Origin of the sequence: Pseudoxanthomonas sp. YR558 (assembly GCF_900116385.1) — a bacterium.
Taxonomy (GTDB): Bacteria; Pseudomonadota; Gammaproteobacteria; order Xanthomonadales; family Xanthomonadaceae; genus Pseudoxanthomonas_A.
Genome location: NZ_FPCI01000001.1, coordinates 1353270 through 1410178 on the forward strand (window position 1 = coordinate 1353270; position 56909 = coordinate 1410178).

General features: G+C 67.3%; 51 protein-coding genes (1 of these 51 only partly in view). 20 read left to right on the forward strand and 31 right to left on the reverse strand.

Annotated elements, in window-relative coordinates:
* Positions 1-12 precede the first annotated feature (12 nt).
* From ruvB to BM365_RS06570, 7 genes are all read right to left on the reverse strand, one after another.
* Positions 13-1053: a Holliday junction branch migration DNA helicase RuvB gene (gene ruvB, locus BM365_RS06540; protein WP_093487636.1), complete on the reverse strand. Its 1041-nt coding sequence runs from the start codon at positions 1051-1053 to the stop codon at positions 13-15.
* Between the two features lie 38 nt (positions 1054-1091).
* Positions 1092-3008 carry a potassium transporter Kup gene (locus tag BM365_RS06545; protein WP_093487638.1) on the reverse strand — a complete coding sequence of 639 codons (1917 nt, stop codon included), beginning with the start codon at positions 3006-3008 and terminating at the stop codon, positions 1092-1094.
* 52 nt (positions 3009-3060) lie between these two features.
* On the reverse strand, positions 3061-3648 hold the full coding sequence (ruvA, locus tag BM365_RS06550) for a Holliday junction branch migration protein RuvA (protein WP_093487640.1): 588 nt from the start codon (positions 3646-3648) through the stop codon (positions 3061-3063).
* Positions 3645-4166, reverse strand: coding sequence for a crossover junction endodeoxyribonuclease RuvC (gene ruvC, locus BM365_RS06555; protein ID WP_093487642.1), 522 nt, complete (start codon positions 4164-4166; stop codon positions 3645-3647). Before ruvC ends, ruvA begins: the two co-directional genes overlap by 4 nt.
* A 9-nt stretch (positions 4167-4175) precedes the next feature.
* Positions 4176-4907: a YebC/PmpR family DNA-binding transcriptional regulator gene (locus BM365_RS06560; RefSeq protein WP_093487644.1), complete on the reverse strand. Its 732-nt coding sequence runs from the start codon at positions 4905-4907 to the stop codon at positions 4176-4178.
* Positions 4908-4968: 61 nt separating this feature from the next.
* Positions 4969-5604 carry an esterase/lipase family protein gene (locus BM365_RS06565; RefSeq protein ID WP_093487646.1) on the reverse strand — a complete coding sequence of 212 codons (636 nt, stop codon included), beginning with the start codon at positions 5602-5604 and terminating at the stop codon, positions 4969-4971.
* Between the two features lie 43 nt (positions 5605-5647).
* Positions 5648-6475: an AraC family transcriptional regulator gene (locus BM365_RS06570; RefSeq protein ID WP_093487648.1), complete on the reverse strand. Its 828-nt coding sequence runs from the start codon at positions 6473-6475 to the stop codon at positions 5648-5650.
* Positions 6476-6597: 122 nt separating this feature from the next.
* Here BM365_RS06570 and BM365_RS06575 point away from each other — a divergent pair, with 122 nt between their 5' ends.
* The gene (locus BM365_RS06575) at positions 6598-7026 is read left to right on the forward strand and encodes an organic hydroperoxide resistance protein (RefSeq protein WP_056879650.1); all 429 of its coding nucleotides are present in this window, start codon (positions 6598-6600) and stop codon (positions 7024-7026) included.
* A 41-nt stretch (positions 7027-7067) separates the two neighbouring features.
* The gene (locus BM365_RS06580) at positions 7068-8009 is read left to right on the forward strand and encodes an alpha/beta fold hydrolase (protein ID WP_093487650.1); all 942 of its coding nucleotides are present in this window, start codon (positions 7068-7070) and stop codon (positions 8007-8009) included.
* A gap of 275 nt (positions 8010-8284) precedes the next feature.
* On the opposite strand, the gene BM365_RS06585 is transcribed toward BM365_RS06580, so the two are convergent.
* From BM365_RS06585 to aspS, 3 genes are read right to left on the reverse strand one after another with little or no spacing between them, the layout of a single operon-like run.
* Positions 8285-8800 (reverse strand): GNAT family N-acetyltransferase, encoded by a 516-nt coding sequence (locus tag BM365_RS06585; RefSeq protein ID WP_093487652.1) that lies wholly within the window; start codon positions 8798-8800, stop codon positions 8285-8287.
* A 2-nt stretch (positions 8801-8802) separates the two neighbouring features.
* Complete coding sequence (locus BM365_RS17970) at positions 8803-9105, reverse strand: DNA primase (protein ID WP_093487654.1); 303 nt, start codon at positions 9103-9105, stop codon at positions 8803-8805.
* 14 nt (positions 9106-9119) lie between these two features.
* Complete coding sequence (gene aspS / locus BM365_RS06595; protein WP_093487656.1) at positions 9120-10871, reverse strand: aspartate--tRNA ligase; 1752 nt, start codon at positions 10869-10871, stop codon at positions 9120-9122.
* Between the two features lie 158 nt (positions 10872-11029).
* Between aspS and BM365_RS06600 the strand changes: the two genes are divergently transcribed.
* Positions 11030-11929 (forward strand): DUF3011 domain-containing protein, encoded by a 900-nt coding sequence (locus tag BM365_RS06600; protein WP_093487658.1) that lies wholly within the window; start codon positions 11030-11032, stop codon positions 11927-11929.
* 15 nt (positions 11930-11944) lie between these two features.
* On the opposite strand, the gene BM365_RS06605 is transcribed toward BM365_RS06600, so the two are convergent.
* The 3 genes from BM365_RS06605 to BM365_RS06615 are packed head-to-tail and all read right to left on the reverse strand — an operon-like array spanning position 11945 to position 14887.
* Complete coding sequence (locus tag BM365_RS06605; protein WP_175502045.1) at positions 11945-12601, reverse strand: hypothetical protein; 657 nt, start codon at positions 12599-12601, stop codon at positions 11945-11947.
* A gap of 45 nt (positions 12602-12646) precedes the next feature.
* Positions 12647-12982 (reverse strand): FmdB family zinc ribbon protein, encoded by a 336-nt coding sequence (locus tag BM365_RS06610; protein WP_093487660.1) that lies wholly within the window; start codon positions 12980-12982, stop codon positions 12647-12649.
* A gap of 54 nt (positions 12983-13036) precedes the next feature.
* Positions 13037-14887 carry an ABC-F family ATP-binding cassette domain-containing protein gene (locus BM365_RS06615; RefSeq protein WP_093487662.1) on the reverse strand — a complete coding sequence of 617 codons (1851 nt, stop codon included), beginning with the start codon at positions 14885-14887 and terminating at the stop codon, positions 13037-13039.
* A 206-nt stretch (positions 14888-15093) separates the two neighbouring features.
* Between BM365_RS06615 and BM365_RS06620 the strand changes: the two genes are divergently transcribed.
* Positions 15094-17493, forward strand: a complete 2400-nt coding sequence (locus BM365_RS06620) for a TonB-dependent receptor plug domain-containing protein (protein ID WP_093487664.1) — start codon at positions 15094-15096, stop codon at positions 17491-17493.
* A 140-nt stretch (positions 17494-17633) separates the two neighbouring features.
* On the opposite strand, the gene BM365_RS06625 is transcribed toward BM365_RS06620, so the two are convergent.
* Positions 17634-17999, reverse strand: coding sequence for a winged helix-turn-helix transcriptional regulator (locus BM365_RS06625; protein ID WP_093487666.1), 366 nt, complete (start codon positions 17997-17999; stop codon positions 17634-17636).
* 116 nt (positions 18000-18115) lie between these two features.
* On the opposite strand from BM365_RS06625, the gene gstA reads away from it, so the two are divergent.
* From gstA to ybaL, 4 genes are all read left to right on the forward strand, one after another.
* Entirely contained in the window at positions 18116-18745 is a 630-nt protein-coding gene (gstA, locus tag BM365_RS06630) for a glutathione transferase GstA (protein WP_093487668.1), read from the forward strand.
* Positions 18742-19119 carry a nuclear transport factor 2 family protein gene (locus BM365_RS06635; protein ID WP_093487670.1) on the forward strand — a complete coding sequence of 126 codons (378 nt, stop codon included), beginning with the start codon at positions 18742-18744 and terminating at the stop codon, positions 19117-19119. The genes gstA and BM365_RS06635 overlap by 4 nt, the downstream gene beginning before the upstream one ends.
* Positions 19120-19131: 12 nt before the next feature.
* The gene (locus tag BM365_RS06640) at positions 19132-19338 is read left to right on the forward strand and encodes a tautomerase family protein (protein WP_093487672.1); all 207 of its coding nucleotides are present in this window, start codon (positions 19132-19134) and stop codon (positions 19336-19338) included.
* A 388-nt stretch (positions 19339-19726) separates the two neighbouring features.
* Positions 19727-21415, forward strand: coding sequence for a YbaL family putative K(+) efflux transporter (gene ybaL / locus BM365_RS06645; RefSeq protein ID WP_093487674.1), 1689 nt, complete (start codon positions 19727-19729; stop codon positions 21413-21415).
* A gap of 9 nt (positions 21416-21424) precedes the next feature.
* On the opposite strand, the gene BM365_RS06650 is transcribed toward ybaL, so the two are convergent.
* The 4 genes from BM365_RS06650 to BM365_RS06665 all read right to left on the reverse strand — a co-directional run bounded on the left by BM365_RS06650 (position 21425) and on the right by BM365_RS06665 (position 28728).
* Complete coding sequence (locus tag BM365_RS06650; protein WP_158253441.1) at positions 21425-23692, reverse strand: EAL domain-containing protein; 2268 nt, start codon at positions 23690-23692, stop codon at positions 21425-21427.
* A gap of 151 nt (positions 23693-23843) precedes the next feature.
* Positions 23844-26432 carry an ATP-dependent chaperone ClpB gene (gene clpB / locus BM365_RS06655; RefSeq protein WP_093487678.1) on the reverse strand — a complete coding sequence of 863 codons (2589 nt, stop codon included), beginning with the start codon at positions 26430-26432 and terminating at the stop codon, positions 23844-23846.
* 162 nt (positions 26433-26594) lie between these two features.
* Positions 26595-28178: a hypothetical protein gene (locus BM365_RS06660; protein ID WP_093487680.1), complete on the reverse strand. Its 1584-nt coding sequence runs from the start codon at positions 28176-28178 to the stop codon at positions 26595-26597.
* A gap of 73 nt (positions 28179-28251) precedes the next feature.
* Positions 28252-28728: a DUF3574 domain-containing protein gene (locus BM365_RS06665; RefSeq protein WP_093489537.1), complete on the reverse strand. Its 477-nt coding sequence runs from the start codon at positions 28726-28728 to the stop codon at positions 28252-28254.
* A gap of 330 nt (positions 28729-29058) precedes the next feature.
* Between BM365_RS06665 and BM365_RS06670 the strand changes: the two genes are divergently transcribed.
* Entirely contained in the window at positions 29059-31491 is a 2433-nt protein-coding gene (locus BM365_RS06670) for a TonB-dependent receptor plug domain-containing protein (protein ID WP_093487682.1), read from the forward strand.
* 289 nt (positions 31492-31780) lie between these two features.
* Here the strand turns inward: BM365_RS06670 and BM365_RS06675 are convergent, their stop codons facing one another.
* From BM365_RS06675 to rluD, 4 genes are read right to left on the reverse strand one after another with little or no spacing between them, the layout of a single operon-like run.
* Positions 31781-32194 carry a thiol-disulfide oxidoreductase DCC family protein gene (locus BM365_RS06675; RefSeq protein ID WP_093487684.1) on the reverse strand — a complete coding sequence of 138 codons (414 nt, stop codon included), beginning with the start codon at positions 32192-32194 and terminating at the stop codon, positions 31781-31783.
* Complete coding sequence (locus BM365_RS06680; RefSeq protein WP_158253440.1) at positions 32184-32717, reverse strand: DUF4166 domain-containing protein; 534 nt, start codon at positions 32715-32717, stop codon at positions 32184-32186. The genes BM365_RS06675 and BM365_RS06680 overlap by 11 nt, the downstream gene beginning before the upstream one ends.
* Positions 32702-33472 (reverse strand): peptidoglycan editing factor PgeF, encoded by a 771-nt coding sequence (gene pgeF / locus BM365_RS06685; protein ID WP_093487688.1) that lies wholly within the window; start codon positions 33470-33472, stop codon positions 32702-32704. Before pgeF ends, BM365_RS06680 begins: the two co-directional genes overlap by 16 nt.
* Positions 33469-34452: a 23S rRNA pseudouridine(1911/1915/1917) synthase RluD gene (gene rluD, locus BM365_RS06690; protein ID WP_093487690.1), complete on the reverse strand. Its 984-nt coding sequence runs from the start codon at positions 34450-34452 to the stop codon at positions 33469-33471. The genes pgeF and rluD overlap by 4 nt, the downstream gene beginning before the upstream one ends.
* A gap of 118 nt (positions 34453-34570) precedes the next feature.
* Between rluD and BM365_RS06695 the strand changes: the two genes are divergently transcribed.
* A complete protein-coding gene (locus BM365_RS06695; RefSeq protein ID WP_093487692.1) occupies positions 34571-35458 on the forward strand; it encodes an outer membrane protein assembly factor BamD in 888 nt (295 codons plus the stop codon).
* 69 nt (positions 35459-35527) lie between these two features.
* Here the strand turns inward: BM365_RS06695 and BM365_RS06700 are convergent, their stop codons facing one another.
* From BM365_RS06700 to BM365_RS06710, 3 genes are all read right to left on the reverse strand, one after another.
* The gene (locus BM365_RS06700; protein WP_056879630.1) at positions 35528-37165 is read right to left on the reverse strand and encodes an NAD+ synthase; all 1638 of its coding nucleotides are present in this window, start codon (positions 37163-37165) and stop codon (positions 35528-35530) included.
* A gap of 133 nt (positions 37166-37298) precedes the next feature.
* Positions 37299-39089, reverse strand: a complete 1791-nt coding sequence (locus BM365_RS06705; protein ID WP_093487694.1) for a phosphoenolpyruvate carboxykinase (GTP) — start codon at positions 39087-39089, stop codon at positions 37299-37301.
* A 435-nt stretch (positions 39090-39524) separates the two neighbouring features.
* Complete coding sequence (locus tag BM365_RS06710) at positions 39525-40268, reverse strand: helix-turn-helix domain-containing protein (RefSeq protein WP_093487696.1); 744 nt, start codon at positions 40266-40268, stop codon at positions 39525-39527.
* A gap of 107 nt (positions 40269-40375) precedes the next feature.
* On the opposite strand from BM365_RS06710, the gene BM365_RS06715 reads away from it, so the two are divergent.
* The 4 genes from BM365_RS06715 to BM365_RS06730 all read left to right on the forward strand — a co-directional run bounded on the left by BM365_RS06715 (position 40376) and on the right by BM365_RS06730 (position 42600).
* Entirely contained in the window at positions 40376-40822 is a 447-nt protein-coding gene (locus BM365_RS06715; protein WP_093487698.1) for a hypothetical protein, read from the forward strand.
* Between the two features lie 7 nt (positions 40823-40829).
* Positions 40830-41645: a DUF2145 domain-containing protein gene (locus BM365_RS06720; RefSeq protein WP_093487700.1), complete on the forward strand. Its 816-nt coding sequence runs from the start codon at positions 40830-40832 to the stop codon at positions 41643-41645.
* 22 nt (positions 41646-41667) lie between these two features.
* Positions 41668-42081 carry a hypothetical protein gene (locus BM365_RS06725; RefSeq protein WP_093487702.1) on the forward strand — a complete coding sequence of 138 codons (414 nt, stop codon included), beginning with the start codon at positions 41668-41670 and terminating at the stop codon, positions 42079-42081.
* 135 nt (positions 42082-42216) lie between these two features.
* A complete protein-coding gene (locus BM365_RS06730; protein ID WP_093487704.1) occupies positions 42217-42600 on the forward strand; it encodes a hypothetical protein in 384 nt (127 codons plus the stop codon).
* A gap of 69 nt (positions 42601-42669) precedes the next feature.
* On the opposite strand, the gene BM365_RS06735 is transcribed toward BM365_RS06730, so the two are convergent.
* Positions 42670-43278 carry a TetR/AcrR family transcriptional regulator gene (locus BM365_RS06735; protein WP_093487706.1) on the reverse strand — a complete coding sequence of 203 codons (609 nt, stop codon included), beginning with the start codon at positions 43276-43278 and terminating at the stop codon, positions 42670-42672.
* Between the two features lie 137 nt (positions 43279-43415).
* On the opposite strand from BM365_RS06735, the gene BM365_RS06740 reads away from it, so the two are divergent.
* From BM365_RS06740 to BM365_RS06755, 4 genes are all read left to right on the forward strand, one after another.
* Complete coding sequence (locus tag BM365_RS06740) at positions 43416-44375, forward strand: alpha/beta fold hydrolase (protein WP_093487708.1); 960 nt, start codon at positions 43416-43418, stop codon at positions 44373-44375.
* Positions 44372-46849, forward strand: a complete 2478-nt coding sequence (locus BM365_RS06745; RefSeq protein ID WP_093487710.1) for an acyl-CoA dehydrogenase — start codon at positions 44372-44374, stop codon at positions 46847-46849. Before BM365_RS06740 ends, BM365_RS06745 begins: the two co-directional genes overlap by 4 nt.
* A 63-nt stretch (positions 46850-46912) precedes the next feature.
* Complete coding sequence (locus tag BM365_RS06750; RefSeq protein ID WP_093487712.1) at positions 46913-47392, forward strand: hotdog fold domain-containing protein; 480 nt, start codon at positions 46913-46915, stop codon at positions 47390-47392.
* A gap of 1 nt (position 47393) precedes the next feature.
* Positions 47394-47762, forward strand: a complete 369-nt coding sequence (locus tag BM365_RS06755; protein WP_093487714.1) for a hypothetical protein — start codon at positions 47394-47396, stop codon at positions 47760-47762.
* 43 nt (positions 47763-47805) lie between these two features.
* Here BM365_RS06755 and BM365_RS06760 read toward each other — a convergent pair whose 3' ends face one another.
* Positions 47806-48156: a DUF1304 domain-containing protein gene (locus BM365_RS06760; RefSeq protein ID WP_093487716.1), complete on the reverse strand. Its 351-nt coding sequence runs from the start codon at positions 48154-48156 to the stop codon at positions 47806-47808.
* A 50-nt stretch (positions 48157-48206) separates the two neighbouring features.
* A complete protein-coding gene (locus tag BM365_RS06765) occupies positions 48207-49574 on the reverse strand; it encodes an NTP/NDP exchange transporter (RefSeq protein WP_093487718.1) in 1368 nt (455 codons plus the stop codon).
* 212 nt (positions 49575-49786) lie between these two features.
* Between BM365_RS06765 and BM365_RS06770 the strand changes: the two genes are divergently transcribed.
* Positions 49787-51367, forward strand: a complete 1581-nt coding sequence (locus BM365_RS06770; RefSeq protein WP_093487720.1) for a GMC family oxidoreductase — start codon at positions 49787-49789, stop codon at positions 51365-51367.
* A gap of 14 nt (positions 51368-51381) precedes the next feature.
* Here the strand turns inward: BM365_RS06770 and BM365_RS06775 are convergent, their stop codons facing one another.
* The 3 genes from BM365_RS06775 to BM365_RS06785 form a co-directional block, all read right to left on the reverse strand.
* Positions 51382-53448, reverse strand: coding sequence for a tetratricopeptide repeat protein (locus BM365_RS06775; RefSeq protein WP_093487722.1), 2067 nt, complete (start codon positions 53446-53448; stop codon positions 51382-51384).
* Between the two features lie 142 nt (positions 53449-53590).
* Positions 53591-55504: a M48 family metallopeptidase gene (locus BM365_RS06780; protein ID WP_093487724.1), complete on the reverse strand. Its 1914-nt coding sequence runs from the start codon at positions 55502-55504 to the stop codon at positions 53591-53593.
* 89 nt (positions 55505-55593) lie between these two features.
* A complete protein-coding gene (locus BM365_RS06785; protein WP_199186248.1) occupies positions 55594-56193 on the reverse strand; it encodes a LemA family protein in 600 nt (199 codons plus the stop codon).
* A gap of 85 nt (positions 56194-56278) precedes the next feature.
* Here BM365_RS06785 and BM365_RS06790 point away from each other — a divergent pair, with 85 nt between their 5' ends.
* A protein-coding gene (locus BM365_RS06790) for a serine hydrolase domain-containing protein (protein ID WP_093487728.1) crosses the window boundary here: on the forward strand, positions 56279-56909 show its start. 791 nt of this gene lie beyond the right edge of the window; only the first 631 of its 1422 coding nucleotides appear in the window; its start codon is at positions 56279-56281; the stop codon falls past the right edge of the window.

The following is a 56909-nucleotide window of genomic DNA, read 5'->3' on the forward strand; positions in this document are numbered from 1 at the left end:
ACGACCAGTGGATCAGAAGAGTTCGCCGCTGGACTCGCCGGACTCCGGCACTCGGCCCTTCGGCGTCAGCCCCAGGTGCAGGTAGGCCTTGCGCGTGGCCATGCGACCGCGTGCCGTGCGGATCAGGAAGCCCTGCTGGATCAGATAGGGCTCGATGACGTCCTCCAGCGTGCCACGCTCTTCGCTGAGCGCGGCAGCGAGCGATTCCACGCCCACCGGTCCGCCATCGAAACTGTCGATGATGGTGCGGAGCATGCGACGGTCGAGCTCGTCGAAGCCTTCCGGATCGACCTTCAGCATCTGCATCGCGGCACGGGCGACGTCCACGTCGATGTGGCCGTTGGCCTTGACCTGCGCATAGTCGCGCACGCGGCGCAGCAGGCGGTTGGCGATGCGCGGGGTGCCGCGTGCACGGCGTGCGATTTCGGCCGCACCGTCGGGCTCGCAGTCCATGCCGAGGATGCGCGCGGAACGCTGCACGATGCGGGTGAGTTCTTCCGGCGTGTAGAACTCCAGTCGCTGCACGATGCCGAAGCGGTCCCGCAGCGGCGCGGTCAGAAGACCAGCACGGGTGGTGGCGCCGATCAGGGTGAACGGCGGCAGGTCGAGTTTGATCGACCGGGCCGCAGGCCCCTCGCCGATCATGATGTCGATCTGGAAATCCTCCATCGCCGGATACAGCACTTCCTCGACGACGGGCGAGAGGCGATGGATCTCGTCGACGAACAGCACATCGTGCGGCTGCAGGTTGGTCAGCAGCGCCGCCAGGTCGCCGGCCTTCTCGATCACCGGACCCGAGGTCACGCGCAGGTTCACGCCCAGCTCGTTGGCGATCACGTGGCTCAGCGTGGTCTTGCCGAGGCCGGGCGGCCCGAAGATCAGCACGTGGTCCAGCGCCTCGCCGCGTCCTTTCGCCGCCTGGATGTAGATGTCCAGCTGTTCGCGCACCGGCTTCTGGCCGAGGTACTCGTCCAGCCGCTTGGGCCGGATGCTGGCCTCGATGGCGTCGTCTTCGCGAGTGGCGGAGGAATCGATGATGCGGTCGGCGGTCATGACGGGATTATGGACGAAACCGCCGCCCATTCGTCCCGTCAGATTTCGACTTGCGCGCCCAACTCGACCAGGCGGTTGCCCGGGATGCGGAAGAAACCGGTCGCCGGCGCCGCATTGCGGTGCATGGCCGCGAACAGCTTGTCGCGCCAGATCGGCATGCCGCCCTGGCGGCTCGCCACCACGGTTTCGCGGCTAGCGAAGTACGTGGTTTCCATGGGGTCGAAGTAGACGCCGCCCTGGTCGCAGGAACCCATCAGCGCCTGCGGCACGTCCGGCGTCTCGGCGAAGCCATAGCTGATCACCACGCGATAGAAATCGTCCCCGATCGGCTCGATCTTCAGGCGCTTCTTCTTCGGTGCGTACGGCACGGTCAGCGTTTCCACCGTCAGGAACACGTTGCGCTCGTGCAGCACCTTGTTGTGCTTCAGATTGTGCAGCAGCGCGTGCGGCACCACGCCCTTGTCGGCGGTGAGGAAGATCGCCGTGCCCGGCACGCGTACCGGCGGTGCCAGCATCAGGCCCGGCAGGAAGGTGTCGAGGCGAATGCCTTCCTTCTGCACTTCGCCATGCAGCAGCTCGCGGCCGCGGCGCCAGGTGCGCATCATGGTGAAGGCGGTGATGCCGATGAACAGCGGCACCCAGGCACCGATGCCGGTGACCAGCTTGGCGCCGTTGGCGAACAGGAACGCCAGGTCGATCACCAGGAAGACGCCGCACAACGGCAGCACCCAGCGACGCGAATCCGGCCAGCGCGTGTACGCCACGATCGCCAGCAGCAGGGTGTCGATCAGCATGGTGCCGGTGACCGACAGGCCATAGGCCGTCGCCAGCGCGCCCGAGCTCTGGAAGCTCAGCACCAGCACGATCACCGCCAGGTACAGCATCATGTTGATCGAGGGCACGTAGATCTGGCCGATCGTGTCCTTCGAGGTGTACTTGATGGCCAGCCGTGGCAGGTAACCCAACTGGATCGCCTGGCGGGTGACCGAGAACGCACCGGTGATGACGGCCTGCGAGGCGACGGCCGCCGCGGTGGTCGCCAGCACCAGCATCGGGATCTGCGCCCAGTCCGGGATCGACATGTAGAACGGATTCGCCACCGCCTCGGGGTGGCGTAGCAGCACCGCGCCCTGGCCGTAATAGTTCAGCACCAGCGCCGGCAGCACGAAGCCGAACCAGCCCCAGCGGATCGGCTGTTTGCCGAAGTGGCCCATGTCCGCGTACAGCGCTTCGCCACCGGTCACCGTCAGCACCACCGCGCCGAGGATCAGCACGGCATGCCAGTCGTGGGTGACGAAGAAGTTCCAGGCCCAGTACGGATTCAACGCAGCCAGTACCGAGGGATTCTGGGCGATGTTGTAGACGCCGAACGCAGCCAGCACGATGAACCAGGTGATCATCACCGGTCCGAACGCCTTGCCCACCTTCGCCGTGCCGAAGCGTTGCGCGGCGAACAGGCCGGTCAGGATCACAAGGCTGATCGGCACCACCCACTGCTTGAACACGGGCGAGACCACTTCAAGACCTTCGACCGCGCCCAATACGGTGATGGGCGGCGTGATCATGCCGTCGCCGAAGAACAGCGCCGCGCCGAAGATGCCGAGGATGCCCACGGTGTAGCTCAGCCGCGAGCCCTTGGCCAGGCTGCGCTGCGCCAGCGCGGTCAACGCCATGATACCGCCCTCGCCGTCGTTATCGGCGCGCATGATCACGATGACGTACTTCAGCGTGACCACCAGCAGCAGCGACCAGAAACCCAGCGACAGCAGGCCCCGCACCGTGTCCGGATCCGGCGTCAGGCCGAAGTGCGGGTGGAACATCTCCTTGATGGTGTACAGCGGGCTGGTGCCGATGTCGCCGAAGACGACACCGACGGCGCCGGCCACCAGGGCGACCTTGCCGGCCTTCGAATGGCCGTGATGCCCGGCGTCGTGCGGAGATGTGGGGGTGGACATGGCGGCCGGAAGGGTAGCGCTGCGAAAGTGAAGGGGTGCTCTAGAGCCGCGGTCAGCGCAGGGCCGACTGCAACGCCTTGCGGATGATCGTGGCGGCATCGTCGCCGGGCGCGGTCGCATCGCGCGCCATGCGGGTCGCCTCGGCCGGCTTGTAACCCAACTGCTGCAGGGCGATGGTCGCCTCGGACTGCGGATCGGCCGGCAAGGCGCTGATGCCGCCCACGCCGGTGCCCATCAGGTCCGCGGCACGATCACGCAACTCCACCACCATGCGTTCGGCAGTCTTCTTGCCGATGCCCGGGATGCGCGTCAGCGCGGTGATGTCGCCGGCCTGCACCATGCGCGCGAACTCGTCGACGCTGGCACCGGACAACACGGCCAGTGCGATCTTCGCGCCGATGCCACTGACCTTCTGCACGTCGCGGAACAGCCGGCGCTCGCCCTCGCGCAGGAAGCCGTACAGCGACACGCTGTCTTCCTTCTGCGCGTAGTGGGTGAACAACAGCACTTCGCGACCTACATCGGGCAGGTCGTAGTGCGTGCTCATCGGCGCTTCCAGCTCGTAGCCCACGCCGCCCACGTCGATCACCAGCCACGGGGGCGACTTGTACGCCAGGATGCCGCGAAGACGTCCGATCATTTCCTGCTCCAAGCCAGTTTCGAACTCACGCCCAGCCGCTTGGCAGTGGCGCGCACGTGTGCATGGGTAATGGCGACGGCCAGCGCGTCGGCGGCATCGGCCTGCAGCTTGCCGTGTAGGTTGAGCATGATGCCGACCATGTGCTGGATCTGGTCCTTTTCAGCACTGCCGCGGCCGACGACGGCCAGCTTCACTTCCTTGGCCGCGTATTCGTGCACGGGCAGGTCGCGCAGCACCACCGCGCTGATGGCAGCGCCGCGGGCCTGTCCCAGCTTGAGGGCCGAATCGGGATTGCGCGCCATGAACACCTTCTCGATGGCGACTTCGTCCGGCTGCCAGGTGGTGATGATGGCGGTCAGGCCGTCCAGCAGCACGCGCAGGCGCTGCGGGAAATCCTCCGCGCCCAGCAGCACCAGCGGCGCATGGTGGACATGGCTCACCTTGCCCGTCGCATCGACATCGATGATGCCGATGCCGGTGCGCTGGGAACCGGGGTCGATGCCGAGGATGCGGGTCACGGGGTCGGCTTACGCGTACGCGTCTGCGCCCAAGTCGGCGTTGGAATAGACGTCCTGCACGTCGTCCAGGTCTTCCAGCATGTCCAGCAGCTTCTTGACCTGCAGGGCCGTCTCGCCTTCCACGCTGATGTCGTTGTCGGCACGGAAGGTGATCTCGGCGTGGCCGGGCGCCAGGCCGGCGGCCGTCATCGCATCCTTCACTGCCTGGAAGGCTTCCGGCGTGGTGACCACGTCGATCGAACCGTCGTCGGGATAGACCACGATGTCGTCGGCGCCCGCCTCGATGGCCGCCTCGGTGATCTTCTCTTCATCGGCCCCCGGCGCATAGCTCAACACCCCGAGACGCTTGAACATGAAGGCCACCGAGCCTTCGGTGCCCATGTTGCCGCCGTGCTTGCCGAAGGCATGGCGCACTTCGGCCACGGTGCGCACGCGGTTGTCGGTCAGGCAGTCGACGATCACCGCAACGCCGCCGGGGGCGTAGCCTTCGTAGCGGATCTCTTCGTAGACCACGCCTTCGAGTTCGCCGGTCGCCTTCTTGATGGCGCGCTCGATCACGTCCTTGGACATGTTTGCCGCCAACCCCTTGTCCACCGCCACCCGCAGGCGCGGGTTGTTGGCGGGGTCGCCACCGCCGGCACGGGCCGCCACGCCGATCTCGCGGATGATCTTGGTGAAGATCTTGCCGCGCTTGGCGTCGGTGGCGTTCTTGCGGGCTTCGATGGACGGGCCTCTGCCCATGGTGACTTCCGGAGTGCTCAGACAAGGGCGCGGATTATACGCGTCCCCATGCGGGCCCCGGTCATGCGTCCGTGAAGCGCCCTTCGCGCAGGAAATGCGCTGCCTGGCGGGCCGCATCGGCCGAGAACACCAGCCCGGTATGGCTGGCCGGCACCACGCAGTGCGCCGCCAATCCCGGTAGCCGGGTTTCGTCCAGGCCCACGGTGCCATCGGATGCTCCGTCGAAGCGGGTGAGCAGCCGGCCGATGCCACGCGCGATGTCGCCCGCCACCATGCCCACCGGGACCGCGCCCTGCCAGGGCGGGCAGCCGGCCTGCAGCAGGGTGCTGCTGCGACCCAGGATCGGTGCCGTCCACGCGTGGCGGCCGAGGCTGCGCGCGGTGTCGCTGCCAAGCAGGGGCGAGCCGAGGCAGACCATGCGCTGCACCGGCAGGTCGGGCGCGCGTCGCAACGCCTCCAGCCCGATCAATCCGCCGAGGCTGTGGCCGACCAGGTGGGTCGGTGGGCCGCCTTGCAGACGCCGGATCAATGCTGCAATGGCGGGTTCCGGCCCGCCGAGAATGCTCGGGTAACCGAATACCTCCACCTCGAAGCCTTCATGCCGCAAGCGCCGCGCGAGCGGCGTCAGCCAGGACTTCGCATTCCAGATGCCGTGCACCAGCACCACGCGCGGTGCCGAATCTTGTCTGTCCGTCATGCGCAGGAGTGTCGTCGAAGGGATGGCGGCATGCCAGCGCGGCTCAATGCGCGGCGGCCTGTTGCTTCCAGGCGCGCGGCGACAACCCGCTGTGCGCCTTGAAGGCGCGCGACAGCGCCGCTTCGCTGCCATAGCCCACATCGGCGGCCACCACCTTCAACGGCTTGCCGTGGCGCAGCGCCTGCTGCGCCAGGCCCACGCGCCAGCCCTGCAGGTACTGGCCCGGCGTCGTGCCGAGCGCTTCGCGGAACTGGGTGGCGAATACGCTGCGCGACATCCCGGCCACGCGTGCCAGCTCGTCCAGGGTCCACTCCTTCGCCGGCGCCTCGTGCATCGCCACGATCGCGTTGCGCAGGCGTGGGTGCGAAAGACCGGCCAGCATGCCGCCCTTCACTTCGCCGGTCTCCATCAGCTGGCGCAGCACCTGGATCATCACGACTTCGAACAGCCGGTTGACCAGCGCCGTGCGTCCGCAGCGCTGGGTGAAGGCCTCTTCGAACAGCAGCGGCAGCACGTCCTGCGCCCCATGCAGGTTTTCCAGCGGCAGACAGACCACGTCGGGCAGCGCGGCGCTGATCGGATTTTGCGCGCCGCCTTCGAACCGCACGTTGGCGCAGGCCATCTCGGCCCCGCGCGTCGCATCGCTGACGAAGCGGTGCGTCATCGCGCGTGGATAGAGCAGCAGGCTGGGCGCATCGATGCGCAGCGAGGTAGCGCCATGGAACACCTCCAGCGGCCCGCGCTGGATGAGGTGCAGCTGGCCGACGCCGGGCTCCGCCTCCAGCGTGTTGATGCCGCACAGCGCACCGGCGTGGAAGACCTCCGCCGACACCGAGAACCGCTCCAGCAGGACCGCAAGCCGGTCGACCATGGAAGTACTCCCGATCAAGTTTTCAGGATTCTACATCACCATCAGTCCCGGCCGGGGGCGCAAAGTACACCTCACCGGACGGCCACCCGCCCCGGACCACCCACCTTCCCAGGAGTACCGCCATGTCCATCGAAAAGATCCTCTATACCGCCACCGCCACCGCCACCGGCGGCCGCGAAGGCCAGGCCACCTCGTCCGACGGCGTGCTGGCCGTCAAGTTGTCCACCCCGCGCGAGCTGGGCGGCGCCGGCGGCGACGGCACCAACCCGGAGCAGTTGTTCGCGGCGGGCTGGTCGGCCTGCTTCCTGGGCGCGCTGAAGTTCGTCGCCGGCAAGCAGAAGGTCGCTCTGCCCGCCTCCACCACGGTCACCGGCAAGGTCGGCATCGGCCAGATCCCCACCGGTTTCGGCATCCAGGCCGAACTGACCATCGCCGCCCCGGGCATCGAACGCGAACAGCTGCAGGCCCTGGTCGATGCCGCCCACATCGTCTGCCCGTACTCCAACGCCACGCGCGGCAACATCGACGTGACGCTGGTGCTGGCCGACTGATCCTCCTTCCTGACCCACCACCCTTCGCAGGAACCGCACCCATGAACGTCTTCACCCGCACGATCGCCGCCACGCTGCTGGCCGTCGCCACCCAGGCCAGCTTCGCCGCGCAACCCGCGCCCACCACCGCCCCGGTCGCCGTCGAACGCACCGCCAGTACCCTCACCACCGCCGACGGCGTGCAGCTGTACTACAAGGACTGGGGCCCGAAGGACGGCCCGGTCGTCACCTTCAGCCACGGCTGGCCGCTGTCCTCGGACAGCTGGGAATCGCAGATGATCTTCCTGGCGTCGAAGGGCTACCGCGTGGTCGCCCACGACCGCCGCGGCCACGGTCGTTCGAGCCAGCCGTGGGACGGCAACGACATGGACCACTACGCCGACGACCTGGCCACGGTGATCAACACGCTGGACCTGAAGGACGTGACCCTGGTCGGCTTCTCCACCGGCGGCGGCGAAGTGGCGCGCTACATCGGCCGCCACGGCACCAGCCGCGTCAAAAAGGCCGTGCTGATCAGCGCCGTGCCGCCGCTGATGTTGAAGACCGCAGACAACCCGGGGGGCCTGCCGATCGAGGTCTTCGATGGTCTGCGCAAAGGCTCGCTGGACAACCGCGCGCAGCTCTACAAGGACATCGCCTCGGGCCCGTTCTACGGCTTCAACCGCCCCGGCGCGAAACCCTCGCAGGGCCTGATCGACAGCTGGTGGGCGCAGGGCATGCAGGCCGGCCACAAGAACACCTACGACTCGATCGCCGCGTTCTCGGCCACCGACTTCCGCGAAGATCTGAAGAAGTTCGACATCCCCACCCTGGTGATCCACGGCGACGACGACCAGATCGTCCCCCTCGACGCCTCCGGCAAGGCCTCGGCCAAGCTGATCAAGGGCGCCCAACTGATCGTCTACCCCGGCGCACCGCACGGCCTGACGGACACGCACAAGGATCGCGTCAACCAGGACCTGCTGACCTTCCTTCAGAAGTAAGCGAAACACCGAAAACAGCAACGGCCGCTACGCGGCCGTTTGCTTTTCTTGCGCCTCCCTAGCGACGCGCCAGCGAGCCCACCAGACCCGAAGGGCGGCGGACAAGGATGTCCGCCGTTTTCCGCCTCGCCAGGAAGGCGAGTCGGAAAATCCCGATAGCGTCGAAACGATGGGATTGCTTCGTCGGGAAAAGCGCTTTCTTTTGGTGACTTTTCTTTGCGCTTACAAAGAAAAGTTACCCGCTGGCCCGAAGGGCGAGCGGAACACGCATTGAACTAGACGGAAGCAGCCCGCCGCAGGATGAACTCATCATCCAACGTCTTCCCCACCGCGAACTTGTATCCCCCCACCCGCACGAACCCCTGCCGCTCATAGAACCGCTGCGCACCGAAGTTCTCCGACCACACCCCGATCCACAGCGTCCGCGGCCCGTCCTTCAACAACCACCGCTCCACCTCGGCGAACAGCTTCCCGCCCCACCCACCGTTCTGGTGCGACGCCAGCACGTACAACCGCTTCAGCTCGCCATCGCCCTTCATCACGTCCGCATGCGGCAACCCGCATGGCCCGGCGGCTGCATGGCCCACGGCCACGCCATCGGCTTCGAGCAACCACACCGCGTAATCCGGGTGCGACAGGATGATCCGTTGCTTGTCGACGTCGTAGGCGTCGGCGAGGAACGCCGAAAGATCTTCCGCCGGATACAGATGCCCGAAAGTTTCCGTGAACGTACGCGACGCCAGGTCCGAGAGGACCGTGGCGTCATCGACGGTGGCGCGACGGATCTGCACGCTTACGCGTCCTCTTCTTCCTCTTCCTCTTCGTCCGCCTCGTCTTCCTCGTCGGCGTCCTCGTCTTCTTCCTCTTCGTACTCTTCTTCGTCTTCGTCTTCTTCTTCGTAATCGTCTTCGCCGAAGTCCTCGCCGTCCCAGCGGCCTTGGCCGTCCGGCAGGAAGGTCACCGCCATCGCCGCCGGCGACGTGCCGACGCGCACCAGCCAGCCGCCGAACACGCGCGCGCGTTCCGTCACCAGGCCCGCATCGGCGCCTTCATTGCCCAGGCGTTCCCACTCCAGCGAAAAAGCGTATTCCGTCATTGCGTGTTTCTCTCTCAGTCTTTCTTCGGACGAACTTGGATGTGCACTTCGGCCAGCTGCTCGTCCGGGATCGGCGACGGCGCGCCGGTCATCAGGCACTGCGCACTGGTGGTCTTGGGGAACGGGATGACGTCGCGGATCGACTCCGTGCCCGCCATCAGCGCCGCGATACGGTCGATGCCGAACGCGATGCCGCCATGCGGCGGCGCGCCGAAGCGCAACGCGTCCAGCAGGAAGCCGAACTTGGCTTCCGCCTCTTCCGCACCGATGCCGAGCAGCTCGAACACCGCGCTCTGCATGTCGGGGCGGTGGATACGGATCGAACCACCACCGATCTCGTTGCCGTTCAGCACCATGTCGTAACCGCGCGATACCGCCGTCTTCGCGTTCGCACGCAGGTCGTCGATGTCGTCAACCGCGGGCGCGGTGAAGGGATGGTGGAGCGCGACGTAGCGCTGCGCTTCCTCGTCCCATTCGAACATCGGGAAGTCGGTGACCCACAGGGGCTTCCAGCCGTCCTGGATCAGGCCGAAGTCCTTGCCGGCCTTCAGGCGCAGCGCGCCCATGAAGTCGCTGACCTTGTTGTAGCCGCCCGCGCCGAAGAACACGATGTCGCCGTTGCCGGCGCCGACATGCTTCACCAGCGCCGCGAAGGCGTCTTCCGCGAAGAACTTCTGGATCGGCGAGCTGACCGCGCCAGCCTCATCGATCTTGATGTAGGCCAGGCCCTTGGCGCCGTACTTGGCGGCATGCGCGGCGTACTCGTCGATCTGCTTGCGGCTGAGCGACGCGCCGCCCGGGATGCGCAGCGCGGCCACGCGGCCGTCCGGATCGTTGGCGGCGGCGGTGAACACCGCGAACTCGCTGGACTTCACCAGCTCGGCCACGTCGACCAGTTCCAGTGCGATGCGCAGGTCCGGCTTGTCCGAGCCGTAGCGACGCATCGCCTCGGCCCAGGTCATGCGCGGGAACTGGGTGTCCAGCTGCACGTCCATCACCTCGGCGAAGATGTCGCGGATCATGCCTTCCACCGCGTCCTGCACGTCGCGCTCGCGCACGAAGGCGAATTCCATGTCGAGCTGGGTGAACTCCAGCTGGCGGTCGGCGCGCAGCGCTTCATCGCGGAAGCAGCGCGCGATCTGGTAGTAGCGGTCGAAGCCGGCCACCATCAGGATCTGCTTGAACAGCTGCGGCGACTGCGGCAGCGCATAGAACTCGCCCGGGTGCATGCGCGCCGGCACCAGGAAGTCGCGCGCGCCTTCCGGCGTGGCCTTGGTCAGGATGGGCGTTTCGATGTCCTGGAAGCCGCGCGCATCCAGCCAGCGGCGCAACGCCTGCACCAGCCTGATACGGGTGCGCTGCTTGCGCTGCATGTCGGCGCTGCGCAGGTCCAGGTAGCGATACTTCAGGCGCGTCTCCTCGCCCGGGTTCTCGTGGTGGTGGAACGGCAGCGGATCGGCCTTGTTGAGGACGGTGATCCGGGTGGCGATCACTTCCACCTTGCCGGTGCGGATCTTGGTATTGACGGCCTCGCGCGCACGCACGATGCCTTCGACCTGCAGCACGTCCTCGTAGCCCAGCGACGCGGCCACCTTGAACACCTCTGCATTGGAGGGGTCCACCGTCACCTGCACGATGCCTTCGTGGTCGCGCAGGTCGATGAAGCAGACACCGCCGAGATTGCGGGCGACGTCGGTCCAGCCGCACAGGGTCACGGTCTGGCCGATCATGGCCTCGTCGACGAGGCCGCAGAAATGGGTACGCATGGGGGCTCCACTGGGTTCGGACCGGGGCCGGGACATTCCGCGGCCGGGACAGGCCGGTCAAGCCGCGTAGTTTACCCGGTCCCCCGCCCGCCGGCCCCACCCCTGCACGGGCTTAACGACCCCGGCGTATGCTGGCGCCTCCCTAGGAGGGTGCCACCATGAAGAAGCCGTTGTTGCAGTCCGTGCTCGTACTGTTGCTGGCCCTGGTGGCCGGCAGCGCCGTCGCCCAGGTCGGTACGCGGGCCTATGCGCCCGAGAACCTGCGCCAACTGTCCGTTCAGGACCAGACGCGCGTGATCAGCCTGGAGTACTCGGAACAATCCCGCGGTCGCCGCATCCCGGACGACCAGCTCCGCTTCTACCTCGACCAGGTCAACCGATCCAACTGGACCTTCAGCCGGATCAAGCAGGACATCGCGCAGTCGCTCGGCGGCAACAGCGGCGGGTGGAACCCGAATCCGCCTTCCAACGGCAACACCATCCTGTGCGAGAGCAAGAGCGGCGATGCCAAGCGCTGCACGCCGCCGTGGCGTGGACAGTCGCGCCTGGTGCGGCAGCTCTCCAACAGCCGCTGCGAAGAAGGCGCGACCTGGAGCTCCCAGGATGGCCTGATCACCGTGTGGAAGGGCTGCCGCGGCGAGTTCGCCCAAGGCGTGGCCGCGGGTGGAACGATCCGCTGCGAAAGCACCGACGGCCGCGGCCGCACCTGCCGCACGCCGTGGAGCGGCCATTCGCGCCTGACCCGGCAGTTGTCGAGCGCCGCCTGCGTCGAAGGTCGTAGCTGGCAGTCACAGCAGGGCCAGGTGTACGTCGGCAATGGCTGCCGCGCCGAGTTCGCGCCGCGGGTGGGCAGCGGTGGCGGTTCCAGCAACTACTCCGTGACCTGCAGCAGCGAAGACAACCGCCGCAAAACCTGCGCCTACGACCCGCGCCAGGGCCGGCCGATTCTGTTGCAGCAGATCTCGAACACCAGCTGCCGTGAAGGGTACAGCTGGGGTTACACCGGTACGCAGGTGTGGGTGGACCGCGGCTGCCGCGGCCGCTTCGGACCGCGCTGAGCCGCCGTTACCGACTCAACCGCCGGCGCCCCAGGGTGCCGGCGGCAGTTCGACCGGCGTGGTGAGGTCGAATTCCACCCGGAACAACCGGCCGTTCGGCCGACTCAATTCGTAGACGAAGGTCTTGCCGGGCACCAGCTCCATCGCCCAGGTATTCGTCACCGAGGCTGCCAGGCCTTCGCGCTGGAACATCGCGATCGAATCCACGTCCACCGGGAACGCCTGCCGCTGCGTGCTACCCGGCTCGGCCGTGTCGCCGCCATACATCGTCACCGCATCCGGACTGCCGTCTTCGTGGCGGTGATCGTGCTTCAGCCTCACGCCGGTACCGGTGCGCGTCAGCACCCAGGTACGCGAGCGATCGTCGCCGACATGGAAGGGAATGCGGATCTCGCGCGTCGGGTCGTCGCAACCACGCACGTGCATGACCAGCGTCTTGCCCTCGAAAGGATCCGGAGTGGTCGACGCAGGTTGGTTGGCCGTGATGCGGCCGGCGTAGGCCTTGCCGCACAAAGGCCGCAGGTTGGCGAGAAACTGGGCGTGGGGCTCTGCAATGTAGTGGAGCGGTGGTGGCGGCCTGCCGAAGTCCTCCGAGGCGCCGTACTCAGGCGCTTCAGCCTGGCAGCCAGTAGCGCAGAGCGCAGCCAGTACGAGAAACCCGGCGTTCGTCATTGCATCCCCTCATGGCACGAAGGGATGCACCTTACACCGCCGTCGTCAGGACGAGGATGCCGAGGTCGATCCTGCCGGTTTGGATTCGGTCTTCGCAGGTGCACTCTCGGTCTTCGCCGGCGCCGACTCAGCGGGCTTGGACTCGCTGGACGGCTTCGCGCCTTCGCCGCCATCGGCGAGGTTGCGCTTCTTGTCACCGTCCTTCTTGAAGTCGGTCTCGTACCAGCCGCTGCCCGCCAGACGGAACGACGGCGCTGTCAGCTGCCGTTTCACCGACGGTGCGCCGCAGGAAGGACAGGTATCGGGATCGGGATCGGACAGCTTCTGCAGGCGGTCGAAACTATGGCCGCACTCGGTGCATTCGAAGGCGTAGATGGGCATGGCGGTTAAAAGGCGTCGTGACGAGAGGTGGTGTGGGGGTGAGGGCGGACCGGATCAAGCGTCGTCGTACAGCGCGGACCAGGCTTCCTCGGCCTTGGCCAGCTGCTGCTGCAACGCTTCGCGATCACGGCCCAGGCGTGCGGCGAGCTCCGCGTCCGCATAGCTCTTCGGATCCGCGAGTTGGGCGTCCACCTCGGCCAGCTTGGCTTCCAGCTCGGCGACCTTCGCTTCGGCGGCGGCCAGTTTCACCGGATTGACCTTGCGTGCGGGCGCAGGGGCCGGCTTGGGCGCAGGCGCGGGTTCGCTGCGCAGCGGCTTGCTGCCCTGCGCCGAGGCGCGCGTGCGCAACCAGGCGGCGTATTCGTCCAGGTCGCCATCGAAGGGCTCGACCACGCCATCGGCCACACGCCAGAACGTATCGCACACCAGGCCGATCAGATGGCGGTCGTGCGACACCATCACGATGGCACCGTCGAAATCGCTCAGCGCTTCGGCCAGTGCCTCGCGCATTTCCAGGTCGAGGTGGTTGGTGGGTTCGTCGAGCAGCAGCACGTTCGGCTGCTGCCAGGCGATCAGCGCCAACGCCAGGCGCGCGCGCTCGCCGCCCGAGAATCCGTCCACCGGCTCGAACGCGCGATCGCCGGGGAAATTCCACTTACCGAGGAAATCACGGAACGACTGGTTGCTGCCATCGGGCGAGATGTCGCGGAAATGGTCCATCGGTGACTGGCCTTCATGCAGCGACTCCACCGTGTGCTGCGCGAAGTAGCCGATGCGCAGATCCGGGTGCGCCATGCGGTCGCCCGCCATCGTCGGCAGCTCACCGACCAGGGTCTTCACCAGCGTGGTCTTGCCCGCGCCATTGGGACCGAGCAGGCCGATGCGCTGGCCCGCTTCGAGGCCGAAGCCGACATCATGGAGGATGACGGCGTCGCCGCCGTAACCGGCTTCGACATGGTTGAGGCGGATCAGCGAGAACGGCAGCTTGGCCGGTTCGGCGAACTCGATGCGGAACTCGCGCTCCGCGCGCACCGCCTCGGTGCCGGCCAGCTTGGCCAGCCGCTTCATGCGGCTCTGCGCCTGTGCGGCCTTCGAGGCCTTGGCCTTGAAGCGGTCGATGAAGCTCTGCAGGTGCGCGCGCTCGGCCTGTTCCTTCTCGTGCGCGATCTGCTGCTGGCGCAGCTGTTCCGCGCGCTGGCGTTCGAAGTCGGTGTAGCCGCCGGTGTACAGCTTCGCTCCGCCGCCATGCAGGTGGAGCGTGTGGGTCGCGACGTTGTCGAGGAACTCGCGGTCGTGCGAGATCAGCAGCAGCGTGCCGGGATACTTCAGCAGCCACTGCTCCAACCAGAGCACTGCGTCCATGTCGAGGTGGTTGGTGGGTTCGTCGAGCAGCAGCAGGTCGCTGGGCATCATCAGCGCGCGCGCCAGGTTCAGGCGCACGCGCCAGCCGCCGGAGAACGACGACACCGGGCGATGGTGCGTATCGGCCGGGAAGCCCAGGCCATGCAGCAGCTTGCCGGCACGCGCCTCGGCGTCGTACGCGCCGAGTTCGGCCATCTTCTGGTGCGCGTTGGCGACCGCCTCCCAGTCCTCGCGCGCGGTCGCATCGGCCTCGGCCTGCAGCACCGCCGCGACTTCGGTATCGCCGCCCAGCACGAACGACAGCGCAGGGTCGGGCAGCGACGGGGTCTCCTGCGCCACGCTGGCGATGCGTACCTTGCCGGGCAGATCGAGGTCGCCCTTGTCGGCTTCCAGCTCGCCCTGCACGGCGGCGAACAGGCTGGACTTGCCCGCACCATTACGCCCCACCACGCCCACGCGGTAGCCCGCGTGCAGGGTCAGGTCGACGTTGGACAGCAGCAGGCGCTCACCACGGCGGAGCGCGAAATTACGAAGGGCAATCAAGAAACAACCTACGGGGATTTGGGGGAGAGCGGCCGCGTAGTTTATCGATAGCGTCCCGACTCACAGTTGTTAATAAACCATTGACATGCATGTCGGCGGCCTGATAACCAGAGTGTGTTACGCCTAAGTCCATGGTTTCAAAGGAAACTTTGCAAGCCCTGATCCATTTGCAGCCTCACTTCGCAGTCCTTCCCCGGAGCTCCCCCATGACCCGCTCGCTGTCGCCCCTTGCTCTCGCCATCAGCCTGGCCCTGGTGGCCCCCGCCGTCCTGGCGCAGGAATCGGCCCCCACCGACGCCCGCACCCTCGATACCTTGATCGTCACCGGTACTCGCGTGTCCGATCGCACGGTCGCCGAATCGCAGTCGCCCATCGACATCATCACGCCCGAGGCCCTGCAGGCCACCGGCACCACCGAGTTGGCCACCGCGCTCGCACGCGCCCTGCCCTCACTCAACTTCCCTCGGCCCGCCGTCACCGATGGCACCAGCGGCGTGCGCCCGGCGCAGCTGCGCGGCCTGTCGCCGGACCAGGTGCTGATCCTGGTCAATGGCAAGCGCCGCCATATCTCGGCGCTGGTCAACGTCAACGGCACGATCGGGCGCGGCTCCTCGGCCGTGGACCTCAACGCGATCCCGGTCTCGGCGATCGAGCGCGTCGAAGTGCTGCGCGACGGCGCCTCGGCACAGTACGGTTCCGACGCCATCGCCGGCGTGGTCAACGTGGTGCTCAAGGGCGCCGGCAAGGGCGGTTCGCTGGTGGCGGACGTGGGCGGGTATTCCGCGGGCGACGGACGCCAGTATCAGCTCTCCGGCGATACCGGCGTGTCCTTCGGCGAAGGTCGTGGGTTCGTGCATGTGGCCGGCCAGCTGACGACCCAGGACGAAACCAACCGCGCAGGCCCGTACCAGGGCACTGCGCCGAACACCGGCAACAACCCTGACATCGGCGAAGTGGCCTACGTCTACGGCGACCCCAAGGTCGATGCCGGCGCGGTGTCGGCCAATGCCGGCTTCGAATTCAGCGACAACGTGAGCGCCTACGCCACGGCGATTGCCAGCAACCGCGACATCACCTCGTTCGCGTTCTACCGCTCGCCCAATCACAGCAGCCAGGGCGCGCTGCTGGCACAGGTCTACCCCAACGGCTACGTGCCGGAGATCAACCAGCTTTCGCAGGACCGCTCGCTGGTGGCTGGCGTCAAGGGCGACACCGAGAGCGGCTGGAAGTGGGACGTCAGCTACAACTACGGCTACAACCACCTCAAGTTCTACACCCAGAACAGCATCAACTACAGTCTGGGCGCGACCAGTCCGCACCGCTTCTACGATGGCGCGCTGGAGTACACCCAGAACGTGCTCAACGCCGACATCAGCAAGCCGCTTGAGATCGGCCTCGCCTACCCCGCCACGCTGTCCTTCGGTGCGGAATACCGCCGCGAGAAGTGGAACCAGTCCCCGGGTGAAGCGAACTCCTACACCAACGGCGGCGCGCAGGGCTTCGGCGGCTTCACCCCGTCGAACGCGGTGCATTCCGACCGCGACAGCTACGCCGCCTACGTCGGCCTGGAAGCTGATCTGACCGAGAAGTTCTCCGCCGGCATCGCCGGCCGCTACGAGGACTACTCGGACTTCGGCAGCGAAGTGTCGGGCAAGCTGTCGGCGCGCTACGCCTTCAGCGACGCGGTTGCGTTGCGCGCCACCGTGGCCAGCGGCTTCCGCGCACCGGCATTGGCGCAGCAGTACTACCAAGTGGTGACCTCGCAGTACAACGCGAGCCTGGACCGCTTCTTCGAGTCGGGCACCTTCCCCGCCACCAGCGCCGTCGCCCAGGCATTGGGCGCGGACCCGCTGACCGCCGAAACCTCGCTGTCGTACGGCCTGGGCCTGGTGCTGCAGCCGGTGGACCGCCTGTACGTCACCATCGACGCCTACCAGATCGATGTCGACGACCGCATCGTGCTGTCCTCGAACCTGATCCTCGGCAGCAATGCCGCCGCACAGGCGCTGCTCGCGAGCCTGGGCGTCAACGGCGTCACCAGCGCGCGCTACTTCACCAATGCGGCCGACACCCGCACGCGCGGCATCGACGTGATCGCGCAGTACACCATCCCGCTGGCCAACAGCAGCCTGAACCTCACCGCCGGCCACAACTACAACAAGACCGAGATTGAGCGCATCGCGCCGAATCCGCCGGAACTCACCGCCCTCGGCGCGAACCTCTGGCGCATCGGCCGCGACGAACAGGGCCGCATCGAGGAAGGCTATCCGCGCAACAAGACCACGCTGACCGCAGCCTGGAACCTGGCGCGCTGGGACTTCAACGTGGGCGCCACGCGCTATGGCGAGTTCACCAGCCGGATCAGCGAAACCGGCAACTTCGCCAACGACCAGACCTACGGCGCGAAGTGGGTGTTCGATGCCTCGGCGCGCTTCCGCCCGACCGAGAACTGGGCCTTCACGCTGGGCGCGGACAACCTGTTGGACGAGTACCCCGACCGCACGATCTTCCCGAACGCCAACAGCGGCCAGTTCCCGTACAGCAGCCAGTCGCCGTTCGGCTTCAACGGGGCCTACGTGTACGGACGCGTCGCCTACACGTGGTGAATCCCAGCCATCGTTCCGCTGCGCAAGAACCCCGGCATCCGCCGGGGTTTTTCATTTCATCACGACTCCAGCACCGAACCCTCTTTCGCAGCGATCTGCTCCCGCAATTGACTGCGACACTGGCAGTGTCAGATACGTTTTTAGCCGCCGCTCAAACCTTGCGGCGCCATAGCCTTGAGCTTGTGGCCGACCTCGACGATGGCGTCCAAGGCCGGCACTAGTTCTTGGCCGAGCGGCGTAAGGGCATATTCCACCGAAGGCGGATTCGTGGGCTGGATGGTGCGTGTGATGACACGACGGCTTTCAAGTTCACGGAGCCGTTGCGACAACACCTTGGCTGAAATCGGAGGGATATCGACGCGCAATTCGTTGAAGCGCCGTGGACCAGCGCGCAGATGCCAGATCACGTTCGGTGCCCAAGCTCCCGCAATGATCGCCATGCACTCGGTCAGCGCGCAGGTCTGCGGTGGCGGCGCGCTTCGGTTCTTGCGGACTTTAAGGCTCATGAGTGCACTAGGTTACTACGGGGAAACCTAAATATTAAGTAACCTATCGAAATCTGGTTTACATGGGTTACTCCGCTCAATAGAGTCTGGCCACTCTCATCACCAAGGAAGCTGCCATGCGGCTCTATTTCAAACCCGGCGCCTGCTCGCTGTCATCGCGGATAGTACTCACCGAGATCGGGCTGACCTACGACGCCAGCAGGGTTGATACCGAGGCCGGCTTGACCGAGAGCGGCGCCGACTACCGTGCCGTCAATCCCAAGGGTTATGTGCCGGCTCTCGAACTCGACGATGGTGTCGTCCTTTCCGAGAATCCGGCAATCCTTCAATTTCTCGCCGACACCCATCCCGAATCGCGTCTCGCACCTGCCTACGGCACTCTGGAGCGCGCGCGTCTACAGGAATGGCTCAACTTCACCTCATCCGAACTGCACAAGGCGTTCGGACCTTATTTTCGGGGGCGCCCGCGCGAAAGGCCGGAAAGGGAAGAAGCCGAGCTTCGCCTTTCCCGGCGCGTAGGCGATGTGGAGCGCGGCCTTGCTGATGGCAGACAGTTCATCGTGGGCGACAGCTTCACGGTGGCGGACGCTTATTTGTTCGTCGTCCTGAACTGGTCGGGCTTCGTTGGGTTCGATCTAGCTCACTGGCCGCATGTCGCGGCGTATGTGGCTCGCATTGGGATCCGTCCGTCCGTTCGTGATGCCATGCGCCAGGAAGGACTTGTTACGGATGAGGTCGCGGCATGACCCAAGCCTTTAACGACATCTGCGACGTCCTTCAGAACTACTTCGACACACTCTATTTCTGCGATGTCGACAAGCTTAAGAGCGTCTTTCACCCCAAGGCGATCTATGCCACCGCCGACGAGACGCCGCTGCTTTATCGCACCATGGAAGAATATGTGCCGGTCGTCGCGGCCCGCCAGTCGCCGGCTTCGCGCAACGAGGTGCGGGGCGATCATATCGACGCCATTGATCTTGCGGGCGAGAACACCGCTATCGCCCGTGTGCGCTGTTCGATAGGCAACCGCGACTTCGTCGATTTCCTCACCTTGGTACGCACAGAAGGCCAGTGGCGGATTATCGCCAAGGTCTTTCAGATCATCGAACGCCAGCCATAGGGAGCGAAAGACATGCCGTATGTGAGCATCAAGATCACGCGCGAAGGCGTGACGCCAGAACAGAAGGCCGAACTTATTAGGGGAGTGACCGACCTTCTGGTGAGCGTGCTGGACAAAAGCCCGGCGACCACCTTCGTCGTCATCAATGAAGTCGATATGGAGGATTGGGGAGTTGGTGGCCTTCCCGTCGTGGAATATCGGAAAACCCTTGGCAAGTAATCGTGAGGCTTCGATGACTTTGCGACTGCTCTCACACAAACGCTTGGCGCGCCTGTTCCGCTTGTCCTGACACCAATGGCCAGTATCGCGGGCAGCGCTCTGGGTCACCGACGAGTAGCCGGATTCGTTCGCGGCCAGCAAAGCCGCCCATATCTACCTACCCTACCCCACCAGCGCGCCGTTCGGCTTCAACGGGGCCTACGTGTACGGCAGGATCGCGTACACCTGGTAACCGACTGCGCTGTCCGACACGAAACGCCCCGCCACGTGCGGGGCGTTTTCGTTATGGCGGGCCTCCACCGTCGCGACGACGCATCCGCTCCGGTTTGCGGCATGGCCGCCGCATCGGCGACACTCGACGGATCACGCCGAGGAACCGCGCCATTCGATGCACCATGACACCGACCTGATCAACATCATCGCGGTAGGCCTCGCCCTGGCCTTCGTGCTGGGCGCGCTTGCGCACAAACTGCGCTTCTCGCCGCTGGTCGGTTATCTCATCGCAGGCATCTTCGTCGGGCCGTTCACGCCGGGCTTCGTCGCCGACCAGGAATTGGCCAACCAGTTGTCGGAACTGGGCGTGATGCTGCTGATGTTCGGCGTGGGCCTGCACTTCTCGCTGGAGGACCTGCTGGAGGTCAAGGCGATCGCCATTCCCGGCGCCATCGCGCAGATCGTGGTCGCGACCGGGCTGGGCTGGGCACTGGCGTGGGGCATGGGCTGGACACCCCTCAACGGGTTCGTGTTCGGCCTGGCCCTGTCGGTGGCGAGCACCGTGGTGCTGTTGCGCGCGATGGAGGAGCGTCGCTTGCTCGAAACGAAGCGCGGCCGGATCGCGGTGGGCTGGCTGATCGTCGAAGACCTGGTGATGGTGCTGGCGCTGGTCATGCTACCGGTGCTGGCCTCCACGTTCGGCCCGGAGAACGGTGGCGAGAAAGCGACCTTCGGTGGCTTCATCGTCGCGATCGCGTGGACGCTCATCAAGCTCGGCGCGTTCGTCGCCTTCATGCTGCTGGTGGGGCGGCGGGTGATCCCGTGGACGCTGGAGAAGATCGCCGCCACCGGTTCGCGCGAGCTATTCACCCTGTCCGTGCTGGCGATCGCGCTGGGCGTGGCGTTCGGCTCGGCCACGCTGTTCGGCGTGTCGTTCGCGCTGGGTGCCTTCTTCGCCGGCATGCTGCTCAACGAATCGGAGCTCAGCCACAAGGCCGCCAACGACTCGCTGCCGCTGCGCGACGCGTTCGCGGTGCTGTTCTTCGTCTCGGTGGGCATGCTCTTCAACCCCGCGATCCTGCTGGCGCATCCGTGGCAGGTGCTGGCCACGTTCGGGATCATCGTCATCGGCAAGTCGCTGGCGGCGTTCTTCATCGTGCGCGCGTTCAAACATCCGACCGGCACGGCGTTGACGATCTCGGTTAGCCTGGCGCAGATCGGCGAGTTCTCGTTCATTCTCGCCGCATTGGGCGTGTCGCTGAAGATCCTGCCGCCGGATGGCCGTGACCTGATCCTCGCCGGCTCGCTGCTGTCGATCATCGCCAACCCGTTCCTGTTCTCGTGGCTGGACCGCTGGCAGAAGAAACAGGAAGCCCTGGCGCCGCTGCCCGCCGAACCCGAAGCGCCGCCCGGCCCGTCGCTGGACGTCAACGACCACGCCATCATCATCGGCTACGGCCGCGTGGGCAGCGAACTGGCGCGCGTCCTGCGCGACCGTGGCGTGCCGTTGATCGTCATCGACGACAACGGCGACCATGTCGCGCGTGCGCACGATGCCGGCATTCCCGCGATCCGTGGCAGCGCCGCCGCCGACCGCGTGCTGGCCGAAGCGCATCCGGAGCGCGCGAAGATCGCCGTGCTGGCGATCCCGCAGCCGCTGGAAGCCGGCGAAGCACTGGCGAAGCTGCGCGCGATCAATCCCTCACTGACGCTGCTGGCGCGCGCCCACAGCGAGGGCGAAGTGAAGCACTTGCTGGAACACGGTGCCGACGGCGCGGTGCTCGCCGAACGCGAACTGGCGTTCTCGCTGGCGGAAATGGTCATGTCCACCCCGCCTTACCGCCCGCAGCGCCCCGCGGGCTGATCCCGCGGGCTACTCCCCGGACGCGGCCGCCTCGGCCGTGGTTTCGGCGAGCACTTCGGACAACGGTCGCGGCGCGCCGTACAGATAGCCCTGCACGCGCTGCACGCCGATCTTGCGCAGGCAGTATTCGGTGTCTTCGTCTTCGACGAACTCGGCCACGGTCTCCGCACCGAATGCCCTCGCGACGGCCACCGATGCCTGCACCACCGCATAGTCCTTACCCAGCTGCGCCACGTTGCGTACGAACGAGCCGTCGATCTTGATGACGTCCACCGGCAGTTCGCGCAGCCGCGCGAAGCTCTGCATGCCGGTACCGAAGTCGTCGATGGCGATCCGGCAACCCAGCGCACGCAGGTCAGCCAGCAGGTGGCTGGCCGCCGCGGTGTTGGAAATGGCCGCGGTCTCGGTGACCTCGAAGCACAGCGCATTCATCGGCAACGGCGAGCCCGCCAGCAACGTGCGCAGTTCCACCTGGAAGCTCATCGAGGCCAGGCTCTGTCCGGTGAGATTGATCGCGATCTCCCGGCAGTGCGGCAGCGCCGACGGCGACTTGCGCAGCAAGCGGAACAGCGCGCGCACCACCGCCAGGTCGAGCTCGGCGCCACGACCCGCCGCCTCGAGCGGCGCCATGAAGCGGGCCGGCGACATGATCTCGCCGCGTTCGTCCAGCAACCGGCACAGCACCTCGCCGCTCAGCGCGCGCGGATCGGCGTCGCCGCCCGACGCCAGGTCGCGGATCGGCTGGAAGTACAGCACCACGCGTTCGTTGCGCAGGCTGGCTAGCGCTTCGGTGGCATCGTGCAACTGGCGGCGATGCGAACGCCGCATCTGGGTGTCGCCGACATCGCTATAGCGCGGGCGCAGTTCGCCATGGTGGCGCGCCTCGAAGGCGAGGTGCGACGCGGTGACCACGGCATTGTCCACCACGCTCGCCTGGGTGCCGTTGAAGGCGGCCACGCCCAGATACGGCAGCAACCGGATGGGCTGGCCGCCCACATCGATTTCGGCGTGTTCGACGCGCGCCATCACGCGTTCCCACAGATCGGGATCGCCGCCGGGCTTGGGCAGAAGCGCGAACTGGCCGGTGCCCACGTAATAGGTTTCGACCTGGTCCTCCAGCCGGCGAGCCACGGCGTTCATCGCTTGCGCCTGCGTATCCAGGCCGAAGCCCGCCACCAGCGTATCGGTCTGGTCGAGCAGCAGGTAGCCGAGCTCGGTGCGCGACAACGGCTTCGCCACGCGCTCACGCAGCGCCTTGAGGTTGGGCAGGCCGGTGATCTGGTCGCGCAAGGTTTCGGCCGACAGGCGCTCGGCCAACTCGTAGCGGTCGCGATGGGTCAGCCACAGGTACATCATCGCCAGCAGCAGGATGTTCACTTCCAGCGTGATGTGCAGCAGGTTGAAGAAGCCCACCGCGCTGTTGGCGTACTCCGCCGTACCCGCCACCATCCCCACCAACAGCAACAGGGTCAACGACAGCGCTGCCATCGCCCAGCGCGACGACAGCCGCAGCATGCCCCAGCCGAGGACCAGCAACAGGGCGAAGCGGTAGTCCATCAGCACCAGCTCGGGTGCCGCCACGCCGGTGTTGAAGGCGCGGCGCACCAGCACCGCCGCCCACACACTGGCCGCAAGGCCCGCCCCCAATGCGATGGGCCATAACCAGTGCGAGGCCGCATCCATGCGCGGCGCGGGATGCCCGCGTTCACGCCACGCCACCACCAGCGGCAGCGTCACCACGGCCACGCCGAACTGCTTGGCGAAGAACATCTGGAAGACGGTGCTCACCGCCGCAGTGGAGGTGGAGACCGTGGCGATGCTGAAACCCACCAACGCGAGCGCCAGCGGATACAGCAGCAGGCCGATCGCGGCGAAGCGAATCAGGTCGCGCCGTTGCACGCGCTGGCCCGGCTCGCGCGGCCACCCGGTCCAGTGGGCGCAGAGCAGGCTCCAGCCGAATGTGAAGAGGTAGCTGGCGGCACCCCAGGCCAATATCAGACTCGGCTGCCAGGCATCGAAATGGAGCTGGCGCACCGTCCAGCCCGCGAACGTCAGCAGGAAGCATCCGGCGACCACGCGGCGATCGCGCTCGAGCATGGCAATCGCGAGCAGCAGGCCGGCATGAAGGTGGATCAGCGATGCGTCGGACTGCTGTCCGAAAAAGTCGATGCGGTAGCTGACCGGCACCTGCTGCAGCAACAGGCACAGTCCGCCGAGCAACAGCACTCTCGTGCTGACGCCCAGGCCACGCGCCTGGCTGTCGGCGTGGTCACCCATGCATGCGGATCCTGTGTGTTGCCTCCCCCCGGCGCCGTGCATCCTGACACGGAAACGCAAGAGCGGGGAGTGCTGCAGCGCGCCGCAGCCACTTCACGCATTACCCAAGCAGGCCGGCGGACCGTTCGTCGGCCCACCGGTGATCACCGCTTCAGCGTGCTGCGCGATCGAACTGCAGATGTCCGCCCGCGGCATGCACACGCACGCTGTCGCCCGGGCCGAACTCGCCCGACAGGATCTTCTGCGCCAGCGGGTTCTCCAGCTGCGCCTGGATCGCGCGCTTCAACGGGCGCGCGCCATACACCGGGTCGAAGCCCACGTTGCCCAGCAGCATCAGCGCCGAGTCGTCCAGCTCCAGCACGATCTGGCGTTCGGCCAGGCGCTTGGCGAGGTAACGCGTCTGGATACGCGCGATCTCGCGGATCTGCGCCTTGTCGAGCGGATGGAACACGACGATGTCGTCCAGCCGGTTGATGAACTCGGGCCGGAAGTGCGCCTGCACCACGCCCATCACCGCCGCCTTCATCTGCGTGTAGCTCTCGGGCGTGTCGTCCGACAGCTCCTGGATCAGGCTGGAACCCAGGTTGGACGTCATCACGATGACCGTGTTGCGGAAGTCCACCGTGCGCCCCTGCCCGTCGGTCAGGCGACCGTCGTCCAGCACCTGCAGCAGGATGTTGAACACGTCCGGGTGCGCCTTCTCGACCTCATCCAGCAGGATCACGCTGTAGGGACGACGACGCACGGCTTCCGTCAGGTAGCCACCCTCCTCGTAGCCTACGTAGCCCGGGGGTGCACCGACCAGGCGGCTCACCGCATGCTTCTCCATGAACTCGCTCATGTCGATGCGGACCATCGCGTCGCTGCTGTCGAACAGGAACTCGGCCAGCGCTTTGCACAGTTCGGTCTTGCCCACGCCGGTCGGGCCGAGGAACAGGAACGAGCCGCTCGGACGGTCGGGATCGGAAATGCCGGCGCGCGAACGGCGCACCGCGTCGGATACGACCTTGATCGCCTCTTCCTGGCCGATCACGCGGCCGCGCAGCGACTGCTCCATCTGCAGCAGCTTCTCGCGCTCGCCCTCCAGCATCTTGCTGACCGGGATGCCGGTCCAGCGGCTGACGACCTCCGCGATCTCCTCGTCGGTGACCTTGTCCTGCAGCAGGCGGAAGCCCTTCTGCTCGGCCTCCTGCGCGGCCGACAGCTGCTTCTCCAACTCCGGCAGCTGGCCGTACTGCAGCTCGCTCATGCGCGCATAGTCCTGCTTGCGCTGTGCGGCCTCGAGCTCCAGCTTCGCGCGCTCGATCTGCTCCTTGATCTTCGTCGCACCGGTCAGCGTGGCCTTCTCGGCCTTCCAGATTTCCTCGAGATCGTTGAACTCGCGCTGCAGCGATTCGATCTCGGTTTCCAGATCGGCCAGGCGCTGCTTCGACTGCGCGTCCTTCTCCTTCTTCAGCGCCTCGCGCTGGATCTTGAGCTGGATCAGCCGCCGCTCCATCCGGTCCATCTCCTCCGGCTTGGAGTCGATCTCCATGCGGATGCGGCTGGCGGCCTCGTCCATCAGGTCGATGGCCTTGTCCGGCAGCTGGCGGTCGGCGATGTAGCGGTGGCTCAGCTGCGCGGCGGCGACGATGGCCGGGTCGGTGATCTCGACACCGTGGTGCACGGCGTACTTTTCCTTGAGGCCGCGCAGGATGGCGATCGTGTCCTCCACGCTCGGCTCGCCGACGAACACCTTCTGGAAGCGGCGCTCCAGCGCGGCGTCCTTCTCCACGTACTTGCGGTACTCGTCCAGCGTGGTCGCGCCGATGCAGTGCAGTTCGCCGCGCGCCAGCGCGGGCTTCAGCATGTTGCCGGCATCCATCGAGCCCTCGGCCTTGCCCGCGCCGACCATCGTATGCAGCTCGTCGATGAAGAGGATGATCTGGCCTTCGTTCTTGGCCAGGTCGTTCAGCACGCCCTTCAGGCGTTCCTCGAACTCGCCGCGGAACTTGGCACCGGCGATCAGTGCGCCCATGTCGAGCGACAGCACGCGCTTGCCGCGCAGGCCTTCCGGCACCTCGCCGTTGACGATGCGCTGGGCCAGGCCTTCGACGATGGCGGTCTTGCCGACGCCGGGCTCGCCGATCAGCACCGGGTTGTTCTTGGTGCGGCGCTGCAGGACCTGGATGGTGCGGCGGATTTCCTCGTCGCGGCCGATCACCGGGTCCAGCTTGCCGATCTCGGCGCGCTCCGTCAGGTCGATGGTGTACTTCTCCAGCGCCTGACGCTGGTCCTCGGCGTTCTCGGACTGCACCTTCTCGCCGCCCCGCAGGCGCTCGATGGCGGCGCGCAGTTTCTGCTTGTCGGCGCCGCTGGCCTTCAGCTCCTGGCCCGCGGCACCGCTGTCGTCCAGCGCGGCCAGCAGGAACCATTCGCTGGCGATGTAGGTATCGCCGCTGTCCTGCGCCAGCTTGTCGGTCACGTTGAGCAAGCGCGCCAGGTCGTTGCCGATGGACAAGTTGCCGGCCTGGCCGGTCACCTTGGGCAGCTTGTCGAGCGCTTCGCCCAGCCGCTCGCGCAGCACGGGCACGTTGACGCCGGCCTGCGACAGCAGCGGGCGCGTGCTGCCGCCCTGCTGCTCGAGCAGCGCGGTGAGCACGTGCACCGGTTCGATCATGGTGTGGTCGCGGCCCACGGCCAGCGACTGCGCGTCGGCCAGCGCCTGCTGGAAACGCGAGGTAAGTTTGTCCATCCGCATCGGAAGAACCTCAGGGGAAGTGGGGGCCGGCGAACGCCAGCCGATGCTACCCAGATGCGGTTAAGCGCCGGTGTTTCAAGACCTGCTGAGACCCGGATTCACGTAGGGTGGGCCTTGGCCCACCGTCTGCGCGCCTTTCGAACCGGCGGGCCAAGGCCCGCCCTACGGCTTCTTCTGCAGGGACAGCAGACCCAGCAACACCGCCAGCGCGGCATACGCGCCCGCGAACTGCCACAGGATGGTCGCGCGCAGGCCTTCGACGTCCCACGGCAGGTAGATGCCGCCGCGCGGATCGACCGAGTGGATGATGCCGAACAACGTCAGCACCGCGCCGACCAGCAGCGCGACGACCGCACGGCCGTTGCGGCCGTCGATCATCGCCACCAGCGCGGTGGTCCAGATCATCGCGGTGATGATGAAGCCGTTGCCCAGGGTGACGATGGTGGCCAGGTCCGGCAGCCCGTGCCCGTCGACGCCTTCGTACAGGCCGGCGAAGTGGTCGGGCGCGATCCACGCCGGGTTGCCGAACTTGATCGTCAGCAGATACGCCACCGACGGCAGGAAGCCCAGCGCCACGGCGATGGCGTGCTTGCGCGGGGTTTCCGTGAACGCCTGCACGGTGATGTCCAGGCCCACGTAGACGATGATCGGCGCCAGCACCGCCACCGGCAGCCACTGCACTAGGCCCGACACGTAGCCGAGCACACCGCCGAGGCCGATGAAGATTCCCGTCAGCAGCGTGTAGCCCTTGCGCGCGCCCATGTGCTTGTACGCGGGCTGACCGATGTACGGCGTGGTCTGCGCGACGCCGCCGCAGACGCCGGCGACCAGCGTGGAGACCGCTTCGGCCAGCAGCACGTCGCGCGTGCGGTAGTCGTCGCCCGCGGCGCGCGCGCTCTCGCTGACGTTGATGCCGCCGACGACCATTAACAGGCCGAACGGCAATAGCAGCGGGAGATACGGCACGGTGTAGGCCAACCCATCGAGCCAGCCCAGCGTGGGCAGCGGCAGCGTCAGCGCGAGCGGCACCGCATCGGGCACCTTGAAGCCGGGCGCGCCCAGGCCGGCGAGACCCAGGCCGTAGTACAGCGCGGTGCCGACGATGAAGGCCAGCAGCACGCCGGGCAGCTTCACCGGCAGCTTGCCCTTCGCCACCAGCACATACAGCAGCAGCCCGAAGGTGACGAAACCGACGATGGGCTGGCGCAGCGTTTCGATCAGCGGCAGGAAGCCGAGCAGCGTCAGCGCCGCGCCCCCGATCGACCCCAGCAGGCCTGCACGCGGCACCGCGCGCGTGACCGCATCGCCGAAGAACGAGAGCACCAGCTTCAACACGCCCATCACCACCAGCGCGGCCATGCCGAGTTGCCAGGTGGCGGTGGCCGCGGCCTGCTCGTCCATGCCCGCCTGCTTGAAGCCGATGAAGGCCGGGCCCAGCACCAGCAGCGCCATGCCGATGCTGGTCGGCGCATCCAGGCCCAGCGGCATCGCGGTGACGTCGTCGCGGCCGGTCTTCGTCGCCAGGCGATGCGCCATCCACGTGTAGATCAGGTTGCCGACCAGCACGCCCAGCGCGGTGCCCGGGAACATGCGGGTGAACACCACCTCGGCCGGGAACTGGAAGATGCCGATCAGCGCGGCGGCGATGAAACCGAGGATGGACAGGTTGTCCACCACCAGGCCGAAGAAGCCATTGAGGTCGCCGGGTACGAACCAGCGGCGCACGGAAGAAGCCGATGCGGTCATGGAGTCGGGAATCAGTGGGGAGGGCGGGAGACCGCCAGCATAAGCGCCCGCGCGACCGGCGGGCGCACCGGGTTCAGAACGATACGTCCACCGCGTGGCGCGACCACAGCACCGACTGGTGACCGGTCGCTTGCTTCCACGCCAGACGGATCGCCTCGATGTCGGCGCGGCGCTGCGGCGTGTCCTCGTGCAGTATCACCAGCACCTTGGTCTTCAGGCGGTTCGGTTCGCCCGCACCGCGGAACAGCCACTGGCCGTACGCGTCGAAGACGGTCAGGCCATCCGGGAAGCGCGTCGTCACTTCCTTGTCCAGGAAGGCGCGCCAGGTCTCCTCGGTGATCGCCTCCGCCTGCGGGCGATCGGCGGGACCTTCCTCCTTGCCCACGCCGAAGTACAGCTCGCTGCGTACCCAGCCCGCGGCCTGCGCGGGACGCAGGGCATCGCCCTGCAACGACGATGTGGTCGCCGACGGTGCATCGGCACTGCGCACGCTGGCGCAGCCGGACACGGCGAGCAACGCGGTGGCCAGCAAGATACTTCTCAACAGCATGGGGAACTCCTGTGGGGACGCGTACTGTCGGCGGACATCATCGCGCATCGAAATAACCGCTGGGAATGACGACATGGGATCACGCCATGGTCGACGACGGTCATGAACGAGAACCGGCGCGGTATGGTGCGGTCACCCCGGCGCCGTCCACAGACCGGGAACGACGACCCCCACGACACCTCTTGTCCCGATGCCGATCGCACGACCCGCAGCCGCCCGCGTCCCTCCTGGTCTCTCCCCCCGCGGGACCGGCGGCTGCGGCTGTCGTTGCCGCTGACCGCATCCGTCGTCTTCGCCTCTTTTCCGCAAGCCAGCCCCCCAGGAGTTTCCATGCCCCGCCTGACCGTGGCGCCGCTCGGCGCCGCCATCGCGTTCGCGCTCGCCCTTCCCGCCTTTGCCCAACAGGCGCCCGCCGATGGCACCACCGACCTCGATGCGGTGATCGTCACCGGCACTCGCGCCAGCGACCGCACGGCGCTGGAATCCACCTCGCCGATCGACGTGCTCACCGCCGAGGACATCCGCAAGGCCGGCGTGCTCAACGGCGAACTCGGCAGCGCGCTGCAGGCACTGCTGCCTTCGTTCAACTTCCCGCGCCAGTCCAACTCCGGCGGCGCCGACCATGTGCGCGCCGCGCAGCTGCGCGGCCTCGCACCGGACCAGGTGCTGGTGCTGGTCAACGGCAAGCGCCGCCACACCACCGCGCTGGTGACGACAGGCTCGAAGATCGGCCGCGGCACCACGCCGGTCGACTTCAACGCGATCCCGGTGAGCGCGATCAAGCGCATCGAAGTGCTGCGCGACGGCGCGGGTGCGCAATATGGCTCGGACGCGGTGGCCGGCGTGGTCAACATCATCCTCGACGACGCCCCCGAAGGCGGCGCCTGGGAAGCGAGCTTCGGCCTGCACCACACCGACGTGGAGCCGATCGGCCAGACGCTCACCGATGGCCAGACCAGCTTCCTCTCGGGCAAGGTCGGCACCGCCGTCGGCGACGGCGGCTTCTTCCGCGTGGGTTTCGAACTGAAGAACCGCGAGGCCACCAACCGCGCCGGTTTCGACCAGGTGCCGCCGTGGGACCAGACGCCGGCGAACCTCGCCGTGCAGGGCCAGCGCAACTACCACCTGGGCGACGGCGCTTCGAAGGACCTCAACGCCTGGATCAACACCGGCATTCCGCTGGGCGAGGCGGCGGAGTTCTACCTGTTCGGCACCTACAACAAGCGCGACACCGTCGGCGCGAACTACTTCCGCTATCCGGACGGCGTGTCGAACTGGCCGGAGGTCTATCCGAACGGCTACCGCCCCGTGTCGCTGGGCGAGAACCAGGACGTGGCTGCGGTCGGCGGCGTACGCGGGCAATGGGGCGACTGGACTTACGACGCCAGCCTCAACCGTGGCAGCAACAGCTTCACCTACCGCCTGCGCGATTCGCTCAATGCGTCGCTCGGCCCGACCAGCCCCACCCGCTTCAAGACCGGCGACTACGAGTCCACGCAGACGCTGGCGAACCTCGACCTGAGCCGCGGCTTCGATCGCGGCACCGCCAGCCACGACCTCGCGTTCGGTGCGGAATTCCGCCTCGAGGAATACGAAACCGGCGCCGGCGATCCCGCCAGCTATGCGGCCGGCCCGTACACCGACCGGCCGACGGGTTCGCAGGCCGGCGGTGGCCTGACGCCGCAGGACGTGGCCGACCTCGACCGCGATGTCGCCAGCGTCTATGCCGCCCTGTCCAGCCGCTTCGGCGAGAAACTGACCACCGATGTCGCGGTGCGCTACGAGCACTACAGCGATTTCGGCGGCGAACTGACCGGCAAGCTGGCGGCCCGCTACGAATTCGCGCCGGCATTCGCATTGCGCGGCGCGCTGTCGAACAACTTCCGCGCGCCCTCGCTCGCCCAGATCGGCTACGAGTCCACCTCCACCGGCTACAACGCGGCCGGGCAGCTGACCCAGGGCCGCCTGCTGTCGGTCAACAATCCGATCGCGCGCGCCCTCGGCGCGCAGGACCTGGATCCGGAAAAGTCGATCAACGCCAGCCTCGGCTTCACCAGCCGGATCGGCGAGCACTTCGATCTGTCGCTGGACGTGTTCCATATCGAGATCGACGACCGCGTCGCGCTGTCGGAGAGCATCACCGGCGACGCGCTGACCGACTTCATCGATGCGGAATTCGGCGTGCCCGGCGTGCAGAGCGTCAGCTACTTCACCAACGCCGCCGATACCCGCACCCAGGGCGTGGAACTGGTGACGAACTGGCGACAGGCCCTGGCCGGCGGCAACCTGCTGCTGACCGGTACCTACAGCTACGCGAAGACCGAGCTGAAGAACCTCGTCGCCACGCCCGCACAGTTGCTGGCGCTGGACCCGGATTACGTGTTGTTCGGCGTCGAAGAAAGCAACACGCTGACCGATGCCGCCCCGCGCACCCGCGCGCAGTTCACCGCGAACTGGGACAGCGAGCGCTGGAACCTGCTGGGCCGCGTGAGTCGTCACGGCAGCGCCAAGCGCGTGTTCAACTTCGGCGGAGGCTTCGAGCCCGAACAGACCTACGGCGCCGAGTGGCAGCTCGACGCGGAAGTCGAATACAAGGTCTCCTCGAAGTGGAGCGTGGCGCTCGGCGGCCTCAACCTGACCGATGAGTATCCGGACCTGTCGAACGAAGACATCTACTACTTCGGCAACCTGCCCTACGACGTGCTGTCGCCCATCGGCAGCAACGGCGCGTACTACTACACCCGGGTGCGCTACACCTTCTGACATCCACATGCATCGCCGCCTCCGCAGGGGGCGGCCACCTACTGATCGGACGGGCGCCGCGGCACGGGAACGGGCGGGCAACCGTCGCGCGGAGCGGCTGGCTGGCCAGCTGCGCGCCGGCGCCCGGACGGTCAGACCGCGCCTCGCTGTATCACAGCGCCGCCGAACAGGAACGCGTCGCCACGCGCCCGGATGGTGAACTGCGTGGACACCGCTTTGCAGCGAAGCATGAAGACCCTCGCGTGACGCAACGGGCCATCCCATACAACGGTCGCGACTCACGTCGCTCCTACAGGAAGCGTGCACGCTCCTCGTCGGTCGGCACATGGCACGTCGTCCTTCCGAACCAGCCATACCGGTTCCGCGCCACCCAGCGGTACAGCGGATCGCGCACGACGCGCGGCACCACCGCCATCGCGCCCGCCAGCCGCCACGCGCCGCCCAATCCCATCAGCACGCGACGGATCGCGTCGCTGTCGGTCCATGCCTGCGCGCCGTCCACCAGCAGGAACGATGCCGGATCGTCGGGATCGAGACCATGCATCGCCAGCAGCGCGCGACCCGCGTCGGTCTGCATCGCGGCGAACCGGTAACGCCCGACGCGATCGTGCTTCAGCAGGAAGCGCACCCAGCCGTTGCACAGCACGCAGACGCCATCGAAGACGATGACCGGGCCATCATCGGTGCGGCGCTCACCCGACATCGAGCCACCCGCGGTAGTGCACCAGCAAACCGGCAAGCGGCAACGACGCCCAGACGTCGAACCGGTAGCGCGCGTCCTCGGCCGATTCGCGCGCGCCCACACCGTCAAACCAGCGCGCCGGCAACGACACGCCCAACACGCGGACCCGCACGATCCGCCACGCGATGGCACCGTCCACGGCCTCGAGCGCGAAGCCGAACGTCGCCAGGCCCAACCGCTCGCACAGCACGTCACCGTCGCGCCACAGCCGCGACGGCATGGCGCGCCCGCCGATGAAGCGGGTCCAGCGTTCGTGGCCGGGCGACGCGTCGATCTCGACGCACAACGGGCCAGCGCCCGCGGGTGGCAGGTGCGTGGCAGCGGCAATGAGTCGGGACAGCACGCCGGATCCGCGTTCGACCCGCACCTCGCCTGCGAGGCGCTGCAGGCCCTGTGCCGCGTGCAGTGCGCGCACGGACGCCGGCAGCGCAGCGAACGCCGGCCCCAGCAATGCCGCGAACAGCGGGCTTACGGCTGCATCCACGCCAGGGTGGCGATACGGCCACTGCGGCCGTCGCGGCGGTGGGAGAAGAAGCGGTCCGGTTCGCTGATCGTGCAGAGATCACCGCCGTGGATGTCATCGGCCGACAGGCCGCGCGCGACCAGGCGGCGGCGCGCGAGCGCGGGCAGATCGGCCAGCCAGTGACCGGGGCGCGTGGGCGCGAATGCCGCCGCGGCGTCGGCATCCTGGGTGACGAAGGCGTCGAAGACATTCTCGCCGACTTCGTAGCGCTGCGGTCCGGCCGCCGGGCCAATCCATGCGATCACGTCCGCGGGCGGGGTGCGCATCGCGGCGAGCGTCGCTTCGAGCATGCCCTTGGACAGGCCCGGCCAGCCTGCATGCGCGGCGGCGATCTCGCGGCCGTCCTTCGCCGCGAACACCACGGGCAGGCAATCGGCCGTCAGGATGGCGAGCACCACGCCGGGCACCGAGGTCACCAGCGCATCGGCGACGGGCTCCGGTGCGGCGGGGTCGGCAGGCGCGTCCACGCGCACGACATCCGTGCCATGCACCTGCTTCAACCAGTGCGGCGCGGAAGGCAGCCCGGCCAGCTCGGCCAGTTGCGCGCGGTTGCGGGCCACCACCGCCGGGTCATCGCCATCGGCCGCGTACTTGTTGCCCAGGTTGAAGTGGTCGAACGGCGCCTGCGACATGCCCGCGCCATGGCGCTGCGTGGTGAAGGCGTGCACCCCCGCCGGTGCGGGCCAGTCGGCCGCGACGGCGGGTGCGCGATTCACTTGCGTTGCGCCTGGGTGTCCGCGCGCAGCGCCGCCAGCAGGGCCACCATGTCGGCCGGCACCGACGCGGTGACGCGCACCGGTTCGCCGCTGATCGGATGGGCGAACTCCAGCGTCTCGGCGTGCAGGGCCTGCCGGCGGAAGCCGCGCAGCACCGCCACCAGGTCCTCGCTGGCACCCTTCGGCAGGCGCAGCGGCCCGCCGTACAGCGGATCGCCGACGATCGGGTACTTGATATGGGCCATGTGCACGCGGATCTGGTGGGTGCGGCCCGTCTCCAGGCGGCACTCCAGCGCGGTGTGCGCACGGAAGCGTTCGCGCAGGCGGTAGTGGGTGACGGCATCACGGCCATCGTCGCGCACGGCCATCTTCAGGCGGTCCCGCGGGTGGCGGTCGATCGGCGCATCGGCCGTGCCGCCGGAGACCATCGCGCCGACCACGATGGCGAGGTACTGGCGGTGCACGTCGCGCGAGGCGAGCTGGGCCACCAGCGAGGTGTGCGCCGGCAAGGTGCGCGCCACCACCATGACGCCGGAGGTGTCCTTGTCGAGCCGGTGCACGATGCCCGCCCGCGGCAGCGCCGACAGCGAGGGGTCGCGGAACAGCAGCGCGTTGACCAGCGTGCCGTTCGGATTGCCGGCACCGGGGTGCACCACCAGACCGGCGGGCTTGTCCAATACGAAGACGTGCTCGTCCTCGTACAGGATGTCCAGCGGGATGTCTTCCGGCTCGGCGTGGGTCTGGGTATCCAGCACCACGTCCAGGCTGGCGGTTTCACCGCCACGCACGGGGTCGCGCGGGCGCACGACCTGGCCGTCCAGCAGCGCATTGCCGGACTTGATCCACTCGGTCAGGCGCGAACGGGAAAACTCGGGGAACAGTTCCGCCAGGGCAGCATCGAAGCGGCGGCCGGCGGCGCTGGCGGGCACGATGGCCGTGCGGGGGGAGTCGGGGGTGTCGGGAGAGTCGGTGTCGGTCATGCGGGGGAGCGTCCAGGGAAGCCTCGGCTTCGGTCCTATTGGCCGAATGTTCATGGCGAGGGCGGCGCCTAGGCTATCATCGACGGCCTGTTTCCCTGCCGCGGCCTGCCGCCAGCCCATGACCCAGCGTGCCCTTCCCCGCTCCGCCCGCCTCTCCGCACCTGCCCGCCTCGCCCTGCTGGCGCTGGTGATCGCCTTCACCGGGACCGGCTGCGGCAAGATCTTTAAGAAGAAGGAAGCACCTGAGAACCAGCCGGTCGAGGTGATGTACCAGGAAGCCCACCAGGCCATGAAGGTGAACAACTGGGACCGCGGCGTCGTCCGTTTCCGCCAGTTGATCGCGCAATACCCGTATGGCCCATACACCGAGCAGGCGCTGATGGAAACCGCCTACGCCGAGTACAAGTCCGGCAAGCTCGACGACACGGTCACCACGATCGACCGCTTCATCCGCACCTATCCCACGCATCGCAACATTCCCTACATGTACTACCTGCGCGGGCTGGCCAACTCCAACCGCGACACGGTGTTCCTGCAGAGGGTCTGGCGCCTGGACGCCAGCCGCCGCGACCTGGCCACGCCGATGCAGGGTTACAGCGACTTCAATACCGTCGCCGAGCGTTACCCGAACAGCCGCTACGCTGCCGATGCGCGCAACCGCATGGTCGAGCTGCGCAATCAGTTCGCCCTGCATGAGCTGGACACGGCCATCTACTACCTGCGCCGCGACGCCTGGGTCTCCGCCGCCAGCCGTGCCAAGTACCTGCTGGAAACCTACCCGCAGAGCGCCTACCAGAACGACGCCGTCGCCGTGCTGGCCGAGGCGTATACCCAACTGGGCAATGAGGCGCTGGCCGCCGACGCCAAGCGCGTGCTGCAACTCAACGACCCGCAGCACCCGTGGCTGACCGGCGATTTCCCGAAGTACCCGTGGATGGTCCGCCGCCTGAATCCGTTCGCCGGCGAGAAATCCAGCAACACCGTCGACAAGCGCAACAAGGACTGACCGCCTCGCGGTTGGGCACGAAAAAGGGCCGCAAGGCCCTTTTTCTTTTCCTGCGGAACCGGCGTCCGGCTACAGCGCGTACTTGTTCGTGATCGGATAGCGGCGCTCGCGGCCGAATGCGCGGCGCGAGACCTTCGGTCCGGGCGCGGCCTGGTGGCGCTTCCACTCGTTGATGCGCACCAGCCGCAGCATGCGGTCCACGGTGGCGGCATCGAAGCCGGCGGCGACGATCTCGTCGCGCGACTGCTCCAGGTCCACGTAGCGGAACAGGATCGCGTCCAGCACGTCGTACGGCGGCAGCGAGTCCTGGTCCTTCTGGTTTTCACGCAGCTCCGCGGACGGCGGACGGTCGATGACGGCCGGCGGGATCACCGGTGCGCCGCCCACCGTGTTGCGCCAGCGCGCCAGCGCGAACACCTCGGTCTTGTACAGGTCCTTGATCGGCGCATAGCCGCCGCACATGTCGCCGTAGATCGTCGCGTAGCCCACCGCGTATTCGCTCTTGTTGCCGGTGGTCAGCAGCAGGCCGCCGAACTTGTTGCTCAGCGCCATTAGGATCACGCCCCTGCTGCGCGACTGCAGGTTCTCCTCGGTGGTGTCGGCAGGCTTGTCGCCGAAGATCGGGCCCAGCGCGTCGAGGAAGCCCTTGAACGGCGCTTCGATCGAGATCGCTTCCAGCCTCACGCCCATCGCCGCGCATTGCTCAGCGGCCAGGTCGTTGGACAGGCCGGCCGTGTAGCGCGACGGCAACCGCACCGCGGTGACGTTCTCCGCGCCCAGCGCGTCCACCGCCAGCGCCAGCACGATGGCCGAATCGATGCCGCCGGACAGGCCCAGCCACACCTTCGAGAACCCGTTCTTGCCGCAGTAGTCGCGGATGCCGCGCACGATCGCGCGCCACGCCAGCGCATCGCGGCTCTCGTCGCCGTCGTCCATCCACACCACCGGACTGAACGCACGCGTGGCCACGTCGAAGTCGACGACCAGCCACTGGTCGGTGAAGGCCGCCGCGGCCGGATGCACGGTGCCGTCGCCGTTGGCGACCACGGAGGCACCGTCGAACACCACCGCATCCTGCCCGCCGACCACGTTGAGGTACGCCAGCGCCATGCCGGTCTCGCGCGTGCGCTCGGCGATCAGCGCATCGCGCTGCGCATGCTTGTCGCGGTCGAACGGCGACGCATTGGGCACCAGCGTCAGCACGGCGCCCGCCTCGGCGGTGTCGGCCAGCGGCTCGGGGAACCAGAGGTCTTCGCAGATCACCAGGCCCAGCGACACGCCGTTCACCTCGAAGGTACAGGCGCCGCCATCCGGGTCCACGTCGAAGTAGCGGCGCTCGTCGAACACCGCGTAGTTGGGCAGTTCGCGCTTGCGGTAGGTGGCCTCGACCGCGCCGTCGCGTAGCACGCTGGCCGCGTTGTACACCACGCTGCCCGCGCTCTGCGGCCAGCCCACCACGGCGACGATGCCGTGCGTGGTCGCGGCGATCTCCCGCAACGCCGTTTCGCAGTCGGCCAGGAAGCGCGGCCGCAGCAGCAGGTCTTCCGGCGGATAGCCACTGACCGCCAACTCGGGGAACAGCACCACGTCGGCCCCGTACTCGTCGCGCGCCTCGGCGATCATGCGGCGGATGCTCTCGCTGTTCTGCGCGACCGCGCCGACCGGGAAATCGAACTGCGCCATCGCGATGCGGAGGGTCTGGGTCATGTCGGCCTTCGGTGGGAGCGAACCCGCCCATTATCCCAGACCCCGCGCACCGGGCGGGCGCGCATAAAAAAGCCCCGCGGCGTCCGAGACGCGCGCGGGGCTGCGCAGGCAACAGGATGCGCGAGGCGGGGAATCAGTGGGCCAGGCGGGCGGCGATGCGCTGCTGCTCGTCCTTCAGCGCCTGCGGGGTGCGGGCGCCGAATTCCTCGAGGTAGTCGCCGATGCCGGCGAACTCCGCCTGCCAGCCGGCGCGGTCGAAGCCGAACAGCAGGTCGTGCGCTTCATCGCTCAGCGCCACGCCTTCCAGGTTCAGGTCCTCGGCGCGCGGCAGGTGGCCGATCGGGGTTTCCACCGCGTCGGCCTTGCCCTCGACGCGCTGGATCATCCACTCCAGCACGCGCAGGTTTTCGCCGAAGCCGGGCCACAGGAACTTGCCGTCGCCGCCCTTGCGGAACCAGTTCACGTGGAAAATCTTGGGCAGCTTCGCGCCGGCCTGGTCGAACGACAGCCAGTGGGCGAAGTAGTCGGCGAAGTTGTAGCCGCAGAACGGCTTCATCGCCATCGGGTCGCGGCGCATCACGCCGACCGCGCCGGTCGCGGCGGCCGTGGTTTCCGAGCCCATCGCCGCGCCGACCAGCACGCCGTGCGTCCAGTCGCGCGCTTCGAACACCAGCGGCACCAGCGAGGCGCGGCGGCCGCCGAAGACGATGGCGCTGATCGGCACGCCCTGCGGATCCTCGGCCTTGGTCGAGTAGCTCGGGCACTGGCGTGCGGACACGGTGAAGCGCGAGTTGGGGTGCGCGGCCGGGCCGTTGGCCGGATCGAACTTGCGGCCCTGCCAGTCCAGCGCCGGCGTGCGCGTGTCCAGGCCTTCCCACCACGGCTCCTGCTCGTCGGTGACGGCGACGTTGGTGAAGATGGTGTGGTGGCTGATGGTGGCCAGCGCGTTCGGGTTGGAACTGTCGGAGGTGCCCGGCGCCACGCCGAAGAAACCGGCTTCCGGATTGATCGCATACAGGCGGCCATCGGCACCGGGGCGCATCCAGCAGATGTCGTCGCCGACGGTCCATACCTTCCAGCCGGCCTGGCGATAGCCTTCCGGCGGAATCAGCATGGCCAGGTTGGTCTTGCCGCACGCCGACGGGAACGCGGCGGCGATGTAATGCGTTTCGCCCTGCGGGTTCTCGATGCCGACGATCAGCATGTGCTCGGCCAGCCAGCCTTCATGGCGCGCCTGGTGCGAGGCGATGCGCAGGGCGTGGCACTTCTTGCCCAGCAGCGCGTTGCCGCCATAGCCGGAGCCGAAGCTCTTGATGGTCAGCTCGTCGGGGAAATGCATGATGAAGCGGCGGTCCGGGTCGAGTTCGCCGGTGGAGTGCAGGCCTTTCACGAACGCACCTTCGCGCTCGATCCGCGCCAGCGCCGGTGCGCCCATGCGGGTCATGATGCGCATGTTCGCCACCACGTACGGCGAATCGGTGATCTCCACACCGCAGCGCGAGAGCGGCGAATCGATCGGGCCCATGCAGTACGGGATCACGTACAGCGTGCGTCCGCGCATGCAGCCGGCGAACAGCGCGTCCATCTTCGCGTGCGCCTCGGCCGGAGCCATCCAGTGGTTGTTGGGGCCGGCATCGTCGGGCTGCGCGGTGCAGACGAAAGTCAGGTGTTCGACGCGTGCCACGTCGCTCGGGCTGGAACGGTGCAGCCAGCTGTGCGGGTGGGTTTCGGGGTTCAACGGCAGCAGGGTGCCGTCGGCCAGCATCTGCTTCGTCAGCAGCGCGTTCTCGGCATCGCTGCCATCGCACCAGTGAATGTGGTCGGGGTGGGTGAGCGCGGCGACCTCGGCGACCCAGGCGTTCAACGCGGCCAGCGAACTGCCCGGAAATTCGTTGCGTTTGAAAACATCGACCGCTGCGTTCATGCGCCACCCTCGAAAAGTCAGACCAAAATGATACCAATGTCTTGTCCCGCTGACGAGGAGAACGCGGGCGAGGTCGGCGGACGGTCAGCCGATGGCCGGGACGGGGTCGGCGAGTCACCACAGCCCGATGATGGACGCGCCGATCTCACGCAGGAAAGAGAATTGCGGGAGCTGGGGCTCGGAGCCCCATCGATGGGGCTCGGAATGCCATCGATCGCTTTCGGCGGGCCATCGATCGGGCTCGGAATGCCATCGATCGCTTTCGGAGGGCCATCGATCGGGCTCAGAAAGCCATCGATCGCTTTCCGGAAGCCATCGATCGCGCTCGGAATGCCATCGATCGCTTTCCGGAAGCCATCAATGGAGCTCAGAGGGCCATCGATGGCATTCCGAGCCCGACGGTCGGCCCTCGGAGCCCGATCTCCGCCGCGCCGCTCAGGCCTCGCGCGAACGGCGGTACGGGTTGAACAGCTGCAGCAGCCAGGGTTTCTGCGCCAGCACCAGGCTGACACCCACCCGGTCTTCGGCCGGCAGGGTGGCGTCGCGGGCCAGCAGGGCGTCGAACTCGCGCGCCACTTCTTCCAGCCGCTGGCGCAGTTGCTTCACGCCGTCGATGCTCAGGCTGCCGCTGAGCAGCAGCAGCGCGTCCTGCTCGCCGTCGAAGGCGTCGGCGAAGTAATCCGACAGCAAGGTGTGGCGGAAGTAGCGCTCCATCGGCCCGTCCGCGCGCCAGCGGAAGTTGCGCGCGGTCAGCGCGCGGCCGCGGTTGCCCGGCATCAGCTCGATGATGCCCAGCCGGTCCAGCTTCACCAGCAATCCGGTCCACTGCGCCGGGGTGAAGCCGAAGTGGCCCATCACGTCATCCTCGCGCCAGCGGTTGAGGGTGAGGAACAGGGCGAGCAGCAGGGTGGGCTCGTCAACCAGCGCCTGCTCCTGCGCTTCGCTCAGCAAGGCCATCGCTTTGCGCCCGCGCGAGGCTTCGGCGCTGAGCTCGGCCAGGCCGACGTCGAGCACCTCGCAGATCTGCTCCAGCCGCTGCAGGCTCATCGCCCGCCGCGAGAACATGCGCTTGACCGCCGCTTCGCTCATCCGGATGCGGACGGCCAGCTCCCGATAGGTCAGGTTCTGCGCGCGCAGGCAACGCTTCAGTGCATCAATTAGGTCCACCGAGACGGCCATCGGTAGCGCATTCCTATACCGGGTGATGCGTGGGAGCTTACCTCGTCGATGCCGGTTGAACCGTGCGCCGGCCGGGAGCAAGGCTGCGGCACCCCGGAGGACCCTGCATGCCCCGCCTGATCGCCCGCTCGCTGACCCTCGCCCTGGCCACCGCCCTGTCCGGTGGCATGACCCTCCCCGCCCACGCGGCCCCGCAATCCGACGGCGCCAGCCGGATGTCGCAAGCCAGCCTGGAGGCCTCGATCGAAGTGCCGGTGGCGGTGATCCACGCGCTCGGCCACGGCGCCTCCGCGGTGGTCACCGGTGTGGCGGTGGTGGCCGGCAGCGTGGCGGTGACGGTGTCGGTTGCGGCGGCGGGCGTGGTGGCCGGCGCGTCGTTCGTGGTCTACCTGAGTGTGGAGGCGATCCGGCGTTTGGGCATCGCGGTGGGCACGGCGATCAGCGTCGCCGTGGTGGCCACGGGATGGATTCTCAGCGCGGCCGGCGAGGCGCTGTGCTTCATCGCCAACGACGCCGCGCGCCCGCACATCCACAGCCATCGCTACGGCGGATGATCGCGTGATGCGCGCGTTTGCGACATGCCTCTTCGCCTTCGTCCTCGCGCTGCCAGGGACGGTACGCGCGGGCGATGCCTGCAAGCAACTGGAGATGCCGCCGCACAAGGTGGCGGACGCCGCGCGCACCGCGTTGCTGGCGGCGCGGCAACTCGACGAGGTGGATGCGCCGGTCGCGCTGATCGCACGCGTCGGCACCGACCTGTCGAAGCAGGGCCTGGTCTACAGCCACGCCGGTTTCGCGGTGCGCGACCACGCCGAAGGCCGGTGGACGGTGGTGCACCTGCTCAACGAATGCGGCAGCGATCGCTCGGGCCTGTATGCGCAGGGGTTGGTGAACTTCTTCGCCGACGACCTGGTGAACCAGGACCTGCGCATCGTCTGGTTCACGCCCGAGGTCGCCGACCGCCTGGCCACGCGGCTGCAGCAGATGCCACGCCACAGCCTGCACCACCCGCGCTACAACCTGATCGCGCGACCCGGCAGCGAGGACTACCAGAACTCCACCGCATGGATCGTGGAAGTGATGGCCGCCGCGCTCGCCGACCGCGGCATCTACGACCGCCGCAATGCCTACGCCTTCGCCCGCGGCGACGGCTTCGTGCCGGACACGGTGCATATCGCCTATTCCAAGCGCGTACTGGGCGGGTTGTTCTCCGCCAACACCGACTTCACCGATCACTCCGTCGGCACGCGCCTGTCTGGCGACTATCCCGTCGTCACCGTGCGCTCGATCTTCCGCTGGCTGGAGCGCAGCGGCTACGTGCGCGAGCAACGCGAATGGCGGAGCGGCGTGCGGCAGGCGGCGATGGGGCCGGCGTAACCCCTTCCACGAGAAGACCGACATGTTCCTGACCCTGCTCGCCGTCACCCTGTTGCTGTCCGCCGCGGTCGCCTGGGGCGTCACGTGGATGTTCTCCAAACCGATCGAGCGCATCCTCACCCGCATCATCGCCGACGACATCAGCAAGGCGTGGCTGCGCTACATGCAGTTCGCCACGCTGGTGGTCGGCGTCTCGTCCGGCGTGCGCATCCACGAACTGGAGCGCTACATCACCGCGCCGCAGTGGATGGACAAGGACAAGGCGCGGATCATCGCGCTGACGACCGAACGCTGGGTGCTGGAGGTCTACCGCACGGTGATCGAAACGCTGCAGGGCATCGCCTGGATGCTGCTGGCGTTCTTCGCCGTAGCGCTGCTGGCGTATGTGATCGTGCGGCTGTCGGAACTGAAACGCGCGGCGCCTGCCACTTCGTAGGGTGGGCCTTGGCCCACCATCGACATGACGTGCGTCGCCGGCGCGACGCACTGTCCCGAACGCTACGACTACAGGGTATCCATGAGAATTCGATTCATTGCCTTACTGGCAACGTGCTTGTTGGCAGGCTGCTACATGGTCAGCTACGAAGACGTCAGCAATGATCCGAAGTACTCGATGTATGTCGGGACCGAATACCGCACCACATCGGACATGACGGTGTATCGGGTAAGCATGGACCGGAACTACGGTTCTTCGCCCAGCATCTACAAGATCGTCCAGCCGCCGGGATTCGATGGCCCCGAGGTGATCTCCAGGACGCGCTTTCCAGCGGGATCCACGCTGAAGATCCTGACGATCCAGCGATGCAAGGATTGCTACCTGGATACCGAACCGCGCATGCACGCGACCGTACGCGTGACGTCGACCACGCAGTTCGACGATCTGGAAGTACGTGCTGATCTAGGCCTGCTGTCTTCGCACATGCAGACCATCGAGAACCTCGAGCCAAGCCACTGACGCGGGGCGTGACGCGATCCGTCATTCACAAGGCGGTGCGCGGCGGGCCAAGGCCCGCCCTACGACGCATCAGGTCGGGATCAACGTCGAGATGACGTGTTCGAGGTAGGTCTCGAATTCTTCCGAGGTCATGCGCGGCTGCTGCAACTGCAGCGACAGCTGCAGGAAGCCGACATAGGCCGCATAGGTCAGGCGCGCGCGGTGCATGGCGTCGCCGCGCTGCAGGCCTGCCTGGCGGAACATCGCGACCAGATATTCCAGGCGCCGCTGTGAGATGCGGTCGATGACCGGCTGCACGGACGGGTGGTCCAGCGCCTTCAACAACTCGCTGTAGATGATGTGCGGCTTCACTTCGTGGCCGACCAGCTGGAACAGCGCGCGCAGGCGTTCGCGGGGATCCGCGACCTGCTCCAGGCTGCCGAAGATGCTTTCCTGTTCCACGGCTTCCCAGCGTTCCAGCGCGGCCTGCAACAGCGCATCGCGTGACGGGAAGTGCCAGTAGAAGCTGCCCTTGGTGACACCGAGCCGGCGCGCCAGCGGTTCCACCGCCACCGCCGAGACGCCTTGCTCCGCGATCAGGTCGAGGGCGGCCTGCGCCCAGTCATCGGCGCTGAGGCGCGCGTTGCGGGTGGGCGTGGAGGAGGAGCTGTCGGGGCTGGGTGTGTTCATGTTCCGCATTTAACCATACGGCGCGGTGTGTAGCGGTATGTATGCTGCGACGCACAACAAATAAAGCCAAATCAATCGGTTGCATGTGAAACCCGAATGCCCGAACCGATTGACTGCTCTAAATGCGAGAGCCCATACTAGCCCGTATGGTGACACACACCTCTCCTGTCTTCACAGCCTCTTCCAGCGTCACCGGCGCGGGATCGGATCGCGTGCTGAACGGACAAGGGGATGTCGCATTGGCGATCCGCCGCTTCCCATCGCCGCGCGCGCTGCAGGGGCACCCCGCACTTATCTATGCGCATGGCTTCGGCCAGACCCGCGGCGCGTGGAATCGCACTGGCGAACTGATGGCGGCGCAGGGATATGGCGGGCTCGCGTATGACGCGCGCGGCCACGGCGAGTCGGATCGAAACGCGGCCGACCTGCCCTACACCGGCGACCAGTTCGCCGACGACCTGATCGTGGTGGCCGGCGAGCAGCCGGAACCACCGGTACTGGTCGGCGCGTCGATGGGCGGGCTGTTTGGGCTGATCGCCGAGTCGCGCTGGCCCGGCCTGTTCCGCGCCATGGTGCTGGTGGACATCACCCCGCGCTGGGAACACGCCGGCCTGCAGCGCATCCTCGCCTTCATGACCGCGTTCCCCGACGGCTTCGACTCGCTCGAGCAGGCCGCCGATGCCATCGCCGCGTACCAGCCGCAGCGGCGCACGCGGAAATCGCCCGACGACCTGCGCGAGCTGCTGCGCGAAGGCAACGACGGCCGCTGGCGCTGGCACTGGGACCCGCGCCTGGTCGACGAACTCGCGCGCGACAGCGCCCAGCACCAGGACGCCATCGCCGAGGCCGCGCGCCGCGTGCAGTGCCCGGTGCTGCTGATCAGCGGTGGGCGCAGCGACCTGGTCTCGGAGAAGACCGTCGAAGAATTCAAGGCGCTGGTGCCGCACGCGCGCCACGTGCACCTGCCGCAGGCCACCCACATGGTGGCCGGCGACGACAACGACGCATTTACCGCCACCGTGCTGGAATACCTGGCAGGCCTGGCGGCCGCGCCGGGTAGTGCCGAATCCGATGTAACCGAATCCGTGTCCGGAGCAACCCCATGAGCATCGCCATCCCCTTCCTCGCGTTCCTGCTGGCGGGCGCGTTCGCCGCCTACCACCGGCTGCGGCTCGCCTACTGGGCCGCCATTACCGCCAGCCTGCTGGTGGCGTGCTGGCTGCTGGGCGCCAATCCCACCGCGACCCTGGTCGCCGCGCTGGTGGTGCTGGCGATCGCGGTGCCGCTGCTGATCCCGGCGATCCGCAAGCCGCTGATCACCGCGCCCGCGCTGGGCTTCCTGCGCCGCGCGCTGCCGCCGCTGTCGCAGACCGAGCGCATCGCGCTGGAAACCGGCTCGGTCGGTTTCGAAGGCGACCTGTTCACCGGGGACCCGGACTGGAACAAGTTGCTGGCCTACCCGAAGCCGCAGCTCACCGCCGAAGAACAGGCCTTCCTGGACGGCCCGGTGGAAGAGCTGTGCAAGATGACCAACGACTGGGAAATCACTCACATCCACGCCGACCTGCCGCCGGAGCTGTGGGACTACATCAAGAAGAACAAGTTCTTCGGCATGATCATCCCGAAGCAGTACGGCGGCCTGGGCTTCTCTGCGTTGGCGCACCACAAGGTGATCCAGAAGATCGCTTCGGTCAGCAGCGTGGTCAGCTCCACCGTCGGCGTGCCCAACTCGCTCGGCCCGGGTGAACTGCTCAACCACTACGGCACGCAGGAACAGAAGGACTACTACCTGCCGCGCCTGGCGATCGGCCAGGAAGTGCCCTGCTTCGGCCTGACCGGTCCGTTCGCCGGTTCCGACGCGACCTCGATCCCCGACTACGGCATCGTCTGCAAGGGCGAGTGGAACGGCGCGAACGTACTGGGCCTGCGCCTGACCTTCGACAAGCGCTACATCACCCTCGCGCCTGTCGCCACGATCATCGGCCTGGCGTTCCGCATGTACGACCCGGATGGCCTGCTCGGCGATACGCGCGACATCGGCATCACCCTGGCGCTGCTGCCGCGCGACACCCCCGGCGTCGACGTGGGCCGTCGCCACTTCCCGCTGAACTCGCCGTTCCAGAACGGCCCCATCCACGGCAAGGACGTGTTCATTCCGTTGAGCCAGCTGATTGGCGGCGTGGAGATGGCCGGCAAGGGCTGGAACATGCTCAACGAATGCCTGGCCGTGGGCCGTTCGATCACCCTGCCCTCCACCGCGAGCGGCGGGGCGAAGGCCGGCGCGCGCGTCACCGGTGCGTATGCGCGCATTCGCAAGCAGTTCGGCCTGTCGGTCGGCCGCTTCGAGGGCGTGGAAGAAGCCCTCGCCCGCATCGGCGGCAAGGCGTACGCGATCAGCGCGCTGTCGCAGGCCACCGCCGCCGCCGTGGACCGCGGCGACGTGCCGTCGGTGCCGTCGGCCATCGCCAAGTACCACTGCACGAACATGGGCCGCGACATCGCCAAGGACGTGATGGACATCGTCGGCGGCAAGGGCATCATCCTCGGCCCGCGCAACTTCGCCGGCCGCGCATGGCAGGCCTCGCCGATCGCGATCACGGTGGAAGGCGCGAACATCATGACGCGCAGCCTGCTGATCTTCGGCCAGGGCTCGATCCTGTGCCACCCGTACATCATGAAGGAGATGCGCGCGGCGACCGACCCGGACACCAAGGCCGGCATCAACGCGCTGGACGCCGCGCTATACCCGCACATCGGCGGCGCGATCTCCAACGCCGTGCGTTCGTTCTGGTTCGGCGTCACCGGTTCGAAGATCGGCGCGGCGCCCGGCGATGCGTACACGAAGAAATTCTTCCGCAAGCTCGACCGCTATGCGGCCAACCTGGCGCTGCTCACCGACATCTCGCTGGGCGCGCTGGGCGGCAAGTTGAAGTTCAAGGAATCGCTGTCCGGCCGCCTCGGCGACGTGCTCAGCCACCTGTACATGATGGGCGCGGTGCTGAAGCGCCACCATGACGAAGGCACGCCGGAAGCCGACAAGCCGCTGCTGGCCTGGGCCTTCCACAACAGTGCGTACGAGATCGAACTGGCGCTGTCGCAGGCGCTGCGCAATTTCCCGATCAAGCCGCTGGGCTGGCTGCTGTGGCCGGTGGTGTTCCCGTTCGGCCGCCGTGCCGTGGCCCCGGGCGACCGCCTGAGCCATCGCGTCGCCATGCTGCTGATGGCACCGAACGAAGCGCGCGATCGCTTGGGCCAGGGCGTGTTCCTGACCCCGTGCGAGAACAACCCCGGTGGCCGCATCGACAGTTACCTGGCCGCGGCCGTCGCCGCCGAGCCGGTGGAGCGCAAGTTCCTGAAGGCACTGAAGACCAAGGACATCGAAGCCCTGGACTACAGCGCGCAGCTGGACGAAGGCGTGCGCGAGGGCTGGATCACCGTGGAAGAGCGCAAGCAGCTGGAAGAACTGCGTGCGATCACGCTGGACACGATCACCGTGGACGACTTCGACGTGCACGAGCTGCGCGCCGCCAGCTACTACGACCTGCCGCAGACCCAACGGCAACCGCGCGAAGCGGCCTGACGCCACCACGAAAGACACGACGACGGCGGGCATGTCCCGCCGTCGTCGCGACAGGAGCCCACGATGAGCGCCGACGTCCTGAAGATCTACCGCAGCCTGAGCCGCAAACCCCTCGGCCATTGGCTGTTCTCGCGCCTGATCTGCTTCAAGGCGCCCTACTTCGGCAGCATCGGCCCACGCATGGTGCGGCTGGAGCCCGGCCGCGGCGAAGCGACCATCCGCCATCGCCGTTCGGTCACCAACCACCTGGGTACCGTGCATGCGATCGCGCTGTGCAACCTGGCCGAATTCGTCGGTGGCCTCACCACCGACGTCAGCATCCCGCGTTCGATGCGCTGGATCCCCAAGGGCATGACCGTCGAATACCTGAAGAAGGCGGTGGGCACGATGCATGCGGTCGCCACGCCGGCGTTCGAACCGCGGGAATCGGCCGAGGGTTACGACCTGCCGATGGACGTGGTGGTCAGCAATCCGCAGGGCGAACCGGTGTTCCGTGCGCGGATCGGCATGTGGGTGTCGCCGCGTCCGCAGAAGGACGGCTGACATGCTGGTCGCCGCGGCCACACTGATGATCCTGCTCGGCCTGGCGCATTCGGTGCTGGGCGAGCGCTACCTGCTCATCCGCCTGTTCCGTCGTCCCGACTTGCCCAAGCTGTTCGGAGGCACCGCGTTCACCACGCAGACGCTGCGCTTCGCCTGGCACCTGACCACGGTGATCGCGTGGGGACTGGCGGCCGTGGTGCTGCAGATAGGGAGCCTGCCTGATGCCGACGGACGCCGCATCGCCCTCATCCTCGCCGTCACGCTGTTGATCTCCGGCTTGCTGCCGTTGATCGTCACCCGCGGCCGTCACCTGTCGTGGCTGGTGCTGTTCGCGTCAGGTGGGTTGTTGCTGGCGTGGTCGATGCGCTGATCGCGCAACCTCAGCGTAGCGCGGGACAACGCCGGACCCCTGACTAGAGGAACAACACCGCCGCCAATGCCGCGATCGCGGGCAGGCCCTGCACATAGAAGATGCGTCGGCTGACGCTCCATGCGCCGTAGAGCGCCGCGACGACCACGCACAGCAGGAAGAAGACCACCACGTTCCATTGCGCGGTGAACAGCCCCCACAGCAGGCCGGCGGCGAGGAAGCCGTTGTAGAGCCCTTGGTTGGCCGCCAGCACGCGGGTGGTCTCGGCCTTCTCCGGCGTGTTGCGGAAGGTCTTCAGACCGGCGGGCTTGGTCCAGAGGAACATTTCCAGCACCAGGAACCAAGCGTGCAACACCGCCACCAGCACCACCAACACCGCAGCGATCACGTCCATCCAGGCCTCCCGTCATGTACCGGGCAGCATAGCGGCATAGTGCAGCAACGTCAGGAGGCCTTCGCGGCCTGCGATGTGTCGCTCGTCGCACGTTCCGAGGGCAACCTGGACTCTTCGCGCAACAACCGCCACGCACTGAACGTCATCGCGCTGGCGACCAGCAGGCCGGCGCCGAACACGACGTTCGAACCGAACGCGGACAGGAACTTGTGCAGCCAGACGAAGCTCAGGTCGCCGCCGCGATAGATGACGGTGTCGATCGCCGCCCCCGCCTTGTAGCGCCACTCGCGGCCGACCCGCGTGTAGATGGTTTCGCGCGCCGGCTTGGCCAGCGAGAACTCGCTGGCGCGGGTGACCACCTGGACGATGGCGATCATCATGGGCAGCGGCGAGGCCGCCAGGATCGAGAACCCGATGATGATCGCGCAGCCGGGGATCAGCAGCGCCGGCGCGATGCCGAAGCGCGACAGCAGGAAGCGCGTCAGCAGCAGCTGCACCACGAGGGTCAGCGAATTCACTGCGAGATCGAGCGTTGCGAAGTAGTCGGCGCGCTGCTCGGCCGAACTGAACATGGTGCGGGCGATGGCGTTCTGCTCGTTGTAGAGCAGCGTGCCCACGCCGACCCCCATGACCACCATCGCCGCCAGCCAGCGCAGCAGCGGCTCGCGCGCGATGAGCTTCAAGCCCGCCAGCACTTCGCCGCCCATGGGGATCTCGCCGCTGACCTGCTTGCGCATCGCCTCGCGGGCGACGGCCCACGTCCGGAGCTTGACGATGCAGAACACGCAGACCGAGAACAGGAAGGCCGACACCAGCATCATGTTGGGGATGCCCACCCGCACCACCAGGGTCTTGGTCAGCACGGGGCCCAGGAACGCCCCCATCGTGCCGGCCGCACCGATGTAGCCGTAGAACTTGCGCGCCTCGGCGTTGGTGAACACGTCGGCCATGAAACTCCAGAAGATGGCGACGGCGAACAGGTTGAACACCGTGATCCACAGGATGAAGGCCAATCCGCGACCCGCGATGCCGCTGTCGAACATCGCGTAGAACACCAGCAGCGTGGCGATGAAGAAGCCGTAGATGACCGGCAGGAAGACCCGCCGCGGGAAGCGGCTGACCAACCATCCGTACACCGGCTGCAGCACCAGCATGATCAGGAACACGGCGCTGAAAATGAACTGCAGGGTGAACTCGCCGAGCGCGACGCCCCGGTCTGCGAAGAAGGCGATCAGGGCGGGCGGGAAGACGGCCTCGATATCGCTCGACGCCGCCATCGCCTCGCGCACCGGCCGCAGCACGTAATAGCCCGACAGCAGGCAGAAGAAGTAGACGAAAGCCCATAGCAACGGCGGCGATTCGGACATCGCCGTGCGGAACCGGCCGAACCGGGTGGTCGCGGAGGAAGACGGGTCCATGGTCGGCGGCCTGCGATCGCGTCAACGGCGCGGGCAAGGCCCGCCTGTGGCGCGCAAGGTATCCGATGCACTGCAACATCGCCAGCGTTTTTGCCGATGACGCGCCATCCAGGCCCCACGCCGGCCGAAGGCCCCGCGCGAAGTCAGCGCGACAGAGCATTTGCTCTATCCCCCGCCGCTAGGTTCGGCCGGTCTTCGCCATTGGGTTGCACGTGTACGACTACATCATCGTGGGCGCCGGTTCCGCCGGCTGCGTGCTGGCCCACCGCCTGAGCGAAGACCCCGCCTGCCGCGTGCTGTTGCTCGAAGCCGGCCCGCGCGACTGGCACCCCTTCATCCACATGCCCGCCGGCCTGGCCAAGCTGGTCGGTCAGAAGGGCGTGAACTGGAGCTACGACACCGCGCCCGAACCGCACCTGGACAATCGCCGTCTGTGGTGGCCGCGCGGCAAGGTGCTGGGCGGCTCCAGTTCGATCAATGCCATGTGCTACATCCGCGGCGTGCCGCAGGATTACGACGACTGGTCCGACGCCGGCGCGCAGGGTTGGGATTGGGCCAGCGTGCTGCCGTACTTCCGCCGCTCGGAAAGGAACGGACGCGGCGGCGACGCACTGCATGGCGCCGACGGCCCGCTGTACGTCTCCGACCTGCGCTACACCAATCCGCTGTCGGCCGCCTTCATCGAGGCCGGTGCTCAGGCCGGCTACGCGCGCAATGCCGACTTCAACGGTCCGGCCCAGGAAGGGTTCGGCCTCTACCAGGTCACCCAGAAGAACGGCGCACGGTGTTCCTCGGCCGTGGCTTACCTGGACCCGGCGCGCGACCGACAGAACCTCGACATCGTCACCGGCGCGCTCGTCCGCCGCGTGTTGCTGGAGAAGGGACGCGCGATCGGCGTCGCGTATGCCCGCGGCGGGCACGAGGTCGTCGTGCGCTGCGAAGGCGAAGTGCTGCTGAGCGGCGGAGCGATCAACTCGCCGCAATTGCTGATGCTGTCCGGCGTCGGCCCCGCCGACCACCTGGCGTCGCATGGCATCACCGCACGGCATTCCCTGCCCGGCGTGGGCCGGAACCTGCAGGACCATTTGGACATCTGCACGCTGCAGCACAGTACACAACGCGTGACCTATGACCGCACCAGCGAGCTGAAGACCGCGTTCGATTATTTCCTGCGCGGGCATCGCGGCCCGGGCAGCAGCAACATCGCCGAGGCCGGCGCGTTCGTCCGTTCGCCGCTGGCGCCGGACAACCGGCCCGACATCCAGATGCATTTCGTGCCGGCCATGCTGGACGACCATGGCCGCCACCGGCTCGAGGGCGATGGCTACACCGCGCATGCCTGCTTCCTGCGCCCCCGCAGCCGCGGCCGCATTCTGCTGGCCAGCGCGGACCCGCGTGCGGATGCGCGCATCGAAGCGAACTACCTGGGCGACCCGGAAGGGTTCGACCTGAAGATGATGATCGAGTGCGCGAAGCTCTCCCGCGAACTGTTCGCGCAACCTGCTTTCGATGCCTATCGCGGTGCACCGATCCATCCCTCCCGCAGCGACCTCTCCGACGCCGAACTGGTGGCCTTCATCCGCGCCAAGGCGGAGACGGTCTACCACCCGGTCGGCAGTTGCAGGATGGGCACGGACGAGGACGCGGTGGTGGACCCCACGCTACGCGTCCGTGGCCTGGAAGGCCTGCGCGTCATCGATGCCTCGGTGATGCCCACGCTGATCGGCGGCAACACCAACGCGCCCACCATCATGATCGCGGAGAAAGCGGCGGACATGATCCGCCAGCGCTGACCCGCCGCGCATGGTCACTCCATCCACGGATTGCGCATCGGGGGGATTTTCGTCGGGTCCTCGCCGGCTTGGATGCGGGCGACCTGATCCCTCAGCTGGCGCTCGACCTTGCGATCCAGCTTCACCCGCGTCTGTTCCAGCAGGCGGCGGTAGGCGCGCAACGCATCGTCGCCCCGGCCCAACCGCAGGTAGGCGTTGCCCAGTTCGACACCCACGCCGACGTTCTGCGGACGTATGACGGCGACTTCCTCGAGGCGTCGCGCCACCAGGGCGTAGTCCTGCCCATTCTCTTCGTACAGGTACTCCATCACCTTCACGCCGATACCCGACGCGCGCGTTTCGGGCCGCGTCAGCCGACCACGCCAGATACCGACGTAGCCCAGCTGCGCGACCTTGTCCATGTCCTTGAACACCTTCGCCGGGTCCCACTCGAACTGCGGCCACGGCAGCTCATCCACGACGGTGTACACGAACCAGCCCTCCCAGACGCCCGCGGCGTTGGTGTCGTCGAGATCCTCGACGAAACGGTGATACTCGAGGTGCGCGGCACGCCATTGGCGCTCCATCACCCAGTAGTCGGGATACACCGGTTCGCCGGTCGCTGCGATGACGCGACGGTGGAAGTCGCGGATCTCGCCGAAGCGCTGGCCCAGGTCCACGCCCTCGTTGCGGAAGGCGCGGTAGCCGCCCGTCGTCCCTCCGACGAGTTCGTTGTGGTACTCCCACAGGCGCGGTTCGCGGATCGTCATGGCGAAGGCCGCCACGAAGAGCGCGGCGACCACCCCCATCAACAGGCGCGATCGCCGCCGCCAGGCTTCCGCCACCGCACCGCCACCGAGCACGGCTGCGGCCGCCAGCAGCGGTGTCGCGTGACGCACGCCGCCCCAGGCCTGAGGCGAAACGGCGAGCGCGGCGAAATGCAGCACGCTGCCCGCCGCGAGCGCGGCCAGCATCCATCGTGGGGCCGGCGCGAGGGGCGCGCGCAGCGCCAACACAACACCCAGTAGCGCCAGCGCGGTCAATGCAAGGGGGATCTTTGCAGCAAGGATGGCAGGCCAGGTGAACCACGGCGTGCGTCCTTCGAACACCTTGCCCCAGACAAGGTGCAGGGCGCCGCCGCGACCTTCGATGCCGGTGCGCACCGTGTCCGCCAGCCCCCAGAGATAGGCGCGCGGCAACAGATGGAGTTCGTCAGAGAAGGCGATCACGCCGCGCAGCGCGGGCTTGGTGACTTCCGCGACCTTGGCGTCCATCGACAGGTTGAAGGCATCGCCGCCACTACTATCCGCGTGGAAACGGAAGCCGTACTGCGCCCACAGCAGGGCCACACCCAGCAGGATGGCCGCCAAGAGCTTCGCGCACCGTCGCAGGCCCTCGCGCCAGCCATTCGTTCGGATGCCCATACCCGCCGCCACGACGAGCACGCCGCCGACGCCCATCAGCCCGGCCAGCGCCGAGTGCTTCGCGCCCAGCGCCAATCCGACGGTGATGCCGAAGACGGCGACCCATCGCCATTGCCAGGTCGCCGCCAGCACCCCCGCGGCCACGATGACGAGCGAGAGCGTCAAGGCGAGGAGTCCGTCGGTCATGACGACGGGCAGATGCGCGCCGACGGTGGGCTCCAGCGCGAGGAACGCGAGCGTACCGACGGCCCATGCGATACCGGCGGCACGCCACAGCAGCAGGCCGAGCACGACGAGGAGCATGGCGTTCAAGCTCCACATCGCCATCCGGGCCCGTTGCTGCGTGCGTTCGGGATCGTTCTCTTCGAACATCGTCTGTTCGACCCACTCGCGCTCCTGCGCCTTTTCGCGCAGGCCCGGCTCGGGACCGACACGGAAATCCGTCGGCATCCACTGGCCGACCCAAAGCTTGGCCAGCGGTGGATGTTCGGGATTGAGGTGCCGGTCGCCACCGCGCACGTAAACCGTGCCGGCGACGATGTGCCAAGGCTCGTCGACGGTGAAGCTGTCCAGGCGTGTGCCGTACCACGAGCGCACGACGGCCAGCGCCGCGAGCAGGACGATGAGGCTACCGATCAACAGCCGCTGGACGATCGAGGACGGGACCGTACGACGCATGGCGGGGCTCCTGGCATCCGGACGGACAACGAAGGAACAGCACACGACGGTGAGGCGCCCCGGCCTCGCCTGCAGCCAGCCTCATTTGCAGCATGTTCCCGGGGCTCCGAATCCAACGGGAGCCCGCCGGACAATCGGCCAGTCAGCCCTTTTCGAGCATCGGCGGCAGCGGGCAATGCAGCACGCCGCAGATCGTGCGCAGCAGCTCCGCTTCGGCCACGCGCACCTGGTTGTCATGGCTGACGGCCGCGGTCACGGCTTCCACCAACAACTGCTTGGCCAGCGGATCCAGCGCATCGAGCGGTTCCCAGACGTCATCCAGCGCCAACACGCCGTGCGTCGGCGGCGCATAGGGGAGGTGATCGCGCGGCAGCACGCGCTGCAACCCGGCCAGATACGCGTGTTGCGCCTTCATGGGCGTGTCGTGGCCCGCCTGCGCAACGACGGCGAGCAGGGTGGCGAGCGGCCCGCGCACATCGTGCGGCTTGCGGCGCCCGAAGGGCCGGGCCTGCGCAGGCGACAGCGCTTCGCGCACCTGTACCTGCAGCAACCGCGCCAAGCAGTATTCGAAGAGCGAGACCTTCCCGTCTGCGTGTACCGCGGCATCGACAGTGTCGATGAAGGCGTCCAGTTCCGGGCGTGGAAAACGCCGCAGCACCGGAAACGCCAGCGCCGCCAACGGCAGACGATGCGCAGGATGCAGGTCGCGCAGGTGCGTCTCGCGCAGCTGGATCACACGCGCGGCCATGGCTTCGCCCAGGCGTGCTTCGATCTCGAAGCGCTGCCGCGCCGCCACGCTGGCCGCATCATCGATCACCAGTGCCAACAGCAGCGGCATGACATGGTCGCGCTGCTTCGCCAGCAGCCGCAACGGCTCGGGCAGCGTCGCGGCGATGATGCGCGCGCGGCCGTAGTCGTCGGGCGTCGGCGTGGCGACCTGCGCGACCACCATCGGCGGCGTCAGCGGGAGCACGGCCGTTGCCGCCGGCAACGGCGGCGGTCCGCCCGGCACCACGCGCAGGGTCTGGTCTTCCAGCAGTCCATCGGGCGGCGCAACGGCCCAGCGACGCGCGAGTTCATCCAACTGGTGCTGGCCGAACAGCGGATCCAGCAGGCGGATGCGCTGGAGCAGCGGGGGATGGGTGGCGAACAGGCGCGAATAGGCGCGGCCTTCGCCGAACAACATGTGGCTCACTTCCTCCGCCTTGCCTTTGTCCTCCAGCGCGGAGCCGCTGCTCAACCCGGCGATCTTCTTCAGTGCGCCGGCGAGCCCGGCGGACTGACGGGTGAACTGCACCGCGGACGCATCGGCGAGGAGCTCGCGCTGGCGGCTGACCCCGGCCTTGATCATTCGGCCGAAGAACAGTCCCACGAACCCGGCGAGGGCCGCCGCTCCCGCGATCGCGAATACCGGCAGGGCATCCTTCCCACGGCTGCCGCGTCCGTAGACGAGGATCCGCTGGCCGATGATGCCCAGCATCATGATGCCGAACAGCACGCCCATCAGCCGGATGTTCAGGCGCATGTCGCCATTGAGGATGTGGCCGAACTCATGCGCGATGACGCCCTGTAACTCGTCGCGATTGAGACGGTCCAGCGCGCCGCGGGTGACGGCCACCACCGCATCGGCGGGGGCGTAGCCGGCGGCGAACGCGTTGATGCCTGCCTCATGCTCCAGCACGAAGACCCTCGGCACGGGCACGCCGGAGGCGATCGCGATTTCTTCGACGACGTTGCGCAACCGGCGCAGCGACGGCTCCTGGGTGTCATCGGACACCTCGCTGCCGCCCATCTGCTGCGCGACCGCCTCGCCACCGGCGCGCAGGCTAGCCAGACGATACAGCGAGCCCAATCCAATCACCGCCAGCGTGGCCAGCGTCGACACGGCCATCAAACCGATCAGCGAGCCACTGCTCGCACCCTCGCTCTGCAGGCCCACGAGCAGCAGCACGATCAGATCGATGACCAGCACGATGCCGGCGACGGCCAGCGCGAACAACACCACCATGCGGAACGAGCCGCGCCGCGCCGCGGCCTGGTGTTCGAAGAAGTTCATGCACGCCCCTTCATGCCACGATCATCGCGGCGCAGGCCCCCAGCCGCGCCGTCCCCTCGAACCGCATGCGCGAGCACGCGGCACCCTGTTCAGAACTGCACTTTCGGTGCTTCGTGCACCTGTGCGGCTTTCTCCGCGGGTACATCCAATAGCGCCGCCGGTGCGAAGTTGAACGCGCCAGCCAACAGACTGGAGGGAAACACCTCGCGCCTGTTGTTGTACGCCATCACCGCGTCGTTGTAGGCCTGCCGCGCGAACGCCACCTTGTTCTCGGTGGAGGTCAACTCTTCGGTCAGCTGCATCATGTTCTGGTTGGCCTTCAGGTCCGGGTAGGCCTCCGCCACGGCAAGCAGACGCCCCAATCCCGCATTCAGCTGACCCTGCGCGGCAGCCAGCTGCGCCATGGCCTCGGGATCGCCCGGGTTGGCCTTCGCCGCCGAAAGACCGGCTTGTGCGGCTGAACGCGCCGCCACGACAGCCTCCAGCGTCTCCCGTTCATGGCTCATGTAGCCCTTGGCGGTCTCCACGAGGTTGGGGATCAGGTCGAAACGGCGCAGAAGTTGCACGTCGATCTGGGCGAATGCATTCCTGAACGCATTCCGGGCGGTCACCAGCCCGTTGTAGATGCCCACGCCCCACAGAACTGCGACGACCGCCACACCCACAATCAGAAGCAGGATGAACAACATGGACATGGAACTTCTCCCTGTTTGTGCAATCGAAAAAAGCGGCGTTATGATCCCCTCGACAGAGCTTACGCAGGCGTCACGCACGATGAAAGACAAGGCAAGCCGTCGGCGGCTGCGCTCCACCTTCCGGATCGGTCTGGTCGGTCTGCTGCTGCCGCTGACGCTGTCGTCGACGGCGCAGACCCCGTTGCGCTGGACGTCACCCGCGCGCGCCGACGCACCGGCGCCCACCACGGTGCCGACGACCGCGCATTACGGCTCGCCCACGCAGCCGCGCCCTTACCTCGCTTCGCTGTCGGACCAGAAGGTTCAGCCGCTGGCGGTCGGCTTCGATGTCGCCGCGTTCGAGACCATGGCCGAGCACCTGACGGTGGGCCAGCGTGTGCCCGGCCTGGCGATGGCGATCGTGCATAACGGCCGGGTGCTGAGCGCGCGCGGCTACGGCGTCACCGACGTGGCGGCACCGCAGCCGGTCGATGCGCACACCGTGTTCCGCCTGGCATCGCTGTCGAAGGCATTCGCCAGCACGCTGACGGGCCTAATGGTGCAGGACGGCTCGCTGCGCTGGGACAGCAAGGTCAGCCAGTACGTGCCCGGTTTCCAGCTCAGCGACGCGAATGCCACCTCGCACGTGACCGTGGCGGACGTGCTGAGCCACAGCGTCGGCCTGCAGGCGCACAACGCGTTCGATCGCGACATCGAAGCCAATGGCGAGT

Bases quoted from the DNA above. Each gene is read 5' to 3' on its own strand.
- ruvB (WP_093487636.1), bottom strand. From the start codon at position 1,053: ATGACCGCCGACCGCATCATCGATTCCTCCGCCACTCGCGAAGACGAC.
- BM365_RS06545 (WP_093487638.1), bottom strand. From the start codon at position 3,008: ATGTCCACCCCCACATCTCCGCACGACGCCGGGCATCACGGCCATTCG.
- ruvA (WP_093487640.1), bottom strand. From the start codon at position 3,648: ATGATCGGACGTCTTCGCGGCATCCTGGCGTACAAGTCGCCCCCGTGG.
- BM365_RS06560 (WP_093487644.1), bottom strand. From the start codon at position 4,907: ATGGGCAGAGGCCCGTCCATCGAAGCCCGCAAGAACGCCACCGACGCC.
- BM365_RS06565 (WP_093487646.1), bottom strand. From the start codon at position 5,604: ATGACGGACAGACAAGATTCGGCACCGCGCGTGGTGCTGGTGCACGGC.
- BM365_RS06570 (WP_093487648.1), bottom strand. From the start codon at position 6,475: ATGGTCGACCGGCTTGCGGTCCTGCTGGAGCGGTTCTCGGTGTCGGCG.
- BM365_RS06575 (WP_056879650.1), top strand. From the start codon at position 6,598: ATGTCCATCGAAAAGATCCTCTATACCGCCACCGCCACCGCCACCGGC.
- BM365_RS06580 (WP_093487650.1), top strand. From the start codon at position 7,068: ATGAACGTCTTCACCCGCACGATCGCCGCCACGCTGCTGGCCGTCGCC.
- BM365_RS17970 (WP_093487654.1), bottom strand. From the start codon at position 9,105: ATGACGGAATACGCTTTTTCGCTGGAGTGGGAACGCCTGGGCAATGAA.
- aspS (WP_093487656.1), bottom strand. From the start codon at position 10,871: ATGCGTACCCATTTCTGCGGCCTCGTCGACGAGGCCATGATCGGCCAG.
- BM365_RS06600 (WP_093487658.1), top strand. From the start codon at position 11,030: ATGAAGAAGCCGTTGTTGCAGTCCGTGCTCGTACTGTTGCTGGCCCTG.
- BM365_RS06605 (WP_175502045.1), bottom strand. From the start codon at position 12,601: ATGACGAACGCCGGGTTTCTCGTACTGGCTGCGCTCTGCGCTACTGGC.
- BM365_RS06610 (WP_093487660.1), bottom strand. From the start codon at position 12,982: ATGCCCATCTACGCCTTCGAATGCACCGAGTGCGGCCATAGTTTCGAC.
- BM365_RS06620 (WP_093487664.1), top strand. From the start codon at position 15,094: ATGACCCGCTCGCTGTCGCCCCTTGCTCTCGCCATCAGCCTGGCCCTG.
- BM365_RS06625 (WP_093487666.1), bottom strand. From the start codon at position 17,999: ATGAGCCTTAAAGTCCGCAAGAACCGAAGCGCGCCGCCACCGCAGACC.
- gstA (WP_093487668.1), top strand. From the start codon at position 18,116: ATGCGGCTCTATTTCAAACCCGGCGCCTGCTCGCTGTCATCGCGGATA.
- BM365_RS06635 (WP_093487670.1), top strand. From the start codon at position 18,742: ATGACCCAAGCCTTTAACGACATCTGCGACGTCCTTCAGAACTACTTC.
- BM365_RS06640 (WP_093487672.1), top strand. From the start codon at position 19,132: ATGCCGTATGTGAGCATCAAGATCACGCGCGAAGGCGTGACGCCAGAA.
- ybaL (WP_093487674.1), top strand. From the start codon at position 19,727: ATGCACCATGACACCGACCTGATCAACATCATCGCGGTAGGCCTCGCC.
- BM365_RS06650 (WP_158253441.1), bottom strand. From the start codon at position 23,692: ATGGGTGACCACGCCGACAGCCAGGCGCGTGGCCTGGGCGTCAGCACG.
- clpB (WP_093487678.1), bottom strand. From the start codon at position 26,432: ATGCGGATGGACAAACTTACCTCGCGTTTCCAGCAGGCGCTGGCCGAC.
- BM365_RS06660 (WP_093487680.1), bottom strand. From the start codon at position 28,178: ATGACCGCATCGGCTTCTTCCGTGCGCCGCTGGTTCGTACCCGGCGAC.
- BM365_RS06665 (WP_093489537.1), bottom strand. From the start codon at position 28,728: ATGCTGTTGAGAAGTATCTTGCTGGCCACCGCGTTGCTCGCCGTGTCC.
- BM365_RS06670 (WP_093487682.1), top strand. From the start codon at position 29,059: ATGCCCCGCCTGACCGTGGCGCCGCTCGGCGCCGCCATCGCGTTCGCG.
- BM365_RS06675 (WP_093487684.1), bottom strand. From the start codon at position 32,194: ATGTCGGGTGAGCGCCGCACCGATGATGGCCCGGTCATCGTCTTCGAT.
- rluD (WP_093487690.1), bottom strand. From the start codon at position 34,452: ATGACCGACACCGACTCTCCCGACACCCCCGACTCCCCCCGCACGGCC.
- BM365_RS06695 (WP_093487692.1), top strand. From the start codon at position 34,571: ATGACCCAGCGTGCCCTTCCCCGCTCCGCCCGCCTCTCCGCACCTGCC.
- BM365_RS06700 (WP_056879630.1), bottom strand. From the start codon at position 37,165: ATGACCCAGACCCTCCGCATCGCGATGGCGCAGTTCGATTTCCCGGTC.
- BM365_RS06705 (WP_093487694.1), bottom strand. From the start codon at position 39,089: ATGAACGCAGCGGTCGATGTTTTCAAACGCAACGAATTTCCGGGCAGT.
- BM365_RS06710 (WP_093487696.1), bottom strand. From the start codon at position 40,268: ATGGCCGTCTCGGTGGACCTAATTGATGCACTGAAGCGTTGCCTGCGC.
- BM365_RS06715 (WP_093487698.1), top strand. From the start codon at position 40,376: ATGCCCCGCCTGATCGCCCGCTCGCTGACCCTCGCCCTGGCCACCGCC.
- BM365_RS06720 (WP_093487700.1), top strand. From the start codon at position 40,830: ATGCGCGCGTTTGCGACATGCCTCTTCGCCTTCGTCCTCGCGCTGCCA.
- BM365_RS06725 (WP_093487702.1), top strand. From the start codon at position 41,668: ATGTTCCTGACCCTGCTCGCCGTCACCCTGTTGCTGTCCGCCGCGGTC.
- BM365_RS06730 (WP_093487704.1), top strand. From the start codon at position 42,217: ATGGTCAGCTACGAAGACGTCAGCAATGATCCGAAGTACTCGATGTAT.
- BM365_RS06735 (WP_093487706.1), bottom strand. From the start codon at position 43,278: ATGCGGAACATGAACACACCCAGCCCCGACAGCTCCTCCTCCACGCCC.
- BM365_RS06740 (WP_093487708.1), top strand. From the start codon at position 43,416: ATGGTGACACACACCTCTCCTGTCTTCACAGCCTCTTCCAGCGTCACC.
- BM365_RS06745 (WP_093487710.1), top strand. From the start codon at position 44,372: ATGAGCATCGCCATCCCCTTCCTCGCGTTCCTGCTGGCGGGCGCGTTC.
- BM365_RS06750 (WP_093487712.1), top strand. From the start codon at position 46,913: ATGAGCGCCGACGTCCTGAAGATCTACCGCAGCCTGAGCCGCAAACCC.
- BM365_RS06755 (WP_093487714.1), top strand. From the start codon at position 47,394: ATGCTGGTCGCCGCGGCCACACTGATGATCCTGCTCGGCCTGGCGCAT.
- BM365_RS06760 (WP_093487716.1), bottom strand. From the start codon at position 48,156: ATGGACGTGATCGCTGCGGTGTTGGTGGTGCTGGTGGCGGTGTTGCAC.
- BM365_RS06765 (WP_093487718.1), bottom strand. From the start codon at position 49,574: ATGGACCCGTCTTCCTCCGCGACCACCCGGTTCGGCCGGTTCCGCACG.
- BM365_RS06775 (WP_093487722.1), bottom strand. From the start codon at position 53,448: ATGCGTCGTACGGTCCCGTCCTCGATCGTCCAGCGGCTGTTGATCGGT.
- BM365_RS06780 (WP_093487724.1), bottom strand. From the start codon at position 55,504: ATGAACTTCTTCGAACACCAGGCCGCGGCGCGGCGCGGCTCGTTCCGC.
- BM365_RS06785 (WP_199186248.1), bottom strand. From the start codon at position 56,193: ATGTTGTTCATCCTGCTTCTGATTGTGGGTGTGGCGGTCGTCGCAGTT.